The organism is Methylophilus sp. Leaf408, from assembly GCF_916856905.1.
Classification (GTDB): Bacteria; Pseudomonadota; Gammaproteobacteria; order Burkholderiales; family Methylophilaceae; genus Methylophilus.
Genome location: NZ_CAKASK010000001.1, coordinates 1,841,994 through 1,899,664 on the forward strand (window position 1 = coordinate 1,841,994; position 57,671 = coordinate 1,899,664).

Annotated in this window: 57 protein-coding genes and 2 riboswitches (2 of these 59 cut by a window edge); of the genes, 27 read left to right on the forward strand and 30 right to left on the reverse strand. The window is 49.3% G+C overall.

From position 1 onward, the window contains the following. Positions 1–39, forward strand: partial view of a tRNA 2-thiocytidine(32) synthetase TtcA gene (gene ttcA, locus LPA26_RS08705; RefSeq protein ID WP_229008001.1) — the 3' end only. The gene continues 918 nt to the left of window position 1, outside the view; the window shows 39 of its 957 coding nt (coding positions 919–957); its start codon lies beyond the left edge, outside the window; the stop codon is at positions 37–39. A 110-nt stretch (positions 40–149) separates the two neighbouring features. Beyond that, positions 150–2,741, forward strand: coding sequence for a type I DNA topoisomerase (gene topA, locus LPA26_RS08710; RefSeq protein WP_229008002.1), 2,592 nt, complete (start codon positions 150–152; stop codon positions 2,739–2,741). Positions 2,742–2,792: 51 nt separating this feature from the next. On the opposite strand, the gene LPA26_RS08715 is transcribed toward topA, so the two are convergent. From LPA26_RS08715 to metK, 3 genes are all read right to left on the reverse strand, one after another. Then, a complete protein-coding gene (locus LPA26_RS08715; RefSeq protein ID WP_229008003.1) occupies positions 2,793–4,010 on the reverse strand; it encodes an HD-GYP domain-containing protein in 1,218 nt (405 codons plus the stop codon). 235 nt (positions 4,011–4,245) lie between these two features. Further along, positions 4,246–5,472: an HD-GYP domain-containing protein gene (locus LPA26_RS08720; RefSeq protein ID WP_055830121.1), complete on the reverse strand. Its 1,227-nt coding sequence runs from the start codon at positions 5,470–5,472 to the stop codon at positions 4,246–4,248. 134 nt (positions 5,473–5,606) lie between these two features. Further along, positions 5,607–6,770: a methionine adenosyltransferase gene (gene metK / locus LPA26_RS08725; RefSeq protein WP_055830123.1), complete on the reverse strand. Its 1,164-nt coding sequence runs from the start codon at positions 6,768–6,770 to the stop codon at positions 5,607–5,609. A gap of 165 nt (positions 6,771–6,935) precedes the next feature. Here metK and dapF point away from each other — a divergent pair, with 165 nt between their 5' ends. The 4 genes from dapF (at position 6,936) to LPA26_RS08745 (ending at position 10,335) form a co-directional block, all read left to right on the forward strand. Then, positions 6,936–7,766 (forward strand): diaminopimelate epimerase, encoded by an 831-nt coding sequence (dapF, locus tag LPA26_RS08730; RefSeq protein WP_055830126.1) that lies wholly within the window; start codon positions 6,936–6,938, stop codon positions 7,764–7,766. A 17-nt stretch (positions 7,767–7,783) separates the two neighbouring features. Continuing rightward, positions 7,784–8,437 carry a DUF484 family protein gene (locus tag LPA26_RS08735; RefSeq protein WP_055830128.1) on the forward strand — a complete coding sequence of 218 codons (654 nt, stop codon included), beginning with the start codon at positions 7,784–7,786 and terminating at the stop codon, positions 8,435–8,437. A gap of 216 nt (positions 8,438–8,653) precedes the next feature. Then, a complete protein-coding gene (gene xerC, locus LPA26_RS08740) occupies positions 8,654–9,535 on the forward strand; it encodes a tyrosine recombinase XerC (protein WP_229008004.1) in 882 nt (293 codons plus the stop codon). A gap of 215 nt (positions 9,536–9,750) precedes the next feature. Further along, on the forward strand, positions 9,751–10,335 hold the full coding sequence (locus LPA26_RS08745) for a superoxide dismutase (protein WP_229008005.1): 585 nt from the start codon (positions 9,751–9,753) through the stop codon (positions 10,333–10,335). A gap of 426 nt (positions 10,336–10,761) precedes the next feature. On the opposite strand, the gene LPA26_RS08750 is transcribed toward LPA26_RS08745, so the two are convergent. Together LPA26_RS08750 and LPA26_RS08755 are read right to left on the reverse strand one after the other, a co-directional pair. Beyond that, positions 10,762–14,478, reverse strand: a complete 3,717-nt coding sequence (locus tag LPA26_RS08750; RefSeq protein ID WP_229008006.1) for an EAL domain-containing protein — start codon at positions 14,476–14,478, stop codon at positions 10,762–10,764. A gap of 207 nt (positions 14,479–14,685) precedes the next feature. Continuing rightward, positions 14,686–15,879, reverse strand: a complete 1,194-nt coding sequence (locus LPA26_RS08755) for a CynX/NimT family MFS transporter (RefSeq protein ID WP_229008007.1) — start codon at positions 15,877–15,879, stop codon at positions 14,686–14,688. 196 nt (positions 15,880–16,075) lie between these two features. Between LPA26_RS08755 and xth the strand changes: the two genes are divergently transcribed. Continuing rightward, on the forward strand, positions 16,076–16,846 hold the full coding sequence (gene xth, locus LPA26_RS08760; RefSeq protein ID WP_229008008.1) for an exodeoxyribonuclease III: 771 nt from the start codon (positions 16,076–16,078) through the stop codon (positions 16,844–16,846). Positions 16,847–16,870: 24 nt separating this feature from the next. Here the strand turns inward: xth and LPA26_RS08765 are convergent, their stop codons facing one another. From LPA26_RS08765 to LPA26_RS08775, 3 genes are read right to left on the reverse strand one after another with little or no spacing between them, the layout of a single operon-like run. Beyond that, entirely contained in the window at positions 16,871–17,698 is an 828-nt protein-coding gene (locus LPA26_RS08765) for a hypothetical protein (RefSeq protein WP_229008009.1), read from the reverse strand. A gap of 22 nt (positions 17,699–17,720) precedes the next feature. Beyond that, positions 17,721–18,137, reverse strand: a complete 417-nt coding sequence (locus LPA26_RS08770) for a DNA polymerase III subunit chi (RefSeq protein ID WP_229008010.1) — start codon at positions 18,135–18,137, stop codon at positions 17,721–17,723. A gap of 22 nt (positions 18,138–18,159) precedes the next feature. Continuing rightward, positions 18,160–19,647, reverse strand: a complete 1,488-nt coding sequence (locus LPA26_RS08775) for a leucyl aminopeptidase (RefSeq protein WP_229008011.1) — start codon at positions 19,645–19,647, stop codon at positions 18,160–18,162. An 89-nt stretch (positions 19,648–19,736) separates the two neighbouring features. On the opposite strand from LPA26_RS08775, the gene lptF reads away from it, so the two are divergent. Together lptF and lptG are read left to right on the forward strand one after the other, a co-directional pair. Beyond that, positions 19,737–20,840 carry an LPS export ABC transporter permease LptF gene (gene lptF / locus LPA26_RS08780; protein ID WP_229008012.1) on the forward strand — a complete coding sequence of 368 codons (1,104 nt, stop codon included), beginning with the start codon at positions 19,737–19,739 and terminating at the stop codon, positions 20,838–20,840. Positions 20,841–20,843: 3 nt separating this feature from the next. Continuing rightward, positions 20,844–21,938, forward strand: coding sequence for an LPS export ABC transporter permease LptG (lptG, locus tag LPA26_RS08785; RefSeq protein WP_055830147.1), 1,095 nt, complete (start codon positions 20,844–20,846; stop codon positions 21,936–21,938). A 26-nt stretch (positions 21,939–21,964) separates the two neighbouring features. Here lptG and LPA26_RS08790 read toward each other — a convergent pair whose 3' ends face one another. The 3 genes from LPA26_RS08790 to LPA26_RS08800 form a co-directional block, all read right to left on the reverse strand. Continuing rightward, positions 21,965–22,363, reverse strand: a complete 399-nt coding sequence (locus tag LPA26_RS08790) for an RDD family protein (protein WP_229008013.1) — start codon at positions 22,361–22,363, stop codon at positions 21,965–21,967. 91 nt (positions 22,364–22,454) lie between these two features. Further along, positions 22,455–22,997 (reverse strand): formaldehyde-activating enzyme, encoded by a 543-nt coding sequence (gene fae / locus LPA26_RS08795; protein ID WP_055830150.1) that lies wholly within the window; start codon positions 22,995–22,997, stop codon positions 22,455–22,457. 48 nt (positions 22,998–23,045) lie between these two features. After that, positions 23,046–23,486, reverse strand: coding sequence for a GNAT family N-acetyltransferase (locus LPA26_RS08800; protein WP_229008014.1), 441 nt, complete (start codon positions 23,484–23,486; stop codon positions 23,046–23,048). 86 nt (positions 23,487–23,572) lie between these two features. Between LPA26_RS08800 and LPA26_RS08805 the strand changes: the two genes are divergently transcribed. Beyond that, on the forward strand, positions 23,573–23,956 hold the full coding sequence (locus tag LPA26_RS08805) for a DoxX family membrane protein (protein WP_229008015.1): 384 nt from the start codon (positions 23,573–23,575) through the stop codon (positions 23,954–23,956). Positions 23,957–24,019: 63 nt separating this feature from the next. Here the strand turns inward: LPA26_RS08805 and LPA26_RS08810 are convergent, their stop codons facing one another. The 7 genes from LPA26_RS08810 to def form a co-directional block, all read right to left on the reverse strand. Beyond that, complete coding sequence (locus LPA26_RS08810) at positions 24,020–25,282, reverse strand: sigma-54 dependent transcriptional regulator (protein ID WP_055830155.1); 1,263 nt, start codon at positions 25,280–25,282, stop codon at positions 24,020–24,022. Positions 25,283–25,294: 12 nt separating this feature from the next. Further along, entirely contained in the window at positions 25,295–27,457 is a 2,163-nt protein-coding gene (locus LPA26_RS08815) for an ATP-binding protein (protein WP_055830157.1), read from the reverse strand. A 3-nt stretch (positions 27,458–27,460) separates the two neighbouring features. Further along, complete coding sequence (locus LPA26_RS08820; RefSeq protein ID WP_055830875.1) at positions 27,461–28,033, reverse strand: DUF4390 domain-containing protein; 573 nt, start codon at positions 28,031–28,033, stop codon at positions 27,461–27,463. Beyond that, a complete protein-coding gene (rsmB, locus tag LPA26_RS08825) occupies positions 28,011–29,300 on the reverse strand; it encodes a 16S rRNA (cytosine(967)-C(5))-methyltransferase RsmB (RefSeq protein ID WP_229008016.1) in 1,290 nt (429 codons plus the stop codon). The genes LPA26_RS08820 and rsmB overlap by 23 nt, the downstream gene beginning before the upstream one ends. Before the next feature lie 144 nt (positions 29,301–29,444). Then, positions 29,445–30,317 (reverse strand): zinc metalloprotease HtpX, encoded by an 873-nt coding sequence (gene htpX, locus LPA26_RS08830; RefSeq protein WP_229008017.1) that lies wholly within the window; start codon positions 30,315–30,317, stop codon positions 29,445–29,447. Positions 30,318–30,449: 132 nt separating this feature from the next. After that, positions 30,450–31,388, reverse strand: a complete 939-nt coding sequence (gene fmt, locus LPA26_RS08835) for a methionyl-tRNA formyltransferase (RefSeq protein WP_229008018.1) — start codon at positions 31,386–31,388, stop codon at positions 30,450–30,452. Between the two features lie 16 nt (positions 31,389–31,404). Beyond that, positions 31,405–31,920 (reverse strand): peptide deformylase, encoded by a 516-nt coding sequence (def, locus tag LPA26_RS08840; RefSeq protein ID WP_055830166.1) that lies wholly within the window; start codon positions 31,918–31,920, stop codon positions 31,405–31,407. A gap of 255 nt (positions 31,921–32,175) precedes the next feature. On the opposite strand from def, the gene LPA26_RS08845 reads away from it, so the two are divergent. Genes LPA26_RS08845 through LPA26_RS08855 form a run of 3 tightly spaced genes read left to right on the forward strand, consistent with a single transcriptional unit; the run spans position 32,176 to position 34,896 of the window. Then, positions 32,176–33,210, forward strand: coding sequence for a LysM peptidoglycan-binding domain-containing protein (locus LPA26_RS08845; protein WP_229008019.1), 1,035 nt, complete (start codon positions 32,176–32,178; stop codon positions 33,208–33,210). A 9-nt stretch (positions 33,211–33,219) separates the two neighbouring features. Continuing rightward, positions 33,220–34,380 carry a DNA-processing protein DprA gene (gene dprA / locus LPA26_RS08850; RefSeq protein ID WP_055830170.1) on the forward strand — a complete coding sequence of 387 codons (1,161 nt, stop codon included), beginning with the start codon at positions 33,220–33,222 and terminating at the stop codon, positions 34,378–34,380. 48 nt (positions 34,381–34,428) lie between these two features. Next, positions 34,429–34,896 carry a DUF494 family protein gene (locus LPA26_RS08855; RefSeq protein ID WP_055830173.1) on the forward strand — a complete coding sequence of 156 codons (468 nt, stop codon included), beginning with the start codon at positions 34,429–34,431 and terminating at the stop codon, positions 34,894–34,896. Between the two features lie 62 nt (positions 34,897–34,958). Here LPA26_RS08855 and metF read toward each other — a convergent pair whose 3' ends face one another. From metF to ahcY, 3 genes are all read right to left on the reverse strand, one after another. Then, on the reverse strand, positions 34,959–35,786 hold the full coding sequence (gene metF / locus LPA26_RS08860; protein WP_255659138.1) for a methylenetetrahydrofolate reductase [NAD(P)H]: 828 nt from the start codon (positions 35,784–35,786) through the stop codon (positions 34,959–34,961). A 70-nt stretch (positions 35,787–35,856) separates the two neighbouring features. Next, positions 35,857–36,204 (reverse strand): phage holin family protein, encoded by a 348-nt coding sequence (locus tag LPA26_RS08865; RefSeq protein WP_055830177.1) that lies wholly within the window; start codon positions 36,202–36,204, stop codon positions 35,857–35,859. 92 nt (positions 36,205–36,296) lie between these two features. Further along, positions 36,297–37,706, reverse strand: coding sequence for an adenosylhomocysteinase (gene ahcY, locus LPA26_RS08870; RefSeq protein ID WP_055830179.1), 1,410 nt, complete (start codon positions 37,704–37,706; stop codon positions 36,297–36,299). Between the two features lie 92 nt (positions 37,707–37,798). Beyond that, positions 37,799–37,880, reverse strand: a riboswitch (S-adenosyl-L-homocysteine riboswitch). A 240-nt stretch (positions 37,881–38,120) separates the two neighbouring features. On the opposite strand from ahcY, the gene LPA26_RS08875 reads away from it, so the two are divergent. Continuing rightward, the gene (locus LPA26_RS08875) at positions 38,121–38,270 is read left to right on the forward strand and encodes a hypothetical protein (RefSeq protein ID WP_156376475.1); all 150 of its coding nucleotides are present in this window, start codon (positions 38,121–38,123) and stop codon (positions 38,268–38,270) included. Positions 38,271–38,358: 88 nt separating this feature from the next. On the opposite strand, the gene LPA26_RS08880 is transcribed toward LPA26_RS08875, so the two are convergent. The 3 genes from LPA26_RS08880 to LPA26_RS08890 form a co-directional block, all read right to left on the reverse strand. After that, on the reverse strand, positions 38,359–39,366 hold the full coding sequence (locus LPA26_RS08880) for a serine protease (protein ID WP_229008021.1): 1,008 nt from the start codon (positions 39,364–39,366) through the stop codon (positions 38,359–38,361). 383 nt (positions 39,367–39,749) lie between these two features. Next, a complete protein-coding gene (locus LPA26_RS08885) occupies positions 39,750–40,922 on the reverse strand; it encodes a diguanylate cyclase (protein ID WP_229008022.1) in 1,173 nt (390 codons plus the stop codon). Between the two features lie 50 nt (positions 40,923–40,972). After that, positions 40,973–41,437: an EVE domain-containing protein gene (locus LPA26_RS08890; RefSeq protein WP_055830183.1), complete on the reverse strand. Its 465-nt coding sequence runs from the start codon at positions 41,435–41,437 to the stop codon at positions 40,973–40,975. Between the two features lie 120 nt (positions 41,438–41,557). On the opposite strand from LPA26_RS08890, the gene LPA26_RS08895 reads away from it, so the two are divergent. Continuing rightward, positions 41,558–41,917: a DUF2237 family protein gene (locus LPA26_RS08895; protein ID WP_229008023.1), complete on the forward strand. Its 360-nt coding sequence runs from the start codon at positions 41,558–41,560 to the stop codon at positions 41,915–41,917. A gap of 326 nt (positions 41,918–42,243) precedes the next feature. Here LPA26_RS08895 and LPA26_RS08900 read toward each other — a convergent pair whose 3' ends face one another. Together LPA26_RS08900 and LPA26_RS08905 are read right to left on the reverse strand one after the other, a co-directional pair. After that, on the reverse strand, positions 42,244–42,546 hold the full coding sequence (locus LPA26_RS08900; RefSeq protein WP_055830187.1) for a cell division protein ZapA: 303 nt from the start codon (positions 42,544–42,546) through the stop codon (positions 42,244–42,246). 3 nt (positions 42,547–42,549) lie between these two features. Continuing rightward, positions 42,550–42,750, reverse strand: a complete 201-nt coding sequence (locus tag LPA26_RS08905; protein WP_229008024.1) for a hypothetical protein — start codon at positions 42,748–42,750, stop codon at positions 42,550–42,552. Between the two features lie 126 nt (positions 42,751–42,876). Next, positions 42,877–43,090, forward strand: a riboswitch (cobalamin riboswitch). Positions 43,091–43,227: 137 nt separating this feature from the next. On the opposite strand from LPA26_RS08905, the gene LPA26_RS08910 reads away from it, so the two are divergent. The 10 genes from LPA26_RS08910 (at position 43,228) to LPA26_RS08955 (ending at position 52,721) form a co-directional block, all read left to right on the forward strand. Continuing rightward, positions 43,228–45,159, forward strand: a complete 1,932-nt coding sequence (locus LPA26_RS08910) for a TonB-dependent receptor (protein WP_229008025.1) — start codon at positions 43,228–43,230, stop codon at positions 45,157–45,159. Between the two features lie 55 nt (positions 45,160–45,214). Continuing rightward, on the forward strand, positions 45,215–47,068 hold the full coding sequence (locus LPA26_RS08915; RefSeq protein WP_229008026.1) for a TonB-dependent receptor domain-containing protein: 1,854 nt from the start codon (positions 45,215–45,217) through the stop codon (positions 47,066–47,068). Between the two features lie 91 nt (positions 47,069–47,159). Beyond that, on the forward strand, positions 47,160–47,729 hold the full coding sequence (locus LPA26_RS08920) for a hypothetical protein (protein ID WP_229008027.1): 570 nt from the start codon (positions 47,160–47,162) through the stop codon (positions 47,727–47,729). A gap of 9 nt (positions 47,730–47,738) precedes the next feature. Beyond that, positions 47,739–48,347: a cob(I)yrinic acid a,c-diamide adenosyltransferase gene (gene cobO, locus LPA26_RS08925; protein WP_229008028.1), complete on the forward strand. Its 609-nt coding sequence runs from the start codon at positions 47,739–47,741 to the stop codon at positions 48,345–48,347. After that, a complete protein-coding gene (locus LPA26_RS08930) occupies positions 48,347–49,630 on the forward strand; it encodes a cobyrinate a,c-diamide synthase (RefSeq protein WP_229008029.1) in 1,284 nt (427 codons plus the stop codon). The genes cobO and LPA26_RS08930 overlap by 1 nt, the downstream gene beginning before the upstream one ends. Beyond that, a complete protein-coding gene (gene bluB / locus LPA26_RS08935; protein WP_229008030.1) occupies positions 49,627–50,298 on the forward strand; it encodes a 5,6-dimethylbenzimidazole synthase in 672 nt (223 codons plus the stop codon). Before LPA26_RS08930 ends, bluB begins: the two co-directional genes overlap by 4 nt. Then, a complete protein-coding gene (locus tag LPA26_RS08940) occupies positions 50,295–51,101 on the forward strand; it encodes a cobalamin-binding protein (RefSeq protein WP_229008031.1) in 807 nt (268 codons plus the stop codon). Before bluB ends, LPA26_RS08940 begins: the two co-directional genes overlap by 4 nt. Beyond that, positions 51,098–51,622 (forward strand): bifunctional adenosylcobinamide kinase/adenosylcobinamide-phosphate guanylyltransferase, encoded by a 525-nt coding sequence (cobU, locus tag LPA26_RS08945; RefSeq protein ID WP_229008032.1) that lies wholly within the window; start codon positions 51,098–51,100, stop codon positions 51,620–51,622. The genes LPA26_RS08940 and cobU overlap by 4 nt, the downstream gene beginning before the upstream one ends. A gap of 16 nt (positions 51,623–51,638) precedes the next feature. Beyond that, the gene (locus LPA26_RS08950) at positions 51,639–52,463 is read left to right on the forward strand and encodes a DUF4198 domain-containing protein (protein WP_229008033.1); all 825 of its coding nucleotides are present in this window, start codon (positions 51,639–51,641) and stop codon (positions 52,461–52,463) included. A 39-nt stretch (positions 52,464–52,502) separates the two neighbouring features. Next, positions 52,503–52,721 (forward strand): RNA-binding S4 domain-containing protein, encoded by a 219-nt coding sequence (locus LPA26_RS08955; RefSeq protein WP_055830208.1) that lies wholly within the window; start codon positions 52,503–52,505, stop codon positions 52,719–52,721. On the opposite strand, the gene LPA26_RS08960 is transcribed toward LPA26_RS08955, so the two are convergent. Continuing rightward, positions 52,718–54,169: a cobyric acid synthase gene (locus LPA26_RS08960; protein WP_229008348.1), complete on the reverse strand. Its 1,452-nt coding sequence runs from the start codon at positions 54,167–54,169 to the stop codon at positions 52,718–52,720. The two genes, LPA26_RS08955 and LPA26_RS08960, sit on opposite strands and share 4 nt — an antisense overlap. Before the next feature lie 2 nt (positions 54,170–54,171). Between LPA26_RS08960 and cbiB the strand changes: the two genes are divergently transcribed. Beyond that, positions 54,172–55,119, forward strand: a complete 948-nt coding sequence (gene cbiB / locus LPA26_RS08965) for an adenosylcobinamide-phosphate synthase CbiB (protein ID WP_229008034.1) — start codon at positions 54,172–54,174, stop codon at positions 55,117–55,119. After that, the gene (cobD, locus tag LPA26_RS08970) at positions 55,112–56,104 is read left to right on the forward strand and encodes a threonine-phosphate decarboxylase CobD (RefSeq protein ID WP_229008035.1); all 993 of its coding nucleotides are present in this window, start codon (positions 55,112–55,114) and stop codon (positions 56,102–56,104) included. Before cbiB ends, cobD begins: the two co-directional genes overlap by 8 nt. Here cobD and cobC read toward each other — a convergent pair. The 3 genes in view from cobC to cobT are tightly spaced (each overlapping or abutting the next) and all read right to left on the reverse strand, a layout consistent with a single transcriptional unit that may run on beyond the window. Continuing rightward, positions 56,094–56,663: an alpha-ribazole phosphatase gene (cobC, locus tag LPA26_RS08975; RefSeq protein ID WP_229008036.1), complete on the reverse strand. Its 570-nt coding sequence runs from the start codon at positions 56,661–56,663 to the stop codon at positions 56,094–56,096. The genes cobD and cobC overlap by 11 nt on opposite strands. Continuing rightward, on the reverse strand, positions 56,660–57,457 hold the full coding sequence (locus LPA26_RS08980; RefSeq protein WP_229008037.1) for an adenosylcobinamide-GDP ribazoletransferase: 798 nt from the start codon (positions 57,455–57,457) through the stop codon (positions 56,660–56,662). Before LPA26_RS08980 ends, cobC begins: the two co-directional genes overlap by 4 nt. After that, on the reverse strand, positions 57,454–57,671 hold the 3' portion of the coding sequence (gene cobT, locus LPA26_RS08985; RefSeq protein WP_229008038.1) for a nicotinate-nucleotide--dimethylbenzimidazole phosphoribosyltransferase. 829 nt of this gene lie beyond the right edge of the window; 218 of the gene's 1,047 nt are visible here — the last part of the coding sequence; its start codon lies beyond the right edge, outside the window; it ends in the stop codon at positions 57,454–57,456. Before cobT ends, LPA26_RS08980 begins: the two co-directional genes overlap by 4 nt.

Consider the following 57,671-nt stretch of genomic DNA (forward strand, 5'->3'; position numbering starts at 1 on the left):
CGTAAACCTTTCCCTGTTTCAGTCACGGCTGAAGAATAAGCACATTACATGCCGGGAAGTTTTAAAAAATATGGACTTTCCACAAGGATAGGTTGTCTATTCGCTGGAACGCTTGCTATTATCTAGCCAACTCTTATGTACACCACCTAATGTCAAAACTGCTTATCGTTGAATCCCCGTCAAAAGCCAAGACACTCGAGAAATATCTGGGTAGCGAATTTAAGGTATTGGCTTCGTACGGGCATGTGCGCGACCTGATCCCGAAAAACGGGGCTGTGGATCCCACACAGCAATTTGCGATGAAGTACGACATCATTGATCGCAACAGCAAACATGTAGACGCGATTGCCAAAGCAGTTAAAAATGCAGACAGCATTTACCTGGCGACCGACCCGGACCGCGAAGGGGAGGCCATTTCCTGGCATATTGCCGAGATCCTGGCGGAAAAAAACCTGACCAAGAACAAGCTGGTCAAACGGGTAGAATTTAACGAGATCACGCAAACGGCGGTGAAACACGCGATCGATCATCCGCGTGACATCTCGATGGATCTGGTCAATGCACAGCAAGCGCGCCGTGCGCTGGATTACCTGGTTGGCTTTAATTTATCGCCATTACTTTGGAAAAAAATCCGCCGCGGCTTGTCTGCCGGCCGCGTACAAAGCCCGGCGTTGAGACTGATTGTTGAACGCGAACTGCAAATCGAAGCGTTTACCAGCCAGGAATACTGGAGCATTCATATGAGTGCGCTCAAGCATGCGCACGGATTTGATGCCAAGCTGGTGCAACTGAATGGCCAGAAAGTTGAACAATTCACAGTCACCCAGCATGACCAGCAGGCAGATATTGTCGGCAAGCTTTTACTGGCTTCCGCTGGCAAAACCACTGTTACCCGCGTTGAGAAGAAACAGCGTAGCCGTAGCCCTGCTGCCCCGTTTACTACTTCAACACTGCAACAGGAAGCAGTCCGTAAGTTAGGCTTTACTACCAGTCGCGCCATGCGTGTAGCCCAGCAGCTCTATGAAGGTATGGATGTGGGTAGCGGCACAGTTGGTTTGATTACCTATATGCGTACCGACTCTTTCAGCCTGGCGGCTGAAGCGGTGATGCAAATTCGTGAGTATGTGAAAAAGAATTTTGATGCGGACTACCTGCCAAAATCTCCTATCATGTACAAAACCAAGGCTAAAAATGCACAAGAGGCACATGAGGCGATTCGTCCGACTGACATTACCCGCAGCCCCGCCAGTGTGCGTCAGTACCTGAATGACGAACAATTCAAATTGTATGAAATGATCTGGAAACGTACGCTGGCGTGCCAGATGACCCAGGCAAAATATGATGCCGTCAGTGTTGACCTGGCTGTTGGCAGCGATGCGACACTATTCCGCGCCAGTGGCCAGACCCTGATCTTCCCGGGCTTTATTGCCGTATATATGGAAGGCAAGGATGACGACAAGGATGATGAAGATGCAGAGGCAAAATTGCCGCATCTGGAAACCGGTGAAGTGCTGACCGTAGAAAAAATCTTTGGTGAACAACACTTTACCGAACCACCACCACGCTATTCGGAAGCCAGCCTGGTGAAAGCACTGGAAGAATACGGCATCGGCCGCCCTTCCACCTACGCCAGCATCATCTCGACCTTGCAAGACCGCGAGTACGTGATCCTGGATAAAAAGCGCTTTACGCCAACTGATGTCGGTCGCGTGGTCAACAAGTTCCTGACTGAACACTTCACCCAATACGTTGATTACGATTTCACGGCCAAACTGGAAAACGAGCTAGATGAAATCGCTGAAGGTAACCTGGACTGGATACCGGTCATGGATAAATTCTGGCAAGGGTTTAACCAGCAGATTCTGGGCAAGGCGGATGTTGAACGCCCTGGTAACGAGTTAATCGACGAACTATGTCCAAAATGCGGCCGCCAGTTGCAAAAACAACTCAGCCGCTATGGCAGTTTTATTGGCTGTACTGGCTACAACGCCACGCCAAAATGTGATTACAAACGCAGTATTGATGGCGAAGCAAATGCTGCCAGCGAACCGGTAGTCATCGGTCAGGATGCTGAAACCAGCAAAGATATTTACCTGATGAATGGTCCATATGGCCCTTATCTGCAAGTAGGCTTGCCAGTTGAGGGTGAGAAGAAAAAACCTAAACGCGTGAGCATTCCGAAAGAGATTCCGCTGAGTCAGGTGAATATCGATACGGCAACCATGCTATTAAGCCTGCCGCGTGACCTGGGTACCCATCCGGAAACTGGCAAGAAAATCATTGCTAATATTGGTCGTTTTGGCCCGTATGTGAATCACGATGGCAAGTTCAAATCCATCCCCAAGAGCGAAAGCGTTTTTGGCATCAACCTTGAAGGCGCAGTTGCACTATTGGCTGCCGCCAGTGGGCCGGCGGTATTGGCAGATTTAGGTGCCCATCCTTCCGGCGAAGGCAGGGTAGAAGTATTTTCTGGCCGTTTTGGACCTTATGTACAACACAATGGCATACGCGCAACTTTGCCGAAAAGCGTGACGCCGGAAGAGCTGACCATAGAACAAGCGTTGGAATTACTGACGGAGAAAGCTGCTAAAGGCGGTGGCAAAACGACGGGCAGAAAAACATCGGCCAAAAAAGCACCGGCAGCGAAAACATCAACTGCAAAAGCGCCAGCTAAAAAAGCCGCTACCAAAGCGACCACTACCAAACCCGCAGCCAAGCGAACGAAGAAAACAGCGGAATAGTACAAAAAAGAAACTGTGAAACATTAAAAAAAAGGAGCCTTGGCTCCTTTTTTATTTGGTGGGAATCGCCCATAAATGGTCTACATTACCCAGCCCCCAGGTCTCCGCAGATTCGTTCCCTACAATCTCATCCATGCCTTTGGACAAATCCAGTTCCATCACGGGAATATAGAGCTTGGACTTGGTTGAGAAAAACGCTTTCACCACCGGTTTCAACAGGCTGGCAGGTGCCTGGCGTACGACGACAGCCAAAAGCCCGGATTTCAGGATCACCACTGTACCAATCGGATAAATACCCAGGCTTTTGACAAACGCTTTTAAGATATCCATATCAAAGTGACCTTGCCAGTTGGCCATCCGCTTGAGTGCGATACCCGGCTCCCACGCCGGTTTATAAGGACGGGTTGAGGTCACGGCATCATACACATCGCACACTGCCCCCATCTTAGCAAACAGACCGATTTGATCCGAAACAAGCTTTTCGGGATATCCGCTGCCATCCATCTTTTCATGATGGTGCAGGCAAACTTCCAGTGTCGCCGGATCAGTAATATCGGCTTTTATCAACATATCGTGGCCCAGTTTTGGGTGATGGCGAACCACCTCAAATTCTTGCTCCGTCAACGCACCAGGTTTATTCAGAATCTCCAAAGGAATGCCGGCCTTGCCAACATCATGCATTAAACCCGCCAAGCCAGCTTGCTTCACCTCAGTTTCAGACAACTCTAGCGCTCGCGCCAGGGCCGTCATCAGTGCACAGACAGCGATGGAATGCATATAGGTACAATCGTCGATTGTTTTCAGGCGCACCAAACTGACGAGGGCGTGCATATTGCGGCTAACTGATGCCGAAATTTCCTCAACGATAGGCAGCACGGTCTTGACCTGAATCGCTTTCCCCATACGTAGGTCGGAGAACATGGATTCAATTTCGTGTCGCGAAGACGCGATAATTTTCGCGGCCTGAGACTGTTCTTCATCCACCGTCACCTGCTTAAACTTTTTCGCAGATACACGCCGCTCAGCAGCTTCATTTTTACTTTTATCGCATACAAGTTCGGCTTCTGAAGGTGATGGTGGCAACACATCCAAACCCTGGCTGAGATCAATCACGACTTCGCAAACCAGGCTTTCCTGGAGCTTTTGCAGATCATCCGGGTCTTTGAGGACAAAATGCCTGCGCCAGAAAGGATGATTTATCCACGCACCTTTCAGTTCATGGATGTACATCCCCAATCGCACATCTTTAACTAAAACAGTTTTTAGCATAAGCCAATCAACCTCTCTTGATTGCTTATATCTTAACGACTATTAATACCTGAAAATTGAGAAGAAAGAGGGCTAAAAGTGATCTGGAAAATTATTTTTACATGAATGTTTTTTATAGCAATTATTGATTCAAACTTTGACCACAGGCTGAGGAATTACTTTGTCAGCAACCTAGCTGTAAATGATAAGAAGGAAATTAGAAAATTTGGAAGGGCTCAAATAAAAGTGCTTTTGTTTAATGCGTAGCCCACAGATGCTCGATATTACCAATACCCCAGCTCACTGCAGATTCATTGCTGACAATTTCATCCGCCCCTGGCCTGGCTAAATCAATTTCCTCCACCGGGATATGCACCAGCGACTTGGTAGAGAAAAATGCTTTCACGACCGGCGTTAGCAAACTTTCAGGCGATTGGCGTACCACTACCGCGAGACGGCCAGATTTAAGCATGACGACAGTGCCTATCGGGTAAATACCCATGCTTTTAACAAAAGCTTCCAGTAGCACCGGGTCGAAGTGACCAGTCCATGAAGCCATGCGTTTAAGGGCAATGCCTGGCTCCCATCCGGGTTTGTAGGCACGTGCCGAAGTGATGGCATCATACACATCGCAGATCGCACCCATCCTGGCATACATGCTGATATTTTCGCCCGATAAATGGCCTGGATAACCGCTGCCATCCATCTTTTCATGGTGATGCAGACAGACGTCCAGCGTGACAGGGTCAGTTATGTTCGCTTTCAGCAGCATGTCATAGCCATTTTGTGGATGCTGACGAATGACATCAAACTCGTTATCGGTTAATGAACCTGGTTTGTTCAGAATCTGTAATGGCACTTCGGCTTTACCCATATCATGCATCAGCCCCGCCAACCCGGCCTGCTTGACTTCGATGTCTGACAATTTGAGTTCTTTGGCCAGATTAGTCATTAAGGCACTCACTGCAATTGAGTGCATATAGGTGTAATCGTCTGCCGTTTTCAAACGCACCAGGCTGATTAAAGCATGCGTATTGCGGGTGACCGAGGCTGATATCTCCTCTACCAGCGGCATGACATTTTCTGGCTCTATCACTTTGCCCATGCGTAAATCTTTAAACATGGACATGATTTCACGGCGTGAAGCCTGAATGATTTTGGCCGCCTTGCGATGTTCTGAATCCAAAGGTGCCTGTTTGACCTGCTTCAGCTCTTCTTCAACAGCCTGGCTCTCCAGTTCAAGCAGGGCCAGTTCTTTATCTGTCAATGGAGGCGCAAGCACTTCGGGCTCAGGCAACACATCCAGTCCGCGCTTGGTATCAATCACAACCTGCTTCAGCGCGCTGCCCTTGAGTTTGAGCAGGTCCATTTCATCTTTGAGCACAAACTTGGTACGCCAGAAAGGGTGATCCATCCATGGACCTTTCAGTTCATGGATATACATCCCGATTCTTACCTGGTTGACGGCGATTGTTTTTAACATACTGCCCGCTGTTGTTTTACTCTTTTTACTTAATACTCATCATCTTACGCTTGATATCGACAGGAAATCGAAAAAAAAGAGGGCTAAAAGCCCTCTTTAAAATTACTTTTTGTATCAATGCTTTACTGGCAATATTACAATCCGGCAGCCGCGCGCAATTGGGCCGCTTTATCAGTGGCTTCCCAGGTGAATTCCGGCTCATCACGGCCAAAGTGGCCATAAGCAGCGGTTTTGCTGTAAATCGGGCGCAACAGATCCAGCATTTTCACAATGCCTTTTGGACGCAAATCGAAATGCTCACGCACCAATTGCGTCAATTTTTCATCCGCAATTTTGCCGGTGCCGTAGGTTTCCACCATGATGGAAGTCGGTTGTGCCACACCAATGGCGTAGCTGACCTGTACCAGGCATTTGTCTGCCAGGCCAGCCGCTACGATATTTTTGGCTACATAACGGCCCGCATACGCTGCTGAACGGTCTACCTTGGAAGGATCTTTACCAGAGAAAGCACCACCTCCGTGAGGCGCTGCGCCGCCGTAAGTATCTACGATAATTTTACGGCCAGTCAGGCCGCAATCACCTTGTGGGCCACCGATGACAAAACGGCCAGTCGGGTTGACCAGGAATTTAATCTCGCCTTTGATCAGTTCAGCAGGTAATGTTGGCTTGATGATTTCTTCAATCACCGCTTCACGGATGGCTTCCAGTGACATCTCGGGAGCGTGTTGGGTAGACACCAGCACGGTATCAATCTTGTGCGGCTTGCCATCTACATATTGAATGGTCACTTGTGATTTGGCATCCGGACGCAACCATGGCAAACGGCCATCTTTACGTAATTGCGACTGGCGCTCCATCACACGATGGCTTAGCCAGATTGGCAATGGCATCAGTTGTGGCGTTTCATTCACCGCATAACCAAACATCAGGCCCTGGTCGCCTGCACCCTGATCCAGCGGATCATCATTTGCATTATCCACGCCCTGGGCAATGTCAGGAGATTGTTTATCGTAAGCTACCAGTACTGCACAACCCTTATAGTCGATACCGTAATCGGTATTGTCATAGCCGATACGCTTCACCGCATCGCGCGCGACTTTAATGTAATCGACATTGGCGCTAGTGGTGATTTCGCCTGCGAGGACGATCAGGCCGGTATTAGCCAGTGTTTCAGCAGCTACGCGTGCAGTGGGGTCTTGTTCAAGAATTGCATCCAGAATGCTATCGGAAACCTGATCAGCTAATTTATCGGGATGGCCTTCGGAAACGGATTCCGAAGTAAAAAGATATTCACTCATTGTTTGACGCCTTGAAAAGTAAAAGTGGTTGATCAATGACACCGACTAAAGGCTGAAGCCGGCATCTAAAAGGAAGAAAGATTCTACCCGAGTTTGCCTGGTTAACGGAATAAATGTTGCCTGCAAGCTGCCACAGCACGGGTTGTTGGAGTATCATTTCAAGCCATGAAACTCAGATTCACCAAAATGCAGGGTGCAGGTAATGACTTTGTGGTCATTGATGCGACTCAAACGCCTGTTCATTTATCACATACGCAAATCCAGCAGATTGCGAACCGCTTTTTCGGTGTTGGTTGTGACCAGCTATTAATGGTCGAAACTACCGCTACGCCTGGCATAGATTTCCGCTACCGTATTTTTAATGCTGACGGTAGCGAAGTCGAGCAATGCGGCAATGGCGCCCGTTGTTTTGTCCGTTTTGTGGTGGACAAAGGCCTGACCGACAAACGTGAAATTAAAGTGGAAACCGCGAGCGGCATCCTGACCCTGACCTTGCAGGAAGATGGCCAGGTCACCGTGAATATGGGCGCACCAAGATTTTCTCCGGCACAAATTCCGTTTGAGGCAGATGCAGAGGCGACTGCTTACGAGTTACCATTAGATGAAGACACAGTCACTATCAGCGCTGTCTCCATGGGCAATCCGCACGCGGTGATGCTGGTGGATAATGTGCATACTGCGGAAGTGGCACTGCTAGGCCCGCAGATAGAATCTCACCCGCGCTTTCCGCAACGCGTGAATGCCGGCTTTATGCAGGTATTAAACGAACATGAAATCAACTTGCGCGTTTACGAACGTGGCAGCGGTGAAACCCTGGCTTGCGGCACCGGTGCTTGTGCCGCGGCAGTCAGCGGTATCCAGTTGGGCACCTTGCAAAGCCCGGTGAAAGTGCACACCCGTGGCGGCATACTGACCATTAAATGGGATGGCGGCCAGAGCCCGGTCATGATGACAGGTCCGGCAGATATCGTTTTTGAAGGCGAAATTGAAATTTAAGAAATGACAGAAGCATAATGGAAGACAGCATTAACGAAAACGATATTAAACTCTATCTCAAGGCGCACCCCGACTTTTTCGAAAGTCATGCGCACCTGCTGGCCGAGCTGTTTTTACCAAGCCCGCATGGCAAAGGCACTATTTCACTGGCTGAACGCCAGCAAATTGCCCAACGCGACAAAATCCGGGTTTTGGAATCACGCTTTACTGAGCTGATCCTGACCGCTGAAGAAAATGAAGCCACCGCCAATAAGGTGCATGAATTAACCCTGGGCTTATTGTTTGCCAAAGATGTTCCGGCACTGCATGCACATCTGGTGGAGTTTCTTGCTACCCACTTTCAGTTGCCGAATGCACGATTACGGCTTTGGGAGAACGAAAGCCATACCGCGGATGATATTTTCATCACCGCTGAAGATTCACTGAAAAACTGGGCCAAGGATTTGAGCCAGCCCTACTGCGGCACCCTGCCCACCATGGACATCGCAGGCTGGTTTACCGAATCTCCGGCCTCACTGGCAGTGATTCCGATGCGCTATCAGGACGTCACTTTTGGCCTGCTGGCGATTCCTAGTGAACAGCGCAGCCGTTTTTATGCCGGCATGGGTACCTTATTTTTAAACCGGATCGGGGAGCTGGTCAGCGCCTCGCTTGCCAGATACATCATATGAAAGCCCCCGCTGAGGTTTCCGCCAAGAGGCATATTCTTGCGGCAATTGTCAGCGTAAAGCCAATATTGCCGCGCATGCAAATAATTGCGTTGCGCGGTACCTGCAGTTCTCACCTCCCTACTTTTAATCCTCCGCGCTTCTGTATCCGCAAGCTGTACCCCATGTTCACTGCATTTTTTGCGGCAAGCTTATGCTGGCCGGCACCAGGGTTCTATCATGCATGAAATGCTCGATGACTATCTGGACTTCCTCCATTTTGAGCGCGGCTTAAGTGAGAATACCCGTAATAATTATCAACGCGATATTGCCCTGCTAATGAAGCAACATGCGCAAGACCTGAAAACACTCACCCCACAACTCATACGCCGCAATATTGCCAGTTTGCACAGTCAAGGGTTAAGTGGCCGCAGCATCGCCCGCATCCTCTCCAGCTGGCGTGGGTTTTTCCATTACCTGGTTCTGCATCATCAATTCCCGTCCAATCCCGTCATCGGTTTGCGTGCACCTAAATCACCGAAAACATTGCCACATGCACTCTCTATCGAACAGACCAGCAAGCTGGTCGAACTGGAAGGTGATAGCCCGATTGTGGTACGCGATCGTGCCATGCTGGAGCTGTTCTATTCTTCAGGTTTACGTTTAAGCGAAGTGGTCGGGCTAGACATCGAGCGGCTGGATTTACAGGAAGGTGTGGTTACCGTCATTGGTAAAGGCAATAAAACCCGTATGGTGCCACTCGGCAGCAAAGCCATATCAGCCCTCCATGCATGGCTGAGTGTGCGCCCACTTTGGCTAAGTAAAAGACCTTCCGAAACCGCGGTCTTTATCAGTCAGCAAGGTCGCCGTATTCATGGCCGCACGATAGAAATGCGGGTCAAAGATTGGGCGATCAAACAAGGTTTGCACAACCATGTGCACCCGCACATGCTGCGCCACAGTTTTGCCAGCGATGTGTTGCAAAGTAGCGGTGATTTACGTGCTGTGCAGGAAATGCTGGGCCATGCCAATATCAGCACCACACAGGTGTATACCCATCTTGACTTCCAGCATCTGAGCAAAACTTATGATGCTGCGCACCCGCGTGCGCGCAAGAAATAAGCCGTTCGACCGTCTGTATATCGCAATGCAAGGTTTTGCTGGACCTTAAACTATGGCAAAATACTTCGAAATCGGTAAACCTTTTCCTGTCACGTGGTTCTAAACATCACCTGAAGGTCATTACTTTAAAAAAAACCAGCGTTTCAATAATGCAATTTCAATAAAGATTTTTTTCAAGACCGCTTAATTCAACACACCATAAAAAAGGAAACACCATGGAACATACCTTACCACCACTACCATTTGCTAAAGATGCATTGGCGCCACACATGTCTGAAGAAACCTTTGAATATCACTATGGCAAGCACCACCAGGCTTATGTGACTAACTTGAACAACCTGATCAAAGGCACTGAGTTTGAAAGCCTGAGCCTGGAAGACATCATTAAGAAATCTTCCGGCGGCATTTATAACAACTCCGCACAAATCTGGAACCATACCTTTTTCTGGAACTGCCTCACACCTAACGGTGGCGGTGAACCAACAGGCGCTTTGGCAGATGCCATTAAAGCCAAATGGGGTTCTTATGAAGAATTCAAAAAAGCATTCCAGACATCTGCTGTGGGTAACTTCGGTTCCGGCTGGACCTGGTTAGTGAAAAAAGCGGATGGTTCAGTGGATATCGTTAATATGGGTGCTGCGGGCACACCGCTGACCACAGGCGACAAAGCATTGCTGACTATCGACGTTTGGGAACATGCTTACTATATCGATCACCGTAATGCGCGTCCAAAATTTGTAGAGACTTTCCTGGCAAACCTGGTTAACTGGGAATTTGCAGCTAAAAACTTTGCCGCATAATCGCTAAGCAACTCAGCCTTAAAAGCCTCTAAATTTTTTAGAGGCTTTTTTGTTAAGCTATTGAATAATTACCGATTCACCGGAATATGAAGAGCAAGCCAATGGCTGTGCATTGATGTGAGACTTTTTGTAACCAGAATAGAATCAAAACATGGACTTCAAAATACTTTCTGCTTTTTATTTGGTACCTTTATTCATCTCCGCAATCGGGTCTTTGATTGAATTCCGCAACTGTGAATTCGATACCCTTAAACACGCATTGGGCAAAGCATTCTTTTTGGCATTCCGCAGCATGGTACCGGTGCTCAATATCTTTTCAGCCATTCTGTATCTGATTACTTGCGGGACCTATACCTGGAAAAAATCGACTTTTGCAAAAAAGTAATCGCAATCAATATTGGTGTTTCACTGACTCGCGGGATTCATTCAAAGCATCTCAGCTTCAGTAATATCCTGCGCAGAGTTGCCAGCATCATGAATTACCCACCGCTCAAACAATTCCATCGCTAGCGGCCGTGTAAAATAGTAACCCTGGAACATCTGGCAACCGAGTTTTTTTAACACGCGTAACTGTGCTTCCGTTTCCACCCCTTCGGCTAACACTTCCAGCTGCAAACTGTGCCCTAATGAAATAACCGCATTGACGATGCTTTCGTAATCACTGTCATTGAGCATGTCACGCACGAACGATTGATCAATTTTTAGCTGGTCAAACGGCAAGCGTTTCAGATAAGACAACGATGAGTAACCGGTACCGAAATCATCCAGAGAGAAACATACGCCCACTTCGCGCAAGGCGGTCATTTTAGCAATAATGTCTTCCACATTGTCTACCAGCATGCTTTCCGTTAACTCAAGTTTTAGCCTGCCCGGCTGGATACCGGTCTCGACCACCATGCGTTGCACTTGTTGCACAAAGTCTGGCTGCAAATACTGTTTCGGGCTGACATTCACCGACAGCACCAATGAACTTAATTGTTCATGGGCAGACCACTCCAGCAATATCTGGCAGGCTTTTTGTAATACCCAATGACCGATCTCCACGATTTGCCCCGAGCTTTCAGCCATGGTCACAAACTGGTTAGGCATAATCAGGCCGCGTTCAGGATGCTGCCATCTGATCAGTGCCTCGGCACCGACAATAGCGTGCTGCTGGTTATATTGCGGCTGGAAATGCAGCAGGAACTGTTGCTCTTCGATCGCAATATGTAAATCGGCTTCCATGGCAACGCGATGCAGTAATTCGGTTTCCATCAGCGTGTCAAAGAACTGGTAACCATTCCTGCCTGCTTCCTTGGCTTTGTACATGGCCATATCCGCCCGCCGCAATAGCTCTTCAGACTGGCTGGGCTCATCACAATCAAATAATGCAACGCCTATGCTAGGCGAAGTGTAATGCTGGTAGTGATTTAAATTAAAAGGTTGCTCAAACGCTGAGACAATTTTTTCACAGACTATTCTGGCCTGTTTTTCCGCCTGTAGCGGGTCACGGTGCAAGCTATCCAGCACCACAACGAATTCATCACCACCGAGCCGGCTGACAGTATCCAGGCGACGTACCGAGCCTTTGATCCGCTTGGCAACTTCCACCAGCAAGGCATCACCGACCTCGTGTCCATGCGTATCGTTAAGTGTTTTAAAATTATCAATATCGATAAACAGTATTGCACCCCCGGTTTTTTTTCGCACGGCTTTGCGCAGATGGGCAACCAGTTTATCCTGTAGCAGCAAACGGTTAGGCAGGCCGGTCATGGTATCGTAATAGGCCAGCTGGCGGATTTGCGCATCTGCCTGTTTGCGCTCAGTGACATCGCGTAACACCAGTACCCAATGCGTATGTCGCCCGCCACGGTCATGCAGGGGCAGCGCATCCATCTCTAGCGAAACGCTTTCGCCTTCAGCATTGCTAGTCACAACCTCCGCCGTAATCGGTGACATCTGCTGGAAAGCCTGTTTGATACTTTCAAGTTCACGCTTGGGTGTGGCCGCATTAAAAATATCAAATGGAGAACTACCGCTTAAATGCTCAAGTGAAGATCCGGTAATTCTGGTAAACGCTTCGTTCAGGAACACAATTTTTTGTTGCATGGGCGCCTGCACCGGCGCCTCTGTAATCATCACGATATCATTGAGCCGGGAGATTCCGCTACGCAATAGATTGAGCTGTTCATCCGACTGCTCGCGTTCAATCGCCAGGCCGAGAATTTGCGCATAGCTTTCGACAAAATCGATTTCTACATCCGTCGGGGTATGCGGGTGCCGCCGGTATACTGCAAGTACACCCAATGCATGCCAGCTCCGCGACAATATCGGTGCGCTCCAGCAGGCCTGCAAGCCAAAGGTTTCAGCCAGCACCTGATTCTCATCCCCAAACGGATAAGTATGTATTTCTTTGGCAATCACCCGGCTTTGAGTAAGGGTCTTGATTTGGCTGGCCGGCAGGGAGATACCATCCATCACCTGGGTATAGGGTAAGGGCAGTTTTGATAAGGCAGCATGGCGTAAATGGCCTTCCTTATCCAATAACAATATGGCACAACAAGCACCCTGAAATTGCAGCTCTATCAGTTGCGCCGCGGTATTGAGGATCTCGTGCAAGGACACATCCGCCAGCATCATGGCCTGGATTCTGTTTTGCCCTTGTTTGATGGCTTCCAGTTGCTTCTGGTCGGTAATATCCTGTAACGAGCCTTGCAGTTTTACAATGTTGCCGGCTTCATCCCGCACCGGCTGGCCCATGGCACGCACCCAGAAACGGCGGCCTGTCGCGGTTATTTTTTCCAGTTCCAGGTCGTAAGAAATACCTTCTTGTATGCATTTCTTCAGTGCACTTTGCATTAATGGCTGATATTGAGGCACAAACATATTCACGCCCTCTTCCACCGTGGGCGAGTAGCCGGGGGGCATTTCATGCAAGGCAGCCACTTCGTCAGACCACTGCAAGGCGCCCGTCTTGATATCGACCATCCAGCCGCCGATTTTCGCAACACTGCCAGCCACTTTAAGCAAATATTCCGCCTGGGTTCGACGGTCAATTTCATTCTGTAATGCCTGGGTCCGGTTGACCACTTGCCGCCGGATTTGCAGATTCCATAGAAAGGTGACGCCAAGTATCAGTAACAGGATGGAAACGCCGCGCGCCAGCCATACTATGTAAGGGCGTTTGACCCGCATATCCCCCTGATATACAAAACCTTTGAGGTCGATATAGGGAGGCACCAATCCATAATCTGCCAGGGTCTGCGCAATGGCATACCAGCGCTCTTCGTTCATATGTCCCCATGGCACCACTTCAGTGAGCACGTAGGGATGCATCATGTTGGCTTCGCGTAATAACGCTTGTTCGTTGATGCCCCGCTTTACAACACCCGGCATGTCTGCAATATGCTTTGCCATTTCTTCCTGGTGACTCAGGGCATATAACCAGCCTTTTTTGGTTGCCCGCAAGAAAGCATCCACACGTTCAGGATGCGTGTTCAACTCGCGCTCACTGGTAAACAGCACATCACCATAAAAATCAACGCCATAAGACTGGTTGGTGATAATCGCGGGCGAATAGCCCATTTGTTTTAACTGTTCCGGCTCGTCCATGGCATACGCAGAAATCACATCCACTTTGCCTTCGATTAAATCCTGCAGGCGCCAGGTGTGCGGCACCATGGTCATCTGCTTGATATCCAGATGCTGTTTTAGCAACATGGCTTTGAATTGGAACACGCCCTGGTCATCCGTAGACATCATGATACGTTTGCCAACCAGGTCTTTAGGATGTTGAATATTACTTTGCTGCAAGCTGAGCAACACACCGGGCGAATGCTGGAAGATAGCCGCCAATGCCACCAGCGGTTTACCTGAAATACGTGCCACCAACACTTCGGCATCGCCGATACTGTAATCGGCTTGTCCGGACAGAACCTGCTGTACTGGCGGGCGGTCTTTACTGCCTTCAATGATGTTGACGTTCAGGCCTTCGTCACGATAGTAGCCTTGTTCCTGTGCCGCATAGTAACCAGCGAACTGAAACTGGTGCCGCCACTTAAGTTGCAGTGTGATGTCTTCAAGTGCGCTCGATACGGCACAATTAGCAAGCGCGACAATAGCCACCAGCCATCTGAATAAATAGAGGGTTGAATTGCGTTCCATGAGGATTTAGAAAAACAATATCACTGCAATGTAATCGGGCATTTTGCCGGTAATTAAGTCCAGCCTGATTTATACCTTAAGTACCGGCAATCACATTGGATAAACAGACAGCGATTTATGGCGGATTCGATGCATTTGATGCCATCGGGCCACAGTGAGTGACTCCGGGAGCGCGTTCTCCCACAGCCAGTTAGATGAGTAGGCGGCTTAGGGTTGCGGTGGTTTTAGCATGGCGGCCAATACCAGCATGAGGGCTGAAACAACAACCAGTAACTGATAGCCACCGACAAAATCACCATTCTTATCGTGCAGTAAACCCATAATGAAAGGTCCGCTGGCGGCAATTAAATACCCTACTGTCAGCACGAAAGCATTCCAGCGATTTGCCGCATCGGGCGTATGGGTATGATCAAGTGGTAATGTCATGGCCAATGTAAATGCGCCACCAAGCCCAAAAGCAGTGACAGGTACCCATAACCAGGGCCATGCGCCAGGCGTTGCCATTCCGGCCAGGCCTATCGTGGCAACAAGGCTGCAGGCTGCTAACCAGCTACGCCGGTCCAGATTCCTGCTAAACATGCCAGTGATCGGGCTCGCCAACATGAAACAAAAGGTGAAACTGGCAAGTACGGCTCCCGCTTCACCGGCAGGCATGCCACTTTCCTGGTACATAGCGGCTGTCCATGTGAGGATAGAATAAAACAGGAAGTTCACGCAGGCAAAAAACAGTGCGATCAACCAGGCAACAGGCGTGCGGAACGGCAAGCGCGTATCAGTTGCGCGCAACTTGCTGCTCACAATCGTTGTTTGCGTAGTAACGGATTTGCGTATCACGCACCACCAGGCAATCATGGCAATGACTCCTAGCACAGCCCATACGCCGACCGCCATCCGCCAGCCGGTGGACTGTAACAGCCAGCCAGTCAGCCCGGCAGACAAGGTACTGCCTAGTGATAATGCCGTCGCATATATCCCCATGATTAAAGCTGCACGGGAGGCGAAACTGGCTTTCACGATGCCCGCGAACATAGCACCTGCCACCGCGATACCTGCGCCAACACCCACCGTTGCACCTATTAACAAGCTGCTATTGCCTGCGAAAGCACGGATGAATATTGAGAGACTGAGCAGGCCCAAAGCGGTCATCAGCACTTTATTCACCCCGAACTTGCGCACCAGCCAAGGGGTTGGCAATGCCAGTGCTCCCATCAGGACATCGGGGATTGCCGTCATCATTGAGGCCATGGCATGGCTTAAGCTGAATGATTCAATGATTGCGGGCAGTGCTGGCCCCATGGACACAATGCCAGGCCGCAACCCAATAGCCACCAGCACAATCGCCAGCACCAGCCACCATTCGCCATGTGAAAACCACACCTGCTTACCCGTCCCGTTGTTCATGCCTGTTCCCCATATGACTGAGCTAATAATATAGAGATAAGTCAGTCGTTACAAAATACGCCATTTGTCTGATATGGCAATAAAGTGATCCAATGAGAGGAAGCTTGCTTGACCAGAAAATGACAAGGAGTCGTGTAAAATGCACAAGGCAAGATGTCAATGCCTGCCTTTAATGAATGTTGTATGGAGAACCCTGTTGAAACTGGCCACCTGGAATGTTAATTCGCTGACTGTACGACTGCCACATGTATTGGACTGGCTGGTCGCTAATCAACCGGATGCGCTCTGCCTGCAGGAAACCAAACAGGAAGACAGCAAGTTTCCCTATGCCGCTTTGCAAGAGGCTGGTTTCAATGCCATTCACAACGGGCAAAGAACCTACAATGGTGTGGCGATTATCAGCCCGCACGCGATCAACGAAGTGCATGTTGACCTGCCAAATTTTGCCGACGAGCAAAAACGCATTATTGCAGCGACCATACAAGGCGTCAGAATCATTTGCGCTTATGTGGTGAATGGCCAGGCACTGGATTCAGACAAGTTTCAATACAAACTGAACTGGTTGAATGCATTACATCATTGGGTAACTGATGAGTTAAAGCAGCATGAAAAGCTGGCTTTGCTGGGAGATTACAATATCGCACCCGATGACCGCGACTGCCACGACCCGGTCGCCTGGGAAGGCCAGGTGCTGGTCAGCCCGCAAGAGCGTGAGGCCTACCAAAAGCTGTTGGCACTAGGCTTAACAGACAGTTTCCGTTTGTTTACTGATGAAGCCGGACATTACAGCTGGTGGGATTACCGGATGGCAGCATTCCGCCGAAATATGGGCTTGCGCATTGACCATATCCTGGTCAGCGACGCGCTGAAACCATTGTGCCAAAGTTGCCTGATAGACAAACTGCCACGCAAACTTGAGCGTCCAAGTGATCATACACCAGTGGTGCTAACGCTTGCTGATGCTTAAAAGTTAACTGCTGATCTATAAAAATTAAACGCTGGGCATGACGAATTTAATGCCCTGTAATACTTCCAGAATACTGGCTTTCAGGCGTTTATTCAGCTCTCCCTCAATCACCTGCATTTGCGCATTGACCATGCCTTGCACTTTGTCTTGCAACTCGGTTTCAACTGAAGATAATTCGGTATTGAATTTTTGTTTAAATTCGCTAGTTTGCTGTTCGGTGAATTCGTCAAAGGCGGTTTGCAGGGTCTGCTTGTATTCTTCAACCAGCCTGGCTTCCATCGCTTCCTGACCCGTCGTCAGCGTGTCCTTGCTGCTTTCCTGCAACTGGTGGATATGCTCCGCCATGGTCTTTTCAAGCTGCTCCTGCATTTGCTGTACCTTGGTCGCAATTTGCGCCTGCTGGTCTTCAATCAGTTGCGCCAGCTTCTCTTCCAGCTTTTGCTTGCCTGCGTTTTCGGCAACTTCACGTATGGTTTGCTCAGTGGTTGCCAGCAACTGTTGCTGCACTTCTGTTAACCTGGCAACCTCAGCTTCCACTGATTGCAGATGTTGCTTACCGACATTGCCCATGGCTTCGCGGAAAGCCTGCTCCACGGACTGGATGCTTTCCCCGACCTGCGCTTGCACCTGCCTGGATAGCCCTTGCTGAATGGATTCAGCATATTCGGCTAATGCCTGCTGCTCGACCACGGTTCGCTCAAAAGCACGTTGCCCGAGCTGACTAGTCACTATATTGGTAATTTCGGGTAGCAGCGCCTGTTTGATCTGGGCGACTAGTTCATCCATATCCAGCGCAGCTGGAGCGGTTTTTTGTACCACCTTCGTTAATACCGGAATTTCTGAGATATCCACATTACCTCCCTGGCACAGGCGCTTACTGCGTCTGCATTTTCATATGCTGAATTTCGTAACCGCGGTCGCGATAAAACGCGTAGCGTTGGCGACCGGCTGTTTTGTCATCTTCAGCCGATCCGATCAGCTCGAATAAATGCCGGAAACGACTGAAAAACTTTGGCAATGCTTTCTGGCAGTTGAACAACATGTCATCCTGACGAATATGTTCCGGTAACCAGGCCAGCAACACCGGCGTTAAGCTTGCCTGTGGCGCCTCTGCTAGCACATTGGGGATAAACGCAGATTGCTGCCACAAACTGTGACTTAACTGTTCTGCCGCTACTGGTGATTCCAGGTAAATAGTCACCTGCCGTTGACGCGCGACAGCCTGTTCGACCAAGTGCACAATCAAACTGGACCTATCAGGAATATCGGTATAAAAGCGCACCCGGGTCATAGCGTTTCTATCTTTAACCCTATCAGGCCTTTTCAGTTGCCTGCTGTAACAAGTAGGTCACCAGCAATGGCACGGGACGGCCGGTAGCGCCTTTTTCCTTGCCGGATTTCCAGGCGGTACCAGCAATGTCCAAGTGTGCCCAGTCATATTTCTTGGCGAAACGAGACAGGAAACAAGCCGCTGTGATACTACCACCGGCACGGCCACCGATATTGCCCATATCGGCAAAATTGCTGTCCAGCTGGCCCTGGTATTCGTCCCATAACGGCATCTGCCAGGCACGGTCTTGCGCTTTTTCACCGGCATCAAGCAGTTTTCTGGCCAGCGCATCATTATTGGCAAACAAACCGCTAGGGTGATGACCCAATGCAATGACGCATGCACCAGTCAATGTCGCAATATCAATCACGGCAGAAGGTTCAAATCGCTCGGCATATGTCAGCGCATCACACAAAATCAGGCGCCCTTCAGCATCAGTATTCAATACTTCAATGGTCAGGCCAGACATACTGGTCAGCACATCGCCGGGTTTGGTCGCGCGACCACTAGGCATATTTTCACAGGTTGGAATCAAGCCAACCACATTTAATGGCAGATCAAGTTCACCAATCGCTTTAAACACACCCAGCACACTGGCTGCGCCGCACATGTCGTACTTCATTTCATCCATATCGGCACCGGGTTTGAGCGAAATGCCGCCGGTATCAAAAGTGATGCCTTTACCAACCAGCACTACCGGTTTTTGCGTTTTCTTGCCTTTTAAATGTTGCAGCACAATAAATCGAGGTGGCTCGTCACTGCCACGTGTGACGCCGAGGAATGAACCCATTTTGAGTTTTTCAATCTCGGCTTCTTCCAGCACCTCCACTTTGAAACCATAATCTTTGGCTAACTTCTCAGCCTGCTTGCCGAGATAAGTCGGCGTACAAATATTCGGTGGCAGGTTACCAAGGTCTTTAGCCAGCGCCACACCATTACCCACGCTCTGGCCTTGTTTCACGCCGGCTTCAGCGTCTTCAACATCGGATTTTCCGACCAGTACCATAATCTGCTTGAGCGGCTTAGGCTCTACTTTTTTTTCTTTGATCGCATTTACCTGGTAACTGGACTCCCATGCGATTTCTGCCAGCGCAGCCGCTTTTGACTGAGTATCTGATTTCTTGATCGCCAAACCGGCAAAATCTGTCGCCACGCTCTCAACGCCAGCTGGCAAACCTTTAATCGCAGCGCGGAAAGCGTTACGCAACGTTCTCAGGCTGAACTCTTCGGATTTACCTAAGCCGACCAGCAACACCCGGCTCGCGGCAATGCCGGATAATTGGCGTAGTAACAAAGTGCTGCCGGACTTGCCTTCAATATCACCGGATTTCAGCGCATGTGTGATCGCTTTGCCACTTGCTTCATCCAAAGATTTGCCCAGATCAGTCAGCTTGCGGCCTTCATAAACGCCAACCAGCAAACAATCGGTACGCAATTTTTCCGGGCTAGTGCTTTTTATGCTAAATTCCATCTTTATCCTTTTATGTTCGAGTGCCTGTGACTTGAGCGATGATTGTATTATCTAGTGTTTTATGCTGATTTCAAAGCGGTGCATTTAAATTGAAAATATTCAAACGTGCATTGTCCGCAGAGTTGATGTCCTCATCTTCTGCCATTTTCCTGATTATTCTGGGTATCGTGGTCGCACAGCGCGCCGGTAATATCGTGCGCCAGGTTTCCAAAGGGATTCTGCCTAACGACGCCATTGGCACCATTCTCACCTTCAGCCTGGTGAAACTAATGCCTATGATGCTGTCCCTGGCTATTTTCCTGGCCGTATTGCTGACGTTAACGCGCTGGCACCGTGATTCGGAAATGGTGATCTGGATGAATGCAGGGCTTAGCCTGCGCCAGTGGGTAGTGCCCATCCTGCGTTTTATCTTCCCTATCGTACTGATTATCAGCTTGCTCAGCTTGTTTGTGATGCCATGGGCAACGGAGAAAGCGGACGGCTACCGTGAACAATTGAAAAAAAGGGATGAACTCTCTTCCATCAGCCCCGGCGCATTCAAGGAGTCGAACAACGGCGAACGTATCTATTTCATTGAGAGTTTCGACAAACTTGGCTACGAAGTCAAAAATATATTCGTCCAGTCACGCCAGCATGGCAAGACCGGCATCATTACCGCCAACCGCGGCAGCCGTTACAAAGCTGAAAACGGCGATAATTTCCTGGTCCTGCAACATGGCCGGCGCTACGAAGTGATCCCCAATACACTGGACGTTTCGACCACTGAATTTGAGCGTTACGATATCCGCATCGAAACCAAGGAAACCACGCCCCAGGAGGGAACAGCGCAGGCCAAGACCACGCTTGGCCTGATGAGCGATGCTTCACTCTCTGACCAGGCAGAGCTGCATTGGCGATTCGCGATTCCTATATCCACCATTGTCATGGTGCTACTGGCGATACCGCTAAGCTTTGTAGATCCGCGAGCCGGTCGGTCGCTGAATATCATGTTCGCTATCCTGATTTTTATTATCTACAACAACGTGTTGAGTATTTTCCAAGCGTGGATCACTCAAGGCAAAATTTCGGCATGGGTAGGTTTATGGCCGGTGCACATCTGTTTTGTATTACTGGGCTGGTATTTATACCATAGACGAAAACATCTTAAACCATTGATTCCAGACCTGTTCAAGCGTCGCACCAAGGCTGCCTAATCCATGAGCCTGTCTATCCTCAATCGTTATTTTTGGCGGGAAATCAGCTTTAACATCATGCTGGTGCTGTTTGGCCTGCTTGCCATGTTCTCATTTTTTGACCTGCTGCAAGAGCTGGATAGCCTGGGGCGCGGTCATTACGGCATCAACAGCATGCTGACGTTTGTCGGGCTCAGTATTCCCGGGCATATCTATGAAGTAGCGCCAGTCGCAGTGCTGCTAGGTATTGTGTATACACTAGGCGCAATGGCCGGCAACTCCGAGCTAATCGTCATGCGTACCAGCGGCATTTCACTCAAGGTGATTGCCAAAATATTGTTAAGCATAGGCCTGGTCTTTGCCATCGTCACCTTTATGATTGGTGAAATCATTGCGCCTTTGAGTGAAAAAATGGCGCAGCGGATCCGCATCCAGGCTACCGATTCAGTAGTGGCTCAAGACTTCCAGTCCGGGCTTTGGATTAAAGATGGCAGTAGTTTTGTGAATGTGAACACGGTACTACCGGATAGCAGCCTGGTGAATATTGATATCTATGACTTTGATCCACAGTTCCGCCTGCGCAGTATAAGCCATGCCGAAAAAGGACATTTTGCCGATGACCACTGGAAGTTACTGAACGTTACGCAAACCATCTTTAATAATGAGCGCGCCGTGCAAAACAACTCGGTGACCTCAAAGTTTGTAAAACAGGCGCAGTGGGAATCACTGATCAGGCCAGAACTGCTGAATGTCTTGCTGGTGTTACCGGAAAAAATGTCGGCCTGGAACCTGTATAGCTTTATTCAGCACTTGCACCGCAATGGCCAGAAAAGTACCCGTTACCAGGTCGCTTTATGGTCCAAGCTGATCTATCCGCTAGCTTGCCTGGTGATGGTAGTGCTAGCCTTGCCATTTGGGTTTTTACAGCAACGTGCCGGCGGTATCAGTGCCAAGATATTTTCCGGGATATTACTCGGCGTGGTCTACCAGATTATGAACCGGGTATTTGTGCACCTTGGTGTACTCAATGACTGGTCACCGCTATTTAGTGCCATCGGCCCGACGCTGCTGTTTTTATTTGCAGGCCTGGGTATGCTGCACTACGTTGAAAAGCGCTAGGTTGAAAGACATTAGCGGACTCACAGCTACAGCCTGACAACACGCGAACCAAGCAAGCGGTCATGCAAAAACTGCTGTTCACGATCCAGGATAGCCCACCACAAGGTTAATCCAGCCGGTAACAGTAATATGCTGGCAACCACATACCGCATCACAGCCTGCTGCCATACTAATAATTGCCCTTGCTGATTAACCACTTTCAGTTTCCAAGTCTGGCTGGCCAATGTTTGCCCGCTCACCGTCCAGCAGCGGACAAAGTAAGCACCCATGCTTCCCCACACCATCAGCTGCAATCCCAATCTTTTCCAACCTTGGCTGGCATCGCCAAACACCATGTAATAAATCGCGGTGAGGACCAGCGCTAGCGCCACCATTAAAAGCGATTCATAGACCACTGCCAGATAACGTTTAATCAAGAGTCTCATACTTACCTTCTATAACAAAAACCCCGCAAATGCGGGGCTTGGCAGGGGCAAACCGGATAAAACTTCAACTCCAGTTTCTGTTTATCCCAGCTTACTTTTGATCCCAGCTATCTTCCCACATGCAGTGTTTGATCTTGTGACGGTTGGCAATGATTTCGTCAATGCTTGGTTCGTCGTTCAAGGCACGTTTCAATGCCAGCTTAATCGCTTCGTAGTTGTTTTTGTACAAGTCAGCCTTGTCCAGGTTAGCTTCTTTGGCACAGCCCGGATCGATCCACAATAAAGCAACGATGCACAGGTCATTTACCAGTTCTTTAGGGATAATGCCTTCGATAACCGCATCAGTAATACCATCAGCCACACCCGCTTGCACCACGCCACCGAACAATTCAATGTTCAGTGAGTCTTTCAAAGTGACTTTAGGCACCATCATCGTCGCAGGGCGTACCATCTGGTTAATATCACGCACAGCAAACATGGCGGTATGGCCTTTGGTTTGCGCCATCATGTTGGCAAACGCAGTCCCAACCGGGCCATCAACGGCACCAATCACGATTTCCGGCATCGCCGCAGTTACATCTTTACCTTCGGAAAATACAGTGGCTTCACCAGCTTTTAATACGATCTTTGACATGAGAATTCCTTTTTATGTCTGGGAGTGATAGAAAAACTTAAACCGCAATTATACCAGCTCAAGCTGCATATCGACATGCATGATATTCGCATCCAGATAAGGCTCACTGCAGACCACAAAGCCTGCACGCTCATAAAATTTCACCGCCTGTGTTTGCGCTGACAGGCGGGCATATAACGCTTGCAGATGCCGGCATTCCTGGATGGCCTGTAGCAATAATGCCTCGCCTATGCCTTGCCCTCTCCATTCTGGTAACACCGCCATCCGCCCGATGTGTCCATCTTCCAGTACTCTGGCACAGGCGGCCGGTTGCCCGTCCACCATGACTAAAAAATGCATGGCGGTCGCATCTGATGCATCCCATTCCAGCGCCACCGGCACTTGCTGTTCGTCAATAAACACACGTTTACGGATCATGCGGCATTCGGGCCATAATGCATGTCGCGTATCAAAACGATGAATGATTAATTGAGTGCGTTGTACCGACACATTTCCGCTCCGGATGAAAGTTTGCAATTGTGATAAGCCACAGGCATTATAGGCGCTTTATAAAAAACAGGATTTGAGGAAAAGAAATGTTGTGTCCATTACAAACTGCTGCCGCCAGGATTTTGCTAGCGCTGGTGTTCTTTGGCATTGTGATTTTGAAGTTGATTGCCATTACCTCTGCCCCTGATGGCTATCTGCAATATCAATTTATGCTGGGCCAATTGGGTTTGCCGGCCATATTTGCGCCATTGCTGATTTTTATCCAGCTCGCATTTGGCCTAGCCTTGCTAGTCGGCTTTAAAACGAAAATCAGTGCCAGAGTACTGGGTGTGTTAGCGGCTTTTATGGCCATAGTGTTGAGCCAGGCTTCGCTGGATGCATTTTTTGCCTACATGGGGATTGCCGGTGGCATGTGGTTGCTGAGTCTTTATCCGCAGACCGGGTACAGCCTGGATAACCGCCAGAAATAATACTTCTGGATGTATGGAAAAAGCCGGGGAACCCCGGCTTTTTTTATTTATTCAACCTTGTGATTAACCTTTTATCCGGATACCCAGTTGCTTGAGTTTACGGTACAAATGTGTGCGTTCCAGGCCGGAAATATCAGACAGGCGACTCATGTTGTTTTTAACCAGCCGCATATGGTATTGAAAGTAAAAACGCTCAAACTCATCTCTTGCTTCGCGTAATGGCTGGTCGAGATTCAGAGGCATATGCTGTTCAGCGGATTCTGCAATCTGGCCCTGAAAATCTTTCAACACGCGCTGTACATCTTCCTGTGTAATGCTGTCACCCAGGCTGGTCATCAGCAGGTTCTGTACGACCGATTCCAGCTCATCCAGGTCACCCGGCCAGTCTGCGTTGCGCAGTGCATTTAATGCCGCAACATCAAACGATTTGTAATCGATCTTGCTGGCTTCTACCATCAAGGTAGCCATGGCATTGGCCAGGTCAGGAATGTCTTCTTTATGCTCGTCCAGGCACGGCACTTTCACCGCTGCACCGGCTAACGTCTGCAACAGGGATTGTTCCAGCATGGCTTTTTCAATCAGTTGCGGCAAACCGAACTCGCTGCCACAGATGACTCGCACGCCATATTTTTCTGACTTGGCAATCAGCAAACTCAAACCCTTTTGCTCGGTTTTTCCCAGGCGTGTCACTTCATCGACGAAAACCACGCCTTCGCGCGCCTGCTCTAGGATCTCCATTGGTGCCGAGACCAGTTTGTCATACTCGGTGAGTGAGACCCAAGGCGTGTTTGGTGGACGCAGGAATTTGGCACACAGCGGCACGCTGCCACCTTTTTTGCCGATCAGGAATAAAGTGTTTTTATGGCGGGCCAGTTGTTCCAGGCGTTGCTTGAGCTCCTGGATGACGGCGCTTTTGCCAAAGCTGGAAAGGTTGATTTCTGTATGTGCCAAATGCTCGGTGTGCTTGATGGCGGCACCCACTGTTTTAAGCAACTTTTGTAGCGCAATCGGCTTTTCCAAGAAATCGAACGCACCCAGGCGGGTAGCTTCAATCGCTGTATCAATAGTGCCGTGGCCGGACATCATAATGACCGGCATCGTCAACAACCCTGCATTCGCCCACTCTTTGAGGAGGCTGATACCATCGCAATCCGGCATCCAGATATCCAGCAATACCAGGTCCGGTCGCTGCTTGAGTCTTTCTTCGCGTGCCAATTGGGCATTTTCTGCCAGGCGGACTTGATGACCTTCGTCGCGCAAGATGTCGCTCAACAACTCGCGAATGCCGACTTCGTCATCAACCACCAATATATTCCGTGATGCCATGTCCGTACTTCCTTACACGATGCGCTCTACGCGCCGACGCTGTTGTTGTTTATCTACGGGCAGGTGTATGGTCACGCTGGCGCCCCCCTGTGGCAGATTATCTATACGTATCTGTCCACGTTGTTCTTCTATCATTTTCTTCACAATGGCCAAACCAAGGCCAGTGCCGTGCGATTTGGTGGTGACATAGGGTTCAAACACCCTAGCCATCACATCGGTCGGGAAACCACCGCCATTGTCTGTCAGCGATAATTTTACACGCTCACCGTCGCAATCCGTGAGGATGACCACTTGCGGATGCTCCACCTGGCTCATCGCATCCTGTGCATTTTGCAGCAAATTATGCAAAATCTGCCGCATCATGGTGGCATCAGCCTGCACCTCAGGTAACTGTTGATGCAATACCAACTCCAGCTTAACCGTCGATCCATTGTACAAGCGGCTGACATCCCGGATCAAAGCATTTAAATCCAGTTTAACCAATAACGCTGCTGGTGTCCTTGCATATTCACTAAATTCATTGACCATGTTTTTCATGGCCTGCACCTGATTCACGATAGTATCGGTCGATTTCAGCAGCATCTCGGCATCTTTACTATCCAGCTTATCATGCAGTTTAAACTGCAGGCGTTCAGCAGAAAGCTGTATCGGCGTCAGCGGATTCTTGATCTCATGCGCCAGCCTTCTGGCCACCTCTGCCCAAGCTGCGTCACGCTGAGCCTGCGCCATCACCGTCACATCATCAAACACCACCACCAGTCCATGCCCGGCACCTTCCGGCAAACGTGTGACACGCAACATCAGAATCTGTTTGCCGTGCACATGCTCAATATCGATCTGGCTGGTCATATGCCGCTCATGATGATCCAGCTGTAAAGTCTCATCATAATGGCGCATGACGATTTCTACAAATGGGCTTAAATACAGATTTTCGTTAGCGATTTCGGTAAATACTTTATTTTTGAAACCGACTAACGAAATGCCCAGAATACTGGTCGCGGCGAGGTTGTAGACGCGTAACTCAGCCCGCTCATTAATGGTCATCACACCAGAGCTCAAGTGCGACAGGATTGCTTCAAGGTAGGCGCGTGCAGATTCCACATGCTGTCGGCTTTGTTCAGAAGCGATTTTCGCTTCCTGCAACTGTCGCGTCATGCTGTTAAAAGACTTCACCAGCACACTCAGCTCATCTTTGCCGAATGAAGGCAGTTGCTGCGAAAAGTCGCCGCTGGCAATCAGCCGTGTGCCTTCGGCAAGCACTGTCAGCGGTTGAGCCATGCGCCGGCTCAACGCAAATGCGATAATCAGAGCCCCTAGCATCGAGAGCAAGAGAATCATGGTCAGCGTCAGCATGAAAATATCTTTTAGTGACTGACGGCTATAAGACAAAGTCTGGTACTCGCGGTAAACATCCTGCACCGCTTCCGCAGTATTAGACAGCGCTTTTGGCACCGGCTGCATCAGCTGCAGAATCCGCACTTCCCCGATAATACCTAACGGTTCCACCGGCACCAGCACACGCATGTATAAGCCTTTACCCGGAATAGGCTCGATCTTGCCATACACGCCGCTTCTGGCCTGGCGTAACTGCGGTACTGAAGGCAGTTCTGGCAAGAAACTGCTGGGGTCGGCACTACTCACGGCCAGAATGGCGCCTTGTGGTGTGAGTAAAGCAGCATCCTGAATGCCTGCTTTTTCCCGTAAATCATTCAGTTGCGCATAATTAGACTTGGCAGCTTGCAGAGATAAGGAGACTGTCATGCCCTGCGCTTTATCTTTAAGCTCGGACAGCATGATATCCAGTGCCCGCTGACCAAGATTCAAGCCACCATCCAAGGCAGACTCAACTTTAACGTTGAACCACGACTCAATTGAGCGGCTGAGAAAATTCACTGAAACCAGGTAGACAATCATGCCGGGAATCAAGGCCATCAGCGCAAAAGTGACCAACAACCTGAAATTGAGTTTACTACCAACCTGTTTGGTTTTTGTGGTGCGGTAGAGGTGGCGTAACTGGTAGCCAATCACGCCCAGCAACAAGAGCGCCAGACCAGCATTGATGTAGAGCAGGATGATGTAATAGTCGCCGCTGATGGCCGTGTTGGCACTGGCGAGGGACAACAGGTACAGCAGACCCGCGGCCAGCGAAATCGACAAAATCAGTACATAACGCATAACTTAGCGCAAGGTCTCCTTCACCCACCAGCTAAAGGTAGGCGTAACCAGTTCCCAATCACTCTCGCCAATCGCATCCACTTGCAAGGCTTTTGGCAATTTGCTGGTATCCAGATGCATTTTCAAGGCTGCATGATAAGACTGGTTTTTTTCAAGCGTGGCATGTGGTGCCAAACGCCAATCGTGAATAATGGATAACTCTTGTTTGGCATCAATCAGCGTATCAAATACTTTTTGCTGCTGCGGATAATTGAGGATGTATTGTTTGGTCAGCGCGTGGTAATTCAAGGTGACCTGGCGACGTTCGGTGACCACTTCATCATCAAACCAGTATTTAAGCGGTTTAACGATCTGGAACTCGTACAAAAAGGTTAGGGTGACGCCCTTGCTCAGCGCCTCTTCCAGCGCACGGCCCAGCTGGATATCCATTTCGGCATCCAGCGTCCATAAATCGTCGCGCAATACCAGTTCTGCCACTTTAATATGTGCATGATTACCGCCAGCCAGTACTGACCAGGCAGTGAGCAGCATGCAGACTAGCAATAGCCAGGATTTAATGCTTTTGTAACAACGCATAAAATAATCCGTCATGGGCAGCCACCGGCAATAATTGCCCGGGTGCTGCATGCTCGCACGGCAGGATGGAGGCATCAAACGCCACTGGCAGCCGGATTGCATCATCATGGGAAGTTAAAAATTGCTGAATTTGCATTTCGTTTTCTTGTTGAAACACCGAACATGTCACATAAAGCAATTTACCGCCTTTTGCCAGCATTTGCCACAAATTAGATAAGATTTGCTGCTGTGTGTGTGCAAAAGTCGCCAAATCCTGAGGTCTGCGCAACCATTTCATATCCACATGCCGGCGCACGATGCCGGAAGCACTGCAAGGGACATCTGCCAGGATACGGTCAAACGGTTGCCCGTCAAACCAGTCAGTGCTGGCTGCATCGCCGGTAATGACTTTTGCCTGCAAACCCAGCCGCTGCATATTTTCATTCACACGTTTCAGGCGTTCGTCTTCCACATCCAGCGACACCAAGTCCACATCGCAAAACTCAATAATATGGCAAGTTTTACCGCCCGGGGCACTGCAAGCATCCAGCACCCGCATGCCTGGCCCGACATCCAGCAAAGGCGCTGCCCATTGCGCGCCTGCGTCTTGCACACTGACCCAACCCAGGTCAAATCCGGGCAGCTTATACACAGGTAGCGGCTGATGCAGCTGAATGGCCGTACTGCCTAAATGGGTGACTGAAATTTGTGACTCTTGCAAAGCCTGCAAATAATCTTCTACACTGATTTTTCGCACATTGACGCGTAATGTCATGGGTGGATGCTCATTACCGACTGCGAGCATGGCTTGCCAGTGATCAGGGTATTGCTGTTTGATCAGGTCTATCCACCATTGGGGATAGTTCCAGGTGACCTCTTCTTTTTGCGTGACTACCCGTTGCAATGCTTCACGTTGCCGCAAGAAGTTTCGCAACACGGCATTCACTAAACTTTTGGCCCAGCGCTGACCGGTTTTACCTGCCGCTTCCACTGCCTGGTTCACCACCGTAAAATCATCGTCTTTGCCATGCAATAACTGCGAAAGCGCGACCAGCAATAAAGCTTCTACTCGTGTGTCAGAAACGGGCTTGGGGGTGAGCTTCGCCAGATAGGCGGCTGATTCCGCATAAAAGCGCAAAGTCAGATAGCTGTAATCCTGCGCTGCAGCCTGTTGTTGTGGCGTAGCAGCTTTGACTTTGCGCAATGCTTTTGGCATCGAGACAGTCAGGTTATGGCCAGCCAATACTTCGGCAACGGCATGGGCGGCTATTAGCTGGGCAACTTGCACGGAAATAAACTCGGAGTAAAAACGCTATTTTACTTGATGCAGCTTCTTTCACAGTGAAAACAATGTAAGTAATCAAATATGGACGCAGGCCAATAAAAAAGGCTTTCCTGAGGAAAGCCTTTTAACAACAGCTTTAATTTTATTTTAGTACTGGTTAGCCAGCGACATTAAACGGCGAACGCGCTCTTCTGTTTTGGGATGGGTACTGAACAAACCGGAAAAGTCAGCCCCCGATAACGGGTTGATAATCATCATCTGACCGGTTTCAGGGTGTTGCTCAGCAGTCATGTTAGGAATTTTGTGCGCATAATTATGGATTTTCTCCAATGCACTCGCCAGGGCTTTTGGATCACGGCTGATATCCGCACCCATACGGTCAGCTTCATATTCACGCGAGCGTGATATTGCCATCTGGATCAGGCTGGCGGCCAGCGGCGCCATGATAATCATCAAAATACCCAGCATAGGGTTAGGTCTTTCTTCACCTTCCCTATGACTACCACCAAACAGCATACCGAATTGGGCAATCGCTGAAATCGCACCAGCCACGGTGGCTGACATGGTAGAAATCAGGGTATCGCGGTTTTTCACGTGCGCCAGTTCGTGTGCCATGACGCCGCGCAATTCGCGTTCGCTAAGAATCTGCATAATGCCGGTGGTGGCAGCCACTGCCGCATTTTCCGGGTTACGCCCGGTAGCGAACGCATTTGGCTGGCTTTCGTTAATGACAAATACACGTGGCATCGGCAATTGCGCGCGTTCCGCCAGTTCTTTGACCATCTTGTAATAGTTATTGAACTGGTTGTTTCCGTAATTGTTCTCGGCGTTGATTTCTACGGCACCATACATTTTGAGCACAGCCTGGTCGCTGAACCAGTAAGCATAAAAATTCATGCCACCTGCCAGCAACAAAGCCATCAGCATGCCGCTTTGGCCACCAAAAGCACCGCCCACAGCCACGAACAGGGCTGTAATCGCTGCCATCAGCACAAAGGTTTTAGTCCAATTACCTAACATTCCAAAATTCCTTCATTCCATGATTACTCTTCACCAACATGGGGTCGCTAACAGTTTTTTCAATGCTAAAGATGTCTTATGAAATCACCGTGACATCCGCACATTTTGTATGGATTCATCATATAAAGACACTTATAAAAACCTGTCACCAACATGCACATGCTGCCCCTGCACGAACTGCTGTGCAGCCTGGCGTTTGCCACCCGGCATTTGCAGTTCATGAATCTCCAAGGTTCCATTTCCACAGGCCACTACTAAAGGCTGAACCTGTAAAATGGTGCCTGGCGGTTGCGTTAAATCAAGCTCTGCTGCATGTTGGGCAACTTGCGCAAACCAGAGTTTGCATACCTGATCTTTGAATTTGGCCGTGGCGACCGGAAAAGGATTGAACGCCCGCACCTGCCTCGAAAGCTGAATGGCAGATTGTGTCCAATCGATGGCCGATTCAGATTTTTCAAGTTTGTGCGCATAAGTCACCAGCGATTCATCTTGCACATCTGAAGGCAGTTGGCCGGTGGTTTGCAGCGTATGCATTGCCTCTATCATCAGGCGCGCGCCTTCCCGGCTGATGGCATCATGCAAAGTCTGTGTGGTGTCTTGCTCAGTGATCGGCACGGCCCACTTACTGACCATATTGCCTGCATCCAGCTTGGGCACTACTTCCATAATAGTGACACCGGTTTCACTATCGCCTGCCAGAATAGCGCGATGGATAGGTGCCGCCCCGCGCCAGCGTGGCAGCAGTGAGCCATGAATGTTATAACAGCCACGCTTGGGAATATTGAGGACAGCAGTGGGGATAATCAGGCCATAAGCGGCCACAATCAACACATCGGCATGGGTTGTGGCAATTTGATCCTGCACCTCTGAAGGTTTCAGATTTTCCGGCTGGAATACAGTCAATCCATGTTTTAAAGCCAGTTGCTTGACCGGGCTGGCCTTAAGTTGCATGCCGCGCCCTGAAGGACGATCCGGCTGGGTGAGCACCATGACAATATCATGCCCGGCGTCAATGAGTCCCTGCAAGGCAGGCACGGCAAATTCCGGAGTTCCGGCATAAATAATTCGCATGGTTTAACCCCGTGACTTAATAGCTGTTGCGCTCAATCTCACGCGCATGCTTGATCATTTTGCTGCGAATCCGATTGCGTTTCAGGGGAGAGAGATATTCCACAAACACCTTGCCCTTCAGGTGATCCATTTCGTGCTGGATACATACACTCAGCAAACCATCCGCATCCAGTTTAAAGGTCTTGCCTTGCGCATCTTCTGCTTCCACGGTAATGAATTCCGCGCGCGTAACACTTTCATAAATGCCGGGCACTGACAGGCAACCTTCTTCATAATCCTGATGGCCGGATTCAGCAATAATCCTCGGGTTGACCAGCACCAGCAAATCATTTTTTTCCTTGCTCAGGTCAATCACGATCAACTGGATATGCTGGTCGACCTGGGTGGCAGCCAAACCGATGCCAGGCGCGTCATACATTGTTTCGGCCATATCTGCGACCAGCTTCTGCAAAGCATGATCAAATACCTTTACCGGCTTGGCAACCGTGTGCAAGCGGGGATCAGGATATTGCAAAATAGGGAGGAGTGCCATGCTCTATAAATCTTTCAATCCAAAGTGTTTACGAAACGTTTTAAGGGTCTGTGTTAGCGAGTGGTCAAACTACAGTGACCTTGCACTTCACCGCTATACACTTATTTTGGCGTTTCTTAGATGAATACAAGGCAAAACGCCCGTTTTTTCATCTTGATAATAACTTTAAACCCATGCTAGATTGGTCGACATTGCGCATTAACCCGCGCCATGCATGCTGCATAACGTCAGCACTGCATATTACAGAGACGTCACATGACCAAAATTGTTCAAATTATAACCTCGCTTGCCCTGGCTTGTAGCAGCTTGTACGCTTTTGCAGAGGAAATTACCCTACGTTCGCAACACCCGGACCGCCACGTGGTGGTTAAAGGCGATACTTTATGGGATATTTCTGCCAAGTTCCTCAAGAATCCCTGGCAGTGGCCACAGATATGGCAGATCAACCGTGACCATATCAAAAATCCGCACTGGATCTACCCGGGAGATGTAATCGTGCTGGACACCAGCAGCGGCAAACCGGTACTGAGGTTGATTCGCGAATCTGTCAAACTGGAGCCTGGTGTCATTGTGACACCGATCAAGGCCGATGCTATCCCGACCATACAGCCAAACGCTATACTGCCTTTTTTGACTAAGCCTATGCTGGTTTCCGCAGATGAGCTGAAAAATGCGCCTAGAATTATTGCCGCGGAAGAAGAACGAGAAATCCTGAGCCCCGGTACACATATTTATGTGCAGGGATTGCCACAAACCCCGCAACCGGTCTGGGCCATTTACCGTGAAGGTGAACCGGTTAAGGATCCCGAAAATGGTGAAATCCTAGGTATTGAAGCGCATTATCTCGGTGAAGCCAGTCTGCTACGCCTGGGTCAACCTGCAACCCTGAATATCAGCCAGGTGAAAGAAGAAATCGCCGTTAAAGACAAACTGATCGCTGTTGAAGATGAGTTAACCCAGACATTTATACCGCATGCACCGGAAAACCAGTTGCATGGCCAGATTGCCCGCATCAGCAATGGTATTAACGAAACCGGCTCCGGCCGTGTGGTAGTGCTTAACCGTGGCGCAAACGATGGCCTGGAACGTGGGCACGTGCTGTCTATCCTGCGCAAAGGCGCCAGCATGATAGACCCGGGATCAGATCCTGAACATCCGGTGACCTTGCAATTACCGAATGAGCCAGTCGGGTTGGTGATGGTGTTCAAAACCTTCCCCAAACTGTCTTACGCATTGGTGATGCAAGCTTCTCAACCCGTACATGTGGAAGATATCGTTCAAACACCGTAAGATTCCTACATGGAAAACACTTACATCGAAAACGCAAGCTTGCCCGACGCAAGCTTGAGCAGCTCTTCTCGCGAACAATATGCACCGTGGATAGCGCTTAGCCTGGTTGACGGGCTCGGCAATACCATGCTGTGCCAGCTATTACTGCTGTTGAAATCGCCGGAAGCGATTCTGGCAGCGTCATACGCCGAGCTACGCGACACTGTCAGCAAAGATGTCGCAGAGCGTATCCAGCGTGCGATGGAGCATGCAGATATTGCCAAAGCGCTGGACTGGCTGGAGCAACCTGATAATCACCTGATCACCCTGGCCGACCTGCACTACCCAAGACGTTTACTGGAAACCGACCAGCCACCGCCGCTACTCTATGCCAAAGGCAACTTGCAGATACTCAAACGGCCGGCCATGGCGATTGTGGGGAGCCGGCATGCAACCGCGCAAGGAGAAACCACTGCAGAAAACTTTGCCGAGAGCTTATGCCGCGCGGGCTTAGTCGTAGTTAGCGGACTTGCCCTGGGGATTGATGGCGCTGCCCATCGTGGCGCCTTGAAAGCAGATGGGGCAACCATTGCGGTAGTCGGCACCGGCCTCGATATTGTCTACCCGGCCAAACACAAAGCACTGGCGCATCAGATTGCCCAGCATGGCCTGTTGCTGTCGGAATATGCATTAGGTACGCCTTCGATCAATTACAACTTCCCCAGACGTAATCGTATTATCAGTGGCTTATCTGAAGGCTGCCTGGTGGTTGAAGCAAATGTCGATAGCGGATCCCTGATTACAGCGAAACTGGCGATTGAACAGGGACGTGAAGTATTTGCGATTCCCGGTTCCATCCATTCTCCGGTGTCTAAGGGCTGTCATGCCTTGATTAAACAAGGTGCAAAACTGGTGGAGTCCACCGACGATATCCTCAGTGAGTTACGTCATATCCGCCTGCCAAATGCCAGCCTGGCTGATAGCCCAAACGGGCTAATACCCAATTGGACTAATCTACCCTCTGAAGCAAGCCCTGTATTGGCTTGCATGGGGTTTGACCCTATCTTCGCCGAGCAGATCGCCGCCCGCTCAGGCTTGACGCCCGGAGAAGTTTCCACCATGCTTACACTACTTGAATTAGAAGGTGTAGTCAGCCATCTTGCGAACGGGCAATTCCAGAGACTGGCTTAATCTCACAAGGTAGCGCTAGTATTGAAGTAGCATGTTGAGGAGATATGCATGTTGGAAGTATTGATATTTATTTATCAAAACTATTGGGACAAACATGATGCGTTTGAGTTGAAAGAAACCGACGAAGCCATCATGGCCTATGAATTGTCCCAGGCAGGATTTAATCACCAGGATATTCTGCACGCGGTAGACTGGGTAAAAGATCTGCGCCGCTCGGTTGCGCATCCGCAATATTTGCAGAATCCTTCTGCCCTGCGTATTTTCTGCGAGATGGAACGCGATAAAATTAATGATGAGAGTCTGAACTTTCTCTGTCTATTAGAGAAAAGTGACATCATCAGCGCTTATGAGCGTGACCTGATTATCGACCGCTGCATGGTGTTGCCACAGGAAACCTTAAGCATGGAAGATATCCGCTGGATCACCATGATGGTGCTGTGGGATGAAAGCCGTAAACAGGATTACCTGTTTGTTGAAGATGCGTTATTTAATCCGAAAGGTCTGTCGTTGCAATAACGTAATATTTGGCTACAAAAAAAGCGCGATTTAATCGCGCTTTTTATTTATTCAGGCCCAACTTAAAGTTGCCGGATAATCTGCCCAATAATGCCCGCCTGGTTCAAGGTATAAAAATGCATTTTATCCACTCCCGCCTGGGAAAGCTTGGCGCAAATATCAGTCACCACATCAACGCCGAAGGCGCGTAATGAAGCGATATCATCGCCATAAGCCTCAAGGCGCAATCGTAACCAGCGTGGAATTTCAGCGCCACACACATTAGAAAAACGCGCTAACTGTGTGTAGTTATAAATTGGCATCACGCCTGGAATGATAGGGGCTGTAATACCCTGCTTGTGCGCCAACTCAACAAAGCGGAAATAAGCATCCACATTGTAGAAATATTGCGTAATGGCTGAATCAGCACCGGCATCAATTTTACGTTTGAAATTATCCAGGTCTTTTTGAGCAGAGCTCGCTTCAGGATGGAATTCAGGATAGGCCGCGACTTCGAGGTGAAACCAGTCAGCCGTTTCGGCACGGATAAAACTCACCAGTTCATTCGCATATTTAAAGTCGCCAGCACTCACCTCACCGGAAGGAATATCTCCACGCAAAGTGACCAGGCGTTTAATGCCTTTGGATTGATACGTCTGTAACAACTCGCGAATTTCCTCTTTGCTGGAAGAAATACAGGAAATGTGTGGTGCGGCGCCATAGCCCTCTGCCTGAATTTCCAGCACGGTCTCCATAGTGCGGTCACGGGTTGAACCACCCGCACCAAACGTCACCGAGAAGAATTCAGGGGAAAATTTAGCTAATTCCGCGCGCGCGAGACGCAAGTTAGTCATTCCCTCCGCCGTTTTTGGCGGAAAAAACTCAAAGCTGAAAGAAGTTTTATTATTCACGTGTTTAATCTTTATTTATGGCAAGCCCGCACTCACAAAAATGGATACGGAAACCAGCCTTCTTAGCCAGTTAATCACTATCAGGGATAATCGAACTGAGCACCCCGGAAATCAAACTGTAGACCAAGGCACCAATTACACCAATCAGGATGGAGCTGACCGAAAATCCTTGCAGATAATTGCCGACCAGCCAGAACAGCACCCCGTTAATCACCAGAATAAACAAGCCCAGCGTTAACAAAGTAATCGGCAAGGTAAGCAGCACCAGCAACGGTTTAATCAATATATTGACCAGTCCAATCACCAAAGCAGCTATTAGTGCAGCTGTAAAATTCGCCACATGGATGCCAGGCACCAGGTAAGCCACCGCCATTAACGCCAATGCGTTCAATACCCACACAATCAGCAACTTAAACATTTCACTCCCCTGTCGTCATTAGATTGAGGAAGAGTGTACACCGAAACCTCGGCCAGGACACCTGACTGAGGTTGCGGCTTAAGTATGGAAGCTTAGTATCTGTAGTGATCAGGCTTGTAAGGACCACTCTTGCTCACGCCGATATAGGCCGCTTGCGCATCGGTAAGTACAGTTAGCTGTGCATTGAGTTTTTTCAATTGCAGGATAGCCACTTTTTCATCCAGATGTTTAGGCAAGGTATACACGCCTACCGGATAGTTGCTGGTTTGCGTGAACAACTCGATTTGCGCAATGGTCTGGTTGGCAAAGCTGGAGCTCATGACATAGCTAGGGTGTCCGGTTCCGCAACCCAGGTTTACCAGACGGCCTTTAGCCAGCAGGATGATGCGCTTGCCATCCGGGAAAATCACATGGTCGACTTGCGGCTTGATTTCGTCCCATTGGTATTTCTCAATACCGGCCACGTCGATTTCATTATCAAAGTGACCGATGTTGCAGACAATCGCCTGGTCTTTCATTTTCGCCATATGGTCGTGGGTGATCACGTGGTAGTTACCGGTCGCGGTCACGAAAATATCGCCGTGTTCAGCGGCATAATCCATAGTGACCACACGGTAACCTTCCATCGCTGCCTGTAAGGCGCAGATCGGGTCAATTTCAGTCACCCAAACTTGTGCAGACAAAGCACGCAGCGCTTGCGCAGAACCTTTACCCACATCACCATAACCAGCCACGATAGCGATCTTGCCTGCAATCATCACATCGGTTGCACGCTTGATACCATCTACCAATGATTCACGGCAGCCGTAAAGGTTATCAAATTTAGATTTGGTCACCGAATCATTGACGTTAATTGCTGGGAAAGCCAGTTTGCCGTCTTTATGCATCTGGTACAGGCGGTGTACACCAGTAGTAGTTTCTTCAGTTACACCCTTGATTTCTTTGAGGCGAACGGAATACCAGGTCGGGTCTGTCTTCAGTTTGGCTTTAATCGCATTAAACAAGCAGACTTCTTCTTCAGAAGTTGGGTTGCCCACCACGGATAAATCTTTTTCTGCACGTGCGCCCAGGTGCAACAGCAAAGTCGCATCACCGCCGTCATCCAGAATCATGTTGGAGTAACCACCGTCAGCCCACTCAAAAATGCGGTGGGTATAATCCCAGTATTCTTCCAGCGTTTCGCCTTTCACGGCAAACACAGCGGTGCCAGTGGCAGCAATCGCAGCCGCCGCATGATCTTGGGTAGAGAAAATATTGCAGGAAGCCCAGCGCACTTCAGCGCCGAGATCCTTCAGTGTTTCGATCAGCACTGCGGTCTGGATGGTCATATGCAAAGAACCGGTAATGCGTGCGCCACGTAACGGTTGCACAGCGGCATATTCTTCGCGAATAGCCATCAAGCCCGGCATTTCGGTTTCGGCAATGGCAATTTCCTTACGGCCCCAGCCAGCCAGGTTCATATCGGCGACAATGTAATCTTTGAAATCAGCTACAGTATTCATGTTTGAAGTCCTAAAAAAATGAAAACTGAGCAGGGAAGGTTCTTAGAACCGGTGGAAACGTTTTGTTCACCTTTTTTCCGTGCTCGCACAGTGAAAAGTGAACGCAGTTGAGAAGCTTCGCAGCTATCACTCTGAGCCTGGGAGTATGAAACTCTCGCAGCGTTCCTCAGAAGGCGTGATTATACGCCAACCGCCATATTTTACAAAAGACCACCTTTTTTCATTATCAAAACAACTGCGCAATTACGCTTCAAATGTTTGTTTGGCCGTTTTATATATACCAGTCATGCGCATGATTGTAAATTGAGACCAATAGACCGCTTTTCTTAATAAAATCATTTACCTGTCACCATGGCATGATGTGTCAACTGCAGTATTTATAGTCACTCAACCATTACGGAAAGGCGGGAAATTATGTCAATGTATCAGGTCATGGACGAAGAGAATCATTGCATCGCGACCTTTTATCACTTTCAGGAGGCTGTGGTGACCGCGCAAGACTTCACAGTCTGGGATGACGAGCATTACTACCATGTTGAAGAACTGGATTTGCAAGTTGTTTAACTAAACAACTGCCAAATAAAAAGCGCCGATGAGGCGCTTTTTATTTGGCTATATGAGCAACTGACTTTCCACTATACCGGCATGTGGGTTATGGCAATGTTTTCATGGCGACGGTCAGTTCTGCTGCTTTTTCTGCATCCAGCTGGTTAAGCGTCTCTACACTTGCCAATGCTTCGCTGTGTTTGCCATTGGCTTCAGCAATCAGGCCAAGATAATAGAAAGCCTGGCTATGCTGGTCGTTCATGCTCACGACACGGTGCAAATGTTGCTCAGCGAGCGTTAGATCACGTGTTTCGTACTCTGCAGCTGCCAGGTAAAACCAGGCTTCTGTATTGGCAGGCTCTTGTTTCACCCATTCAGCCGCTACTGTTTTCAAGCCGTTCCAGTCTTTATGCAGGTAAGGAAACACCACTTTCATAAAGCTAGGCCATTGCGCTGCCGGTTTACCCCAGAATGGCAGCTCGCTTTTCACTAATATAGGTCCCGCAGGTTTAGTTAACAATGCTTGCACCCAGTCAATCGACATATAGTAATAATACGCATCTTTGCCAGGGCTTTTCAGTGTGATCAAGCCTACCAGTGTGCCGGACTCATCAAACAAACCACCGCCGCTTGCACCTTGTTTAAAAGTGCTGGTAGCACGCACAATCACTGAGTCATCCATGGTGAATAAACCTTTCACCACACCTTTGGTAGTGACAGGTGCTGGCACAAAACTTGGGTAGCCAATGGTGAATACCGGTTGCTCATATTTCAATTCACGGCTGGATTTCATGGCGACTGGTGTGAGAGGCAGGTCATCCATTTGCAGCATGCAAACATCATGCTCCCAGTCTGGCTTGACGCCCACTGCATGATAAACCGCACCACCACTTAACACGCTGATACTGCTTGCGTTAGCGACCACATGACAGTTAGTCACCACTTGATTGTCGGCAACCACAACTCCTGAACCCAAGCCAAACTGACCATTGGTCAATCCCACTTGAATGCGCAGTACCCGACTGTTTAACGACTGCATTAACGCGTCAGAAGGTTCTGCCATCAACGGTGCGGCAAAGCACCCTACCAGTAAACCAATCAAAAACTTTGTCATGTAATGCTCCAATCTGTTACCGCAAGTTGGTGTATCGTTGGAAAGCCTTTAATTACATTTCAGCAAGATGCATTCCAACCCAACGCGCACACAAATCGAGCACTATTTAAATGGTAAAATAATCAAATAAAGTTATTAATAATCAAATAGTTAAATAGATAAATATTTACGGATGAAGAGATTCAATATCAGAGATTTACTCAAAAACGACTATATGCCTGAGGCCTGCAATCCCGCTAACGCACCATTAAAGTGCACTAAAAAGGTGTATGCACAGACATCGCTCAAAACATCATGAAGCGAAAACGAATTGAGTATAGGAGAGAAATATTTGCCTCATGCGGGCAAGTGAAATAGATGGAATGCGTTAACGCATACACGGATCAATGATTAGCAATAAAAACGCGGTTTCGGCCTTGTTGCTTGGCAGAATACAAGGCAGCATCAGCCATGCGCATCATATGTGACAAACCTTGCTGGTCATTCAGCTGTGAGGTCGAAACCAGGCCAAATGAAGCGGTGTAATGGATTTTTTCGCCATTTTCAATCAAGACGCTATGGTCGATTTCTGAGCGCAGACGCTCAATCACGCGCGTAGCTTCATGTAGATCTGTCATCGGCATCAGGATACCGAACTCTTCACCACCCAGCCTGCCGACCATATCGCTGGTGCGCAGCGCATTCACACACCGCAGGCAAAAATTCTGCAACACCACATCACCGGCATAATGGCCGTATTTGTCATTTATTTTTTTGAAATGATCAATATCCACCATCGCGAACGAAAATGGGGCTTCGTAACGCTGACTGCGTCTGATTTCGGATTCCAGCTCATGCATGAAATGCCGGCGATTGGCGATGCCGGTTAAAAAATCGGTAAATGCAAATTTGTCTGCCTCGATATGCAAGCGGTAGATGCGCGACACAACAAATACACTGACCAGCAAAAATAGGGATAGTAATAACCCGGCGTATATCAAACCCGCCTTGGTATGCCGCTGCAGCCGTTGTTGGCTTTCATTCACATATTGAGTGGCACGCTGATTAGCAAAGCCAAGGATGGACTCATTCAACCTGGCCACTTCTGCAAAGCGGCTAGTCCAGTCAGTTTCAATCAAGCGGTTGGCTTCAGAAAATTTGGCATCTTCCAGTTTTTGCAAAATCTGGTCGCGTACCTGGTTGAGTGCCTGCCATTTTTGACGGAGATTGATGACTTGTTGCGGGTCACCGGAATAGCTGTGCTGCATCACGGCAATCTTCTCTTCCGCCAACCGCTCGTGCTTTTCGATAAACGTGATAGTGGCAGCCACATCACTCGCATCCGCCTTGATCAGCGTTGCATATAACAAGCTACTGCGGATTTGATATAAAGCGGCTTTAAGTTCAAGCGCCGCATTAGAAACCGCAAACGGCTTTTCGTAAAGATTGCGCGTGGTCTGGTGCATTTCGCGCATGCTGGAAAAATAAATCCACAGAAACAATAAAGCACCAATAAAAGCAATGAGGAACCCTGAAACAAGGATATACAACACCGCTTTTTTGCGCTGTGTTTTCATGACCTAAGCGAATGAAAATATAAACATGCGTAACGCCTCCAGGCAAGGCTTCATGCGCTAATCAATTTCGTGATTAATGCCCACTCCCTGGGATCGACTGGCGTAATCGACAATCGGTTCCCTTTTTGCAATATTCTCATATTAGAAAGCTCGGGGATTTCGCGTAATTCTTTCAGGCTCAGCAAGCGGGTTTTACGCACCAGCTTCACATCCACATTGACCCAACGCGGGTTTTCCGGAGTAGATTTAGGGTCAAAATACTTGTGCCCTTTTACAAACTGGAACTTGTCCGGATAAGCCAGCGTACTCACTTCACAGATGCCGGCAATGCCAGGCACCTCACAATTAGAGTGGTAAAACAATACGCCATCACCGACCTTCATCTGGTCTCGCATGAAGTTACGCGCCTGGTAATTGCGCACCCCATACCAGTCAACGCTCTGGTTTGGGAACCCCGCCAAATCATCAATAGAAACATCCGAGGGTTCGGACTTCATCAGCCAGTAACGTGCCATTGCTTAAAACCTTCTTCTAAATGTGCAAAATGCCAGTATCATAAACCCTAGTATCATAAACCCCAACGCTCACAAACCGAAAGCTACTCCACTCCCAAAGAGTGACCACACATAGATATCATGGCTAAAAACGTCCTCGGCACCTTGCTTATTCCTTGCAGCATACACCCTGTCACCGGCTTTATGCGGGATGGCTGCTGCGGGTTTCATCCGGAAGATTTAGGCAGACACACGGTTTGTGCAGAAATGACAGATGAGTTTCTGGCGTATTCCAAAGCCCAGGGTAACGACTTATCAACCCCTCTGCCGGATTATGACTTTCCCGGATTGCAGGCTGGCGATCGCTGGTGTCTGTGCGCAGGCCGCTGGTTACAAGCCAGCGAAGCAGGCTACGCGCCACCGGTAGTGTTGGAGTCTTGCGATGAAAGTTGCCTGGAAGTCGTCAGTCTGGCTGACTTGATGTACCACGCCTTAAGATAGCGTAGTCATTGAAAATGATGTGCTAAGGGGTTACCTGAGCCTTGATCCTGAACCAAAAAGTTCAGGTGGTAACAGCCTAAGGTACATTAGGTTCACACGCCAAGGGAGTCTTAAAAGACCTCCCAACTTAGTGCGATCGCACAGCACCTGATGAGCCGAAACCTATAACAAAGACTAGTTCAAGGAATTTTAGACTCAGGCAACGCCTTAACACACCAGATTAAAAGTACAGCGGATTAAATTTAAGCCGAAGTAAAACTATGTGGTTAAAAAATGATACGCCATTTACTATCAATGACGGTGAATATTTTGTGAAGTTCAGGGGATTACAGCAATTTATTCTGGCTGGATAGCACCTCATCCATTTGCTGCTGCATGGTGCTAATGCGTTTTTTCACATCGCCCACATCCACACCTGCACTTCGGGTATTCAATAACTCGTGCGTGATATTCAGTGCCGCCATAATCGCAATTCGCTCCACACTGACCATCTTGCCCGCATCGCGTATTTCACGCATTTTACCATCCAGGTAACCCACTGCCTGCACGATGACATCGCGCTCTTCATCCGTGCATGTCACACTAAATGCACGACCCATAATTTCAATATCGATTGGTTGTTTCGCCATCGTTTATTGACCTTCCTGTGGTAATGCAGATAACAATTTTTCCAATTGCACGCTGGCTTGCGTCATATTCAGCTTGAGGGATTGCGACTCCTGATGCAATTTTGAGACCTCCTGGCGTAACTGACCATTATCCTCACGCAATTGATTGCAAAGCGCAATTAACTTCGCCACACGCTCTTCCAAACTTTTCAGATCAGCATCCATTGAGTCATTATCAATGAAAAAAATGATTGTGGTCAATAGCTAAGCGTAGTTTTTCAAAGTAATTTAACAATTTAAACTTCGCTACACAACCATGGTTTTCTAGCTAAAACAGACACTTTCTACTAAAATAGGCGCCAGTTGTCAGGTGCTCGACGCTGTGTTCTTGCAGCCAAGAGTGAAACTGGGAAACAGGTGCGTGAATTCACATTCGCAATGCCTGTGCTGCCCCCGCAACGGTAAGCAAGTGCGGGTCTATCAACATGCCACTGAGTGCAAACTCGGGAAGGCGATAGATCAAAACTTGCAAGCCCGGAGACCGGCCTCACAACCAACCATTTGCAATACCGCGGGGTGACGGTGTCTGATAGTGTATTTCTCTTTTTGCTAACCATAGCAAATCCAGATTCATTGTCCCTTATCCCTGAGTATTGCCCAATAACCCATATGCGGGGTCGCATATGACACAGGGATAAGATAATGAAAAAGAAGTTTTTATTTAGCGTCATTGCCACGCTTTTAACCACACCTGCATTCGCTGAAGATCTGCAACTGGATGATGTCACTGTTAAGTCATCTGGCTTTGAACGCAAGGATACAGAAACCACCTACGCATCTGAGATCCACACCTCGGACCAGATTCAAGCCTCTGGCGCAAGCAACTTATATGACTTTCTTGCTCAGTACTCTTCGTTAAACATCCTGTCAGGATTCGGCAATAAAGCCGCGCCACTTATCAATATGCGTGGTTATGGTAATGAAAACGGCTATCAAAATGTTGTCGTAAGTGTGGACGGTCAGCGTTTAAATAATATTGACATGTCGCCACAATTAATCGGGGCCATTCCACTCAGCAATATTGAGCGGATCGAAATCAGCAAAGGCAGTGGTTCCGTGATCTATGGTGATGGCGCAACCGCAGGCTCAATTCAAATATATACCAAGGCAAAAACCGGCATTTCAGTCGCTGGCTCATTAGGTAATTATGGTCAGAAATCGGGGTATGTTTCGGGGGGAATCTCCAGCAAATATATTTCACTCTCCGCAAGCGCATCCGATGAAAGCTATGATGGGTTTAGTAAAAAGGATATTTTTGGAAAAAGGGATGAGTTCGATAACACTTCACAAAATGTCAAATTAACAATCAAGCCAATAGATAAACTTCGCTTAAAGGCTAATGCCACCAGTGCTCGCATCAGCACGTTTTATGTAGGCCCAATCACTAAAGCTGAATTTAATGAAAATCCACGTCAGAATAGCGGGAATGCCTATACTTTCCAACGTTATGAAATGGACCAGTGGCGTGCGGGCATTGAGTATGACATTAATGAAAACCTGATGATTAGCATTGCTCACGACCATCAACGCAAGACATCTTTCTTCGATGCTCCACAACCACCATTCCCCTTCTCGCAGCTACGTACCTACGACTACAAAAATGATGAACTATTGTTGAAATATGCAGCAGAAAACTTAAAAGTAATGGCTGGTATACAGAACTTTGACGGGACCATGGAGCGTATCTCGGATAAAAGCAGTAAAAACAATCTCGGCTTCTTTACACAGGCAGAATATGAATTAGATAACCTTACATTATCTGCTGGCGCACGCCATGAACGTGTTAATTACCGGCTGCAATCTTTTGGCTCCCCTTCCATTAACAAAGAACACAACCTAGAAGCATTCGATGTTGGTGCCAACTACAAATTTGGTCAAGAATTGTCGCTGTTTTCAAACTTAAACTATGCCTTTCAAGCTCCTGACATAGATCGATTTTTTAATTTTGGCTCTGGCTTTAATCCGGATGTGGTCCCTACGAAATCCAGAACATTTAATATTGGTTTCAATCACGTCACTCAAACCAACCGTTTTAAAGCATCTGGCTTTTACTCAAGTCTATCTAACGAAATCTTCTACAACCCAACAATGGGTGGGTTAGGCACCAACACAAATATCGATCAATCACACAAATATGGTGTGGAGATTCAGGATCAATTGAAACTAAACGAGGAACTAAGTACAGGCGTTATTTATACCTTTACGCGTGCAATTATCGATAGTGACAATGATGGTAGTGTTTTGATCAAAGATAAAAATCTGCCAGGGGTGCCCAAACACACAGTCATTGCAAACATTAACTATCAGCTTTTCAATAATGCCACTTTGAATTTGAATCACACATGGCGTGCCAAAGCCTATGCATTTAATGATCTGCAAAACAACTTTGATCAAAAACAAAATCGTTACGAATCAACCAACCTTACATTGAGTTATCAATATAAAAACTTGAATGTATACACCGCCGTTAATAATATTTTTGAACATGAGAACTCAATTCAAGTGCAAGACAATACTGTATATCCAATAGATTTTGCGCGTACTTGGCGAGTGGGATTAAAAGCGGATTTTTAATATCCCTTACTACACTACATACACTCAAGCAAAAGTAATTAACGGATTAAATTTTATGAAAAAAACAACATTCTTCGTGCTAATGGCAATTCTACCTCATAGCCTATTTGCAGCAGAAACGCTGGCAACCCCTGATATGGACGAAGTCGTGGTCACTGCCAGCAGGACTTTACAATCAACTAAAACCGTCACTGGTGATATCACCGTGATTGAAAGTGAAGAAATCAACCGGCTACGCGGTGGCTCTATCGCAGATTTGTTAAGACTGCAGCCCGGCGTAGAAATTTATACCAATGGCGGCATGGGGACTAGCAGCAATATTGGATTACGTGGCACCAACGATAACCAGTTGATCGTGTTAGTCGATGGCGTACGCATCAACTCGGGCACAACCGGCACCACCGCGTTTGAAAATATCCCGCTGGCATTGATAGACCGTATCGAAATTTTACGCGGACCAGCTTCCAGTCTGTATGGCTCGGATGCAATTGGCGGTGTGATCCAGATTTTCACCAAACGAGGAAAAACTAATAACACCCATCTTTACGCCAGTGCAGGCGCAGGGAGTTACGATGCTTACAGCGGAAATGCAGGTTTTGACACGGCCTATCAAGCCTTAAAATTCGGTGCGCAGGTGAGTAACTACGATACTCGTGGGATTAGTGCGAAAAAGCGCCCAACTGCTGTCGCCGAAAAAGACCGCGATGGATATAACAACTTCAGTGGTACAGCATATGCCGACCTCGAGTTTGCGCCTGGCCATTCACTAGGCTTGAACTACCTGGAAAGCAAAGGCAAAAACCAATACGATAGCACCTTTATCGGCAATTATTTAGAACGTTACCAGCAAGGCTATGGCCTGACACTGAGGAATGCATTGACTGATCACTGGAACAGTAAGGTCCAATACAGCATAGGCCGCGACCAGTCATTTAGTGTACTCAACGCAGCGACAAACAATAATATTGAGACTGAACAACGCCAACTCTCTTGGCAACATGATTACAAACTATCCAATGGCACACTCACCTTTGCATATGACAGGCTGGAGCAAGAAGTATTAACCGAAAACACAGGCAGACGAACGCTAGAGAGAAGTCGTAGCAATGACGCTTTTGTACTTGGCTATGTTGGCAAGTTTGACGCACATAGCACTCAACTTTCATTGCGCGAAGACCACAACAGTCAATTCGGCAATTACACGACTGGTGGTATTGGCTATGGCTATGCTTTCTCACCGGCCTGGCAATTCACGACACAGTATGGCTCTTCTTTCAGGGCGCCTACTTTCAACCAACTGTATGCCAACAATTTTGGGAATCCTAACTTACCCTCAGAAAAAGCTGACAATATTGAGGCCAGCTTGCGCTACCAGGGTCAACAATTACAGGCGAAATTTACCGTATTTGATAACCACATCCGCAACTTTATCCAGAATGCAACGACAGACTGTCCAACTGGCTTTCCAAGCTGTGCCGTCAATGCTGGCAAAATAGAAATTCAGGGCATGACATTGGAGAGCAGTCTGGCATTAGCAGAGAACTGGTTTCTGTCCGGTAATTTAACTTTGCAGTCTCCACGCGTCGATGCAACTGACAACCTGCTGATAAGACGCGCCCAGAGTTTTGGCAACTTAGTACTGCAATATAAAAACGGTGCATGGGATTGGTCTAGTGAGCTAAGTGCTTCATCTGAGCGTTACAACGATACGGCCAATCGCGTTCCTATGAGCGGCTACGCCTTGTTAAATTCTACTTTGGCTTATCAAATCGATCCTCATTGGCGTTTGCAAGCGCGTGCTAACAACATCTTAGACAAAAACTATGTATTAGCGATTGCCCCAGGCAATATCGACTACAACACCATGGGCACCAATGTATTCGTCAGCCTGAGTTATGACATGAAGTAATGTTTGCTACGGTTGGATTTTGACCAAGCCAGATGGAATTGGGCTAAAATCCACCCCTAGTTAATTTAATAAAATTTTGGGAGTCGTTGGCATGCCACGTAAAATTTCAACTCAATCTCTGGCAATCGCATTGGTCATTGCACTGATGGTCATTGTGACGCGCGGCCATCATTTCGCGTCCATCGACTTTTTGCCTAGCGCTTCGTATGCAGCTTTCTTCATTGCTGGCTACTATCTGCGTTCTACCATTATGTTCGTTGCCCTGCTGGCTTTGTGTGTTGGGCTTGATTTAGCGGCAGTGACCTGGGGTGGCGTCAGCAATTTCTGCGTGACACCGGCTTACGGCTTTTTGCTGCCAGCCTATGGCACCATGTGGCTGGCAGGTCGCTGGACGGCGGACAATACCAGCTGGGAATTCAGCAGCCTGTTCAAACTTGCAGGTGTGGTTGTGGTGGCGTCAGCTATTGCAGAATTGTTTTCCAGCGGCGGTTTCTACTTCTTCGGTGGCCGTTACGCCAACCCAAACCTGATGGAATTTGGCACACGTCTGGTGAAATACTATCCAAAACAGCTGGAAGCCATTGCGTTCTGGGTAGTAGTTGCCTTGATTGCGCACGTAGTTTTTGGCCTGGCCAAACGCTCTATTCAAGAAAAAGCTTAAGTCTTAAATATGACGGAAACCAATGACCGCGACAGCCGCCACAAGGCGCGCATGATAAGAAAAAAGGCGGTCATTGATGAAAAGATCGAGCAGGCCAAGGTTGAGAAAGGCGTGCTGCTGATCCTCACCGGTAATGGCAAAGGCAAAAGCTCTTCCGCCTTTGGCATGGTTGCCCGTTCACTCGGCCACGGCATGCGTGTCGGTGTCGCCCAATTCATCAAAGGCAGGTCTGATACCGGAGAAGAAGCCTTTTTCCGCGAACATCCATTAGTGAGCTGGCATGTGCTGGGCGAAGGTTTTACCTGGAACACGCAAGACCGCCAGCGTGATACCGACACCGCTATGCGCGGCTGGCAAATTGTCGCTGGCATGCTGCAAGATCCGGCGATTCAATTAGTGGTGCTCGACGAACTGACCTACACCTTCAAATATGGCTACCTGGATGAGCAAATGGTACTGGATGCCATTGCCAACCGCCCGCCCATGCAGCATGTGGTCATCACCGGCCGTGGTGCCTCAGAAGCATTACGAAACGCTGCCGATACGGTGAGCGAACTGATGGACGTCAAGCATGCCTGGCGTTTAGGCGTTAAAGCCCAGGCTGGAATAGATTTGTAATGCAATCCCAAGCTGCAACCTGCCATGCCATGCTGATGGCGGCACCCGCGTCGGGACAAGGTAAAACCATGACCACAGCGGCATTGACTCGTGCTTACCGTAATCGCGGCTTGCGCGTGCAGGCATTCAAATGCGGACCGGATTTTATTGACGGCATGATCCTCGAAGTTGCCACCGGAAAACCGGTTTACAACCTTGACTTAGGGATGTGTGGCGAACAAGATGCGCATCGTTTGCTTTATAAAGCCGCGCAGGAAAATGATGTGATCGTGCTGGAAGGTGTGATGGGGCTGTACGACGGCAACCCTTCCTGCGCCGATATCGCCGAGTGTTTTGGCATCCCGGTGGGGCTGGTAGTCAACGCTAAAGCCATGGCACAAACGTTCGCTGCGGTCGCGTATGGCTTGTATGCATTCCGCCCTGGCTTGCAACGCGCAGGCGTCATTGCGAACCAGATAGGCAGTGAAGGCCATGCACGCATGATCAGAGAAGCATTGCCTGCCGATATTCCGTGGCTAGGTGCCATGCCATATAACGATCAATTAAGCCTGCCCGAACGCCATTTGGGTTTGCATCTGGCACAGGAAATCAACGATATTGATCAGCGCATAGAAGCCGCCGCGCAATTATTGGGGCAAGAAATTCCGCTGCCGCCAACTGTGAGTTTTGATGCGCCAGAAAACGATTCTGACGAGCTACTTTTGCAAGGCAAAACAATTGCCGTCGCTAAAGATGCTGCCTTCTGTTTTATCTACCAGGCCAACCTGGATCTGCTGCGAGCGTTGGGTGCAAGCATTACATTCTTCTCTCCGTTAACAGACGTGCAATTACCAGTGGCAGATGCCTATTGGCTGCCTGGCGGTTACCCTGAATTGCATCTGGAAAAAATTGAAAACAATACCGGCATGCGCGACAGCATGCAGGCGGCTGCGGCAGCTGGCATACCCATGCTGGCAGAGTGTGGTGGCATGTTGTCATTAGGCGAAAGTCTGGATGGCCGCCCGGTTTTTGGGTTATTAAAAGGTCACGGCAACATTGAAAGCAAACGGCAAGGCCTGGGCACGCAACATGCGACGTTGCCAAATGAAAATGGCACCAGTACCATAGGCGCACATACTTTTCACTATGGGCGTTTCGAGACTGACCTGCCGGCGATTGCACACGGCAAAGGCCGATATGGCACGGGCGAAGCGATCTACCGTGATCAAAACATCACCGCCAGTTTTTTGCATTTTTATTTCCCGTCTAACCCGGCGCTGGCCGCGCAGTTTTTCCTGCCATGAGTTTTGCCTATCCTGAAAATGATAAAGCGGCGATCTACAAAGTGATTGCCGAACGGCGCGATATGCGGCATTTTTTGCCTACGCCTATCGCTCCGGAATTATTGCAAAAACTTCTGCAAGCAGCGCATCATGCACCTAGCGTTGGCCTGATGCAACCATGGCGGTTTATCCGTATCAGTGATGTTGAGTTGCGCAAACGTATCCACACACTGGTTGATGAAGAGCGCAAACTGACTGCGCAAGCCATAGGTGAAGTCGAAAATACGGCGCGCATGGCCGAATTTATGCGGTTGAAAGTAGAAGGTATTCTGGACTGTGGAGAGTTACTGGTCGCGACACTATGTGACCAGCGTGAGAAATACGTTTTTGGCCGCCGTACCTTACCGGAAATGGACCTGGCTTCTGTCAGTTGTGCGATCCAGAACCTGTGGCTGGCCGCGCGCGCCGAAGGCATAGGCATGGGCTGGGTCAGCCTGTTTGATCCGCAGGCGCTGGCTTCGTTACTGGGCATGCCACATGATGCAAAACCGGTTGCAATTTTATGCCTGGGTTATGTGAATACCTTTTACAAATCACCCATGCTGGTGGAAGAAGGCTGGGCAACGGAAAAACCTTTGTCCGAGATGCTGATGGAAAATGGCTGGAATAAGGATACGCAACAGCCATGAGTCACTGGCCGCAACGCATCGTATGCCTGACCACGGAAACGGTAGAAGTACTCTATCTGCTGGGTGAGCAGGACCGCATTGTTGGCATCTCAGGCTTCACTACCCGTCCGGCAATCGCCAGGAAAGAAAAACCAAAGATCAGCGGTTTTACCAGTGCCAATATCGACAAGATTCTGGCGCTGGATCCTGACCTGGTGCTTTGTTTTTCCAACTTGCAGGCAGACATTGCTGCCTCGCTGATCAAAGCCGGCTGCCAGGTACATGTATTTAACCAGCGTAGCCTGGATGAAACCTTGCAAATGATACTGACCGTGGGTGACCTGGTCGGCGCCAGCGAAAAGGCACAAATGTTGGTCACGCAATATCAGGCGTTGCTGGATGCCTCTCGTAACCGGGCTGCCACCTGGTCACGCAAACCAACTATCTATTTTGAAGAGTGGGATGAGCCCATGATGTGCAGTATCCGCTGGGCAGCGGAGCTGATAACCGCAGCTGGCGGGCAGGATTGTTTTCCGGAGCTGAGCCGTTTTCACAACGCACGCGATCGCCAGGTCAATGCAGAACAGGTGGTCGCAGCGCAACCGGACATCATCATCGGTTCCTGGTGCGGCAAGAAATTCCAGCCGGAAAAGGTGAAGGCCCGTACAGGTTGGCAAACCATACCCGCGGTTCAGCACGGCCATTTGTATGAAATAAAATCAGTGGATATCCTGCAACCCGGACCCGCCCTGTTTACTGAGGGACTGGTGCAATTGCAAAACATTATTCAACACTGGCAACAGCAAACCGGGAGGTTGTTATGAGTACACATTTGATTCTGGGTGGTGCGCGCAGCGGCAAGAGTGCGTATGCAGAACGTTTGGCTTCTGCGCTGGAATTACCGGTTACCTATATCGCCACCGCGCAGGTTTATGACGATGAATTTGCCAAACGGGTGGCGCATCACAAAGAGCGCCGGCCGCCCTATTGGGCCTTGGTGGAAGCGCCATTTAACCTGGGCCAGACACTGCTGGATAACGATGCGCCGGAAACCTGCCTGATTGTCGATTGCCTGACCTTGTGGCTGGCGCAATGCATTTGCCCGGATTGCGACAAACCAGAGCGGCTGGATTGGCAGGCGGAAAAGCAGGCGTTGCTGACGGCGTTGCCCCAGCTACAGGCACACGTATTGTTAGTCAGCAACGAAGTCGGCATGGGTATTGTGCCGCTGGGTGAAATCAACCGCCAGTTCCAGGATGAACAGGGCCGCTTGAACCAGGATATTGCTGCCATCGCCAACCAGGTCAGTTTCGTTGCGGCAGGCCTGCCTTTAAAACTCAAATAACCATAAAGGAAAATTCATGAAAAAGTTCTCTCTGCTGACCAGCGCTCTGCTCACAATACTGGCAGCACTCACCGCCGAAGCACATGTGCCATTTTTAAAGCCTAACCAGTTCAATGTCACGCATCACCGCCTGACGATTGAATCTGCATTTACCGAGTTTCCTTTCCAGGCAGACTTTGCCATGGATTCGCCAAACTTCACCATTACCGGCCCTGATGGCGTTTCCACAGCCATCAGGCCAATCGCCAAAACCAAGGCAGCGGTGTACCTGGAACCGGAATTAAAAGAAGAAGGCACTTACCGTATCAGCACAGGCCAACGGGTAGGCCCGATCTACAAAGCAGTAGAGACGGCGGATAAAAAACTGTATTTTGCAGCGGATATGAAACGCGTGACTGGCAAGCCAACAACGATGAATTACTACAGCTATGCAGATACATATATTTTCAAGGGTCAACAGAAATACCAGGCAAAACCATTTAACAAAGGCCTGGAAATTATTCCATTAACTTCGCCAAATGGCCTGGTACCAGGTAGCGAGGGTTCATTCCGCATTTTGGAAGATGGCAAACCCGTCAGCAACGCACGTATTATCGTGGTCACTGATAACGAACATTTTATCAGGCACCGGGTTGAAGATCTTTACGACCTCGATAATGTGCGGGAGTCGAACATTCATGCAAACCAGCAAGGTGAGTTCACTTTTAAACCCACAAAAGCAGGGTTGAATTTCCTGTTTGTGACCGTCCATCACCAGCTGAACGAAAATCTGTGGGAAAGCCAGAATGCTTCGTTGACGCTGGAAGTAAATTTACCGGCAGAAGCACCGAAAAAGCCTTAACTTAATCTCTTTAACTCACTCACACCGGAAAACATCCTTATGACAACCACGACTTTTCAACTCAAAGGTGAATATATTGCGCTCTGTGATTTGCTGAAACTGGAAGGTGTGGCCGACAGCGGTGGCCAGGGTAAGTCTATGGTAGCCGAAGGCTTGATTTCAGTGGATGGTCAGATCGAGCGTCGGAAAACCGCCAAGATCCGCGCCGGCCAAGTTGTGCAGGCGTTTGAGCAGACCATTAACGTGGTTGCCGGTTAATTCGGCACGAAGCCTGCAGGCAAAAACGGGGCGAGTGCAGCCCAGTTGAGGTTTTTACACAAACTGTCTGCCAACCGCTCCAGGCTTTGTTCGCGTAATTTCGTATAATCGTAAGCGACCTGATTCGATAATCCTGCCCACTGCAACCAGGCTGCACAGGCCTGCGGATGGTCAAACAGGCCATGGATATAACTTCCCGCTATCTGGCCATCTTCTGAGAGCGCACCTTCAGCCTGATTGCTGATCAAATGTACGGGTCGCTCTAAAGCTGACCCAATACTCACGCCCATATGGATTTCATAACCCTGCATTTCAGCATCGGCAAAAGTCAGTTTTCCTGACACCTGTTTCAGCTGCTTGTGCGCTTCAAGCGTGGTTTCCATCTCCAGCCAGCCAAACCCGGCACTGCTACCCGCCTCACCTTCAATCCCTATCGGATCATGTAATTGCTGGCCAAGCATCTGGAAACCGCCGCAAATCCCCAGCAACTTACCGCCATAACGCAAATGCCTTTCAATGACAGGCTCCCAGCTATACTCACGCAGCGCGGCCAAATCGCCACGCACATTTTTGCTGCCGGGAAGAATAATTAAATCGGCAGCAGGTACAGGCTCATTCAAGCGCACGAACTTCAAATCTACTTGTGGGTGCAAACGCAGCGCATCAAAGTCGGTATGGTTGGCGATATGTGGCAGCACCGGCACGATAATGGTGAGCTGAATATCCGTTTTTCTAGCGTTGCTACTGGCAACCGCATCTTCCGCTTCCAGATGCAAATCGTGCATATAAGGCAACACGCCAATCACCGGTTTACCGGTGCGTTGCTCCAGCCAATCCAGCCCCGGTTGTAGCAAAGCAATATCACCACGGAATTTATTAATCACAAAACCAGCGACCCTGGCCTGCTCGCTCCCGGACAGTAAAGCCAGGGTGCCGACCAGGTGCGCAAATACACCGCCTTTATCAATATCCGCCACCAGGATCACCGGGCAATCCACCGCTTCGGCAAACCCCATATTGGCAATATCGTTGGCGCGCAAGTTGATTTCTGCCGGGCTACCCGCCCCTTCCACCATCACGAAATCATATTGCTGTTGTAGGCGTTGATAAGATTGCAGCATTGCCTGCATGGCGACTTTTTTATATTCGTGGTAAGTGCTCGCTTCCTGGTTACCCTGCACCCGGCCGTGAATAATTACCTGGCAACCGGTATCAGAATTAGGTTTAAGCAGCACGGGATTCATATCGGTATGCGGCTGCAATCCGGCAGCCATCGCCTGCACTGCCTGCGCGCGGCCAATCTCGCCACCGTCTTCAGTCACCGCGGCATTCAGCGCCATGTTTTGCGGCTTGAAAGGGACGACAGCTACCCCGCTGCGGTACAATACCCGGCACAATCCGGCCACCAGCGTACTTTTACCGGCATCCGACGTGGTGCCCTGAACCATTAATGTTTTTACTGCCTGTTTATCCATCCGCCGATTATCTCATACTCGCGATGCTTGCCTGCGGCGCGGTTGCGCTTGATCGCTGGCTGGGAGAACCTGAGCGCTGGCATCCGCTGGTTGGGTTTGGCCGCATCGCCAATTATTTAAGCAACCGTTTCAATCCAGTGGCATCTCAACCTAACACTTCGCAACGTGTGGTTGGTTTATTGGCATGGATAATTGCTGTTTTGCCAATCTCCTATTTCGCCTTCCTGCTAACGCAGTCCAATGTGGGCTGGCTGGTACATGGCTATTTGCTGTACTTTGCCTTGGGCCATAAAAGTTTGCGGCAACATGCATTGGCAGTGTATTCGGCGCTGAAAAATAACAATTTTCAACAAGCGCAACTCGCGGCTTCCTATATGGTCAGCCGCGACAAAGAAGCGATTGAACCTGTGTCTGCAACTTTGGAATCGGTGCTAGAAAACGGCAGTGATGGCGTGTTTGCGGCATTATTCTGGTTTCTGGTGGCAGGTGGGCCTGGTGCATTGTTATACCGGCTGGCAAATACGCTGGATGCCATGTGGGGCTATAAAACCAGCCAGTACTATTATTTTGGCTGGGCCGCAGCGCGGCTGGATGACGTTTTGAACTACATCCCTGCCCGTTTGACGGCACTCACCTACGCACTACTGGGCAGTACAAAAAAAGCATTGCATGCCTGGCGCACTCAAGCTAAACAATGGGATAGCCCGAATGCCGGACCGGTGATGTCTGCCGGCGCTGGCGCACTGGATGTCGCCCTCGGCGGGCGTGCCCGCTATCATGGTGTCTGGCATGAACGTCCCGCATTGGGGACTGATAAACAAGCAACTTTAGAGGATATCCCTCGTGCATTACGCTTGGTAAGTGCCGGACTATATTCCTGGCTGGCAATCGCCGTGCTGATTGGAGCTATCGCTTATGCTTGAACATGGCGGCAACCTGCTGCAAGCGGCAGTCAAATATGGCATACCGGTGAACGACTGGCTGGATTTATCGACCGGTATTAACCCGCAGCACTTTCCGATCCCAGCTCTGGCGCCTGAGCTATTCCAGCGCTTGCCAGCCACGGATGACGGCTTACAAACAGCTGCCCGTCGCTATTATGGAGCGACACATATTCTGCCATGCGCAGGTTCGCAGGCCGCATTGCAGGTGTTGCCCTCATTGCGTCCGGCTTGCCGGGTTGCCATGCCGCGCACCATGTATCAGGAACATGCACATGCCTGGCAACGTGCCGGTCATGATGTGCAATTTTTTGAGCAGCAACCGGATAGCGATCTCCTGAGCACAGCTGACGTACTGCTGCTATGTAATCCTAACAATCCAACCGGTCAGTTGTATCCGGTTAATATGCTTTTAGACTGGCATGCGCAATTGGCTACGCGTGGCGGCTGGCTGGTGGTTGATGAAGCGTTTATGGATACCACACCGCAATCAAGCATCGCCAGTCATAGCGGTCAGCCAGGATTATGGATATTGCGCTCGCTAGGCAAATTTTTCGGGCTGGCGGGGCTAAGGGTAGGTTTTTTGATGGGGGAACCCGTCGCGCTGGCGCAGGTTGAATCTTTACTCGGGCCATGGACAATCGCTGGCGCTAGCGGTCATATCGCACAGATAGCGCTGGAAGATACTGACTGGCAGCAAGACATGCGTGCACACTTGCCTGCGCAATCCAGGCGGTTACTGCAATTGCTTAGTCAATACGGATTTAATCCGGTTGGCGGTACAGATTTATTTCAATATGTCCAGCATCCTGCGAGCCATCAGCTGCAGGATGCCTTTGCACAAGAAGGCGTCTGGACGCGTTACTTTGCGTCGCCGCAGGCATTACGATTTGGGTTGCCGCCAGTAACCGAGTGGCCCAGGCTGGAACAAGCACTGGCCAAGGCGAGTGTGAGAATTACCGATTAACAAACTCAATTCTCGGTACCGTGCCTGAAAAATCTATCCGCGTCACGCTGGCATGATCGACCTGGAACCTGAACAGCCCTTTGAGTTGCATATTCAATGCGTGCGCAATCAGGGCACGTATCATCCCGCCATGTGTAACCACCAGGATATGCTGGTTCACATGATTCTGTAAGCACTCATCAATAAAGGCGATGCCGCGCTGTTGCAATGCAGCAAATGTTTCGCCATTCGGCGGCGCCAGATCAGCATAATTTTGCGCCCATACATCAAACAATTCACGCGGAATATCGCTCCAGGCCAGCATTTCCCAGTCGCCAAAATGCAGTTCTTTGAGGCGGTCGTCGTGCACAATCTGGTAATCAAACCCAAGTGCATGTGCAAGTTTGCTGCACCTTTGCAACGGGCTGGCGTATACGGCATCAAACTGCTCACCGGATAATTTGTTTTGCAACCGCTCCAGTTCATCCATAAAACTGGCTGACACATCAATATCACTATGCCCGTAACACACACCGTCAGGTACTTGCAGGCGCGTGTGGCGGATCAATGTAAGTTTCATATTAATCGGCTCCAGGCCAGTAAGCCAAGGTAAAAAGCCAGTTCAGTCAGCTGCTGCATGGCACCCAGGGTATCACCGGTATAACCTTGCAGATGTCTTGCCAATAAGGCCCGCCACCACCACCAAACCAGGACCACCGGCAATTCAGTCAGCAATAAAAACTGCAAGGAAGCCAGCCCGGAATGATTCAGCCATAACAGTGCGGCAAAGCCGACCCATATCCACAAGCCGAATATGCTGGCCCACCAGAGATCATTGCGCGTTGGGCTGGTGGCGAGTGGTTTGGATTTTCCGGCAGTACGGACATAGGTCATGTTCGCCATCAGATATACCGCTGCCAGGCGGCTTGAGGTGTGTGCGGCAATCAGCGCAAATGGTAATACTGCTGCAGGTAATGCAACCAGTGCCTGAAATTTGAATACCAGCATACCGATCAGCGCAATGGCGCCGTAACTACCCAGGCGCGAATCCTGCATGATTTCCAGTTTGCGGGCACGGGTTAACCCGCCACCTAACCCATCCGCACTGTCAGCTAGGCCATCTTCGTGAAAAGCACCCGTCAGGTAAATGCTGGCGGCCATACTGGCCAACACCGCGATGGCGGGCGGGAAGAGTAACGACGACAGCCACCACACAATGGCGGCAATCAGGCCAACCAATAAGCCAACCAGCGGGAAATAACGCGCGGCGTGGTTTAATTCAGCTTCCTGGAAGTCGGGCAAGGTTGGCACTGGCAAACGGGTAAAAAAACCGATTGCCAGCTGGAAATAGCGCCATTGCAATTTCCAGTTCACTGGCTTTTCCTGCTGACGCCAGCACTTTCAAAGCTGGCCATTTCATTGAGGAAAGCCACCGCAGACTGTAACAAGGGATACGCCAGCACGGCGCCGGTCCCTTCGCCCAAGCGCAATGACAAATGCAGCAATGGCTGCACTTTTAGGTGTTCCAGCATCTTGCCGTGACCGTTTTCATCCGAGCAGTGCGCAAACACGCAATAATCCAGCACTT

What these genes read in the sequence shown, in the direction of transcription:
- LPA26_RS08855 (WP_055830173.1), top strand. Translation starts at nt 34,429, where the DNA reads ATGTTGGAAGTATTGATATTTATTTATCAAAACTATTGGGACAAACAT.
- LPA26_RS08715 (WP_229008003.1), bottom strand. Translation starts at nt 4,010, where the DNA reads ATGCTAAAAACTGTTTTAGTTAAAGATGTGCGATTGGGGATGTACATC.
- LPA26_RS08810 (WP_055830155.1), bottom strand. Translation starts at nt 25,282, where the DNA reads ATGGCATCACGGAATATATTGGTGGTTGATGACGAAGTCGGCATTCGC.
- LPA26_RS08905 (WP_229008024.1), bottom strand. Translation starts at nt 42,750, where the DNA reads ATGGATGCTGATCTGAAAAGTTTGGAAGAGCGTGTGGCGAAGTTAATT.
- LPA26_RS08895 (WP_229008023.1), top strand. Translation starts at nt 41,558, where the DNA reads ATGGCTAAAAACGTCCTCGGCACCTTGCTTATTCCTTGCAGCATACAC.
- LPA26_RS08755 (WP_229008007.1), bottom strand. Translation starts at nt 15,879, where the DNA reads ATGAACAACGGGACGGGTAAGCAGGTGTGGTTTTCACATGGCGAATGG.
- metK (WP_055830123.1), bottom strand. Translation starts at nt 6,770, where the DNA reads ATGAGTGAATATCTTTTTACTTCGGAATCCGTTTCCGAAGGCCATCCC.
- LPA26_RS08845 (WP_229008019.1), top strand. Translation starts at nt 32,176, where the DNA reads ATGACCAAAATTGTTCAAATTATAACCTCGCTTGCCCTGGCTTGTAGC.
- LPA26_RS08885 (WP_229008022.1), bottom strand. Translation starts at nt 40,922, where the DNA reads ATGAAAACACAGCGCAAAAAAGCGGTGTTGTATATCCTTGTTTCAGGG.
- LPA26_RS08915 (WP_229008026.1), top strand. Translation starts at nt 45,215, where the DNA reads ATGAAAAAAACAACATTCTTCGTGCTAATGGCAATTCTACCTCATAGC.
- LPA26_RS08930 (WP_229008029.1), top strand. Translation starts at nt 48,347, where the DNA reads ATGCAATCCCAAGCTGCAACCTGCCATGCCATGCTGATGGCGGCACCC.
- LPA26_RS08770 (WP_229008010.1), bottom strand. Translation starts at nt 18,137, where the DNA reads ATGACCCGGGTGCGCTTTTATACCGATATTCCTGATAGGTCCAGTTTG.
- LPA26_RS08750 (WP_229008006.1), bottom strand. Translation starts at nt 14,478, where the DNA reads ATGGAACGCAATTCAACCCTCTATTTATTCAGATGGCTGGTGGCTATT.
- topA (WP_229008002.1), top strand. Translation starts at nt 150, where the DNA reads ATGTCAAAACTGCTTATCGTTGAATCCCCGTCAAAAGCCAAGACACTC.
- htpX (WP_229008017.1), bottom strand. Translation starts at nt 30,317, where the DNA reads ATGTTAGGTAATTGGACTAAAACCTTTGTGCTGATGGCAGCGATTACA.
- dprA (WP_055830170.1), top strand. Translation starts at nt 33,220, where the DNA reads ATGGAAAACACTTACATCGAAAACGCAAGCTTGCCCGACGCAAGCTTG.
- LPA26_RS08745 (WP_229008005.1), top strand. Translation starts at nt 9,751, where the DNA reads ATGGAACATACCTTACCACCACTACCATTTGCTAAAGATGCATTGGCG.
- LPA26_RS08820 (WP_055830875.1), bottom strand. Translation starts at nt 28,033, where the DNA reads ATGCGTTGTTACAAAAGCATTAAATCCTGGCTATTGCTAGTCTGCATG.
- cobU (WP_229008032.1), top strand. Translation starts at nt 51,098, where the DNA reads ATGAGTACACATTTGATTCTGGGTGGTGCGCGCAGCGGCAAGAGTGCG.
- LPA26_RS08955 (WP_055830208.1), top strand. Translation starts at nt 52,503, where the DNA reads ATGACAACCACGACTTTTCAACTCAAAGGTGAATATATTGCGCTCTGT.
- LPA26_RS08815 (WP_055830157.1), bottom strand. Translation starts at nt 27,457, where the DNA reads ATGCGTTATGTACTGATTTTGTCGATTTCGCTGGCCGCGGGTCTGCTG.
- LPA26_RS08960 (WP_229008348.1), bottom strand. Translation starts at nt 54,169, where the DNA reads ATGGTTCAGGGCACCACGTCGGATGCCGGTAAAAGTACGCTGGTGGCC.
- cobD (WP_229008035.1), top strand. Translation starts at nt 55,112, where the DNA reads ATGCTTGAACATGGCGGCAACCTGCTGCAAGCGGCAGTCAAATATGGC.
- cobC (WP_229008036.1), bottom strand. Translation starts at nt 56,663, where the DNA reads ATGAAACTTACATTGATCCGCCACACGCGCCTGCAAGTACCTGACGGT.
- LPA26_RS08900 (WP_055830187.1), bottom strand. Translation starts at nt 42,546, where the DNA reads ATGGCGAAACAACCAATCGATATTGAAATTATGGGTCGTGCATTTAGT.
- LPA26_RS08890 (WP_055830183.1), bottom strand. Translation starts at nt 41,437, where the DNA reads ATGGCACGTTACTGGCTGATGAAGTCCGAACCCTCGGATGTTTCTATT.
- LPA26_RS08865 (WP_055830177.1), bottom strand. Translation starts at nt 36,204, where the DNA reads ATGTTTAAGTTGCTGATTGTGTGGGTATTGAACGCATTGGCGTTAATG.
- LPA26_RS08735 (WP_055830128.1), top strand. Translation starts at nt 7,784, where the DNA reads ATGGAAGACAGCATTAACGAAAACGATATTAAACTCTATCTCAAGGCG.
- LPA26_RS08910 (WP_229008025.1), top strand. Translation starts at nt 43,228, where the DNA reads ATGAAAAAGAAGTTTTTATTTAGCGTCATTGCCACGCTTTTAACCACA.
- LPA26_RS08940 (WP_229008031.1), top strand. Translation starts at nt 50,295, where the DNA reads ATGAGTCACTGGCCGCAACGCATCGTATGCCTGACCACGGAAACGGTA.
- def (WP_055830166.1), bottom strand. Translation starts at nt 31,920, where the DNA reads ATGGCACTCCTCCCTATTTTGCAATATCCTGATCCCCGCTTGCACACG.
- cbiB (WP_229008034.1), top strand. Translation starts at nt 54,172, where the DNA reads ATGTTTTTACTGCCTGTTTATCCATCCGCCGATTATCTCATACTCGCG.
- xerC (WP_229008004.1), top strand. Translation starts at nt 8,654, where the DNA reads ATGCATGAAATGCTCGATGACTATCTGGACTTCCTCCATTTTGAGCGC.
- lptG (WP_055830147.1), top strand. Translation starts at nt 20,844, where the DNA reads ATGAGCCTGTCTATCCTCAATCGTTATTTTTGGCGGGAAATCAGCTTT.
- LPA26_RS08950 (WP_229008033.1), top strand. Translation starts at nt 51,639, where the DNA reads ATGAAAAAGTTCTCTCTGCTGACCAGCGCTCTGCTCACAATACTGGCA.
- bluB (WP_229008030.1), top strand. Translation starts at nt 49,627, where the DNA reads ATGAGTTTTGCCTATCCTGAAAATGATAAAGCGGCGATCTACAAAGTG.
- fmt (WP_229008018.1), bottom strand. Translation starts at nt 31,388, where the DNA reads ATGCGAATTATTTATGCCGGAACTCCGGAATTTGCCGTGCCTGCCTTG.
- LPA26_RS08805 (WP_229008015.1), top strand. Translation starts at nt 23,573, where the DNA reads ATGTTGTGTCCATTACAAACTGCTGCCGCCAGGATTTTGCTAGCGCTG.
- fae (WP_055830150.1), bottom strand. Translation starts at nt 22,997, where the DNA reads ATGTCAAAGATCGTATTAAAAGCTGGTGAAGCCACTGTATTTTCCGAA.
- LPA26_RS08720 (WP_055830121.1), bottom strand. Translation starts at nt 5,472, where the DNA reads ATGTTAAAAACAATCGCCGTCAACCAGGTAAGAATCGGGATGTATATC.
- LPA26_RS08880 (WP_229008021.1), bottom strand. Translation starts at nt 39,366, where the DNA reads ATGACAAAGTTTTTGATTGGTTTACTGGTAGGGTGCTTTGCCGCACCG.
- LPA26_RS08920 (WP_229008027.1), top strand. Translation starts at nt 47,160, where the DNA reads ATGCCACGTAAAATTTCAACTCAATCTCTGGCAATCGCATTGGTCATT.
- ahcY (WP_055830179.1), bottom strand. Translation starts at nt 37,706, where the DNA reads ATGAATACTGTAGCTGATTTCAAAGATTACATTGTCGCCGATATGAAC.
- LPA26_RS08790 (WP_229008013.1), bottom strand. Translation starts at nt 22,363, where the DNA reads ATGAGACTCTTGATTAAACGTTATCTGGCAGTGGTCTATGAATCGCTT.
- dapF (WP_055830126.1), top strand. Translation starts at nt 6,936, where the DNA reads ATGAAACTCAGATTCACCAAAATGCAGGGTGCAGGTAATGACTTTGTG.
- LPA26_RS08875 (WP_156376475.1), top strand. Translation starts at nt 38,121, where the DNA reads ATGTCAATGTATCAGGTCATGGACGAAGAGAATCATTGCATCGCGACC.
- cobO (WP_229008028.1), top strand. Translation starts at nt 47,739, where the DNA reads ATGACGGAAACCAATGACCGCGACAGCCGCCACAAGGCGCGCATGATA.
- LPA26_RS08775 (WP_229008011.1), bottom strand. Translation starts at nt 19,647, where the DNA reads ATGGAATTTAGCATAAAAAGCACTAGCCCGGAAAAATTGCGTACCGAT.